At 32.9% G+C, this 57671-nt stretch carries 52 protein-coding genes (2 of these 52 cut by a window edge); 37 read left to right on the top strand and 15 right to left on the bottom strand.

What is annotated here, in order from left to right:
* The 26 genes from E1J38_RS03165 to tsaB form a co-directional block, all read left to right on the top strand.
* Positions 1-258, top strand: partial view of a glutaredoxin family protein gene (locus E1J38_RS03165; RefSeq protein WP_133355886.1) — the 3' portion only. It extends 111 nt beyond the left edge of the window; only the last 258 of its 369 coding nucleotides appear in the window; its start codon lies beyond the left edge, outside the window; it ends in the stop codon at positions 256-258.
* A 1-nt stretch (position 259) separates the two neighbouring features.
* Positions 260-1612, top strand: a complete 1353-nt coding sequence (locus tag E1J38_RS03160; protein WP_133355887.1) for an MFS transporter — start codon at positions 260-262, stop codon at positions 1610-1612.
* A gap of 20 nt (positions 1613-1632) precedes the next feature.
* Entirely contained in the window at positions 1633-2571 is a 939-nt protein-coding gene (locus tag E1J38_RS03155; RefSeq protein WP_255449775.1) for a carbohydrate kinase family protein, read from the top strand.
* Between the two features lie 8 nt (positions 2572-2579).
* A complete protein-coding gene (gene gtfA / locus E1J38_RS03150) occupies positions 2580-4142 on the top strand; it encodes a sucrose phosphorylase (RefSeq protein WP_133355888.1) in 1563 nt (520 codons plus the stop codon).
* Positions 4143-4244: 102 nt separating this feature from the next.
* Entirely contained in the window at positions 4245-6542 is a 2298-nt protein-coding gene (locus E1J38_RS03145; protein WP_133355889.1) for an NADP-dependent malic enzyme, read from the top strand.
* A gap of 50 nt (positions 6543-6592) precedes the next feature.
* Entirely contained in the window at positions 6593-7174 is a 582-nt protein-coding gene (gene ruvA, locus E1J38_RS03140) for a Holliday junction branch migration protein RuvA (protein ID WP_133355890.1), read from the top strand.
* Positions 7175-7180: 6 nt separating this feature from the next.
* Positions 7181-14419: a T9SS outer membrane translocon Sov/SprA gene (gene sov / locus E1J38_RS03135; RefSeq protein ID WP_133355891.1), complete on the top strand. Its 7239-nt coding sequence runs from the start codon at positions 7181-7183 to the stop codon at positions 14417-14419.
* A gap of 64 nt (positions 14420-14483) precedes the next feature.
* Positions 14484-14864, top strand: a complete 381-nt coding sequence (gcvH, locus tag E1J38_RS03130) for a glycine cleavage system protein GcvH (RefSeq protein ID WP_133355892.1) — start codon at positions 14484-14486, stop codon at positions 14862-14864.
* Entirely contained in the window at positions 14857-15231 is a 375-nt protein-coding gene (locus E1J38_RS03125; RefSeq protein ID WP_133355893.1) for a VanZ family protein, read from the top strand. The genes gcvH and E1J38_RS03125 overlap by 8 nt, the downstream gene beginning before the upstream one ends.
* A 61-nt stretch (positions 15232-15292) precedes the next feature.
* Entirely contained in the window at positions 15293-16012 is a 720-nt protein-coding gene (locus tag E1J38_RS03120; RefSeq protein WP_133355894.1) for an energy transducer TonB, read from the top strand.
* 138 nt (positions 16013-16150) lie between these two features.
* Complete coding sequence (locus E1J38_RS03115) at positions 16151-16921, top strand: energy transducer TonB (RefSeq protein ID WP_133355895.1); 771 nt, start codon at positions 16151-16153, stop codon at positions 16919-16921.
* 137 nt (positions 16922-17058) lie between these two features.
* On the top strand, positions 17059-19158 hold the full coding sequence (locus E1J38_RS03110; protein ID WP_133355896.1) for a gliding motility outer membrane protein RemB: 2100 nt from the start codon (positions 17059-17061) through the stop codon (positions 19156-19158).
* Between the two features lie 127 nt (positions 19159-19285).
* On the top strand, positions 19286-20179 hold the full coding sequence (gene cyoE, locus E1J38_RS03105; protein WP_133355897.1) for a heme o synthase: 894 nt from the start codon (positions 19286-19288) through the stop codon (positions 20177-20179).
* Positions 20180-20182: 3 nt separating this feature from the next.
* Positions 20183-20764, top strand: coding sequence for a cytochrome c oxidase subunit 3 (locus E1J38_RS03100; protein ID WP_133355898.1), 582 nt, complete (start codon positions 20183-20185; stop codon positions 20762-20764).
* A gap of 146 nt (positions 20765-20910) precedes the next feature.
* Positions 20911-21894 carry a cytochrome c oxidase subunit 3 gene (locus E1J38_RS03095; protein WP_133355899.1) on the top strand — a complete coding sequence of 328 codons (984 nt, stop codon included), beginning with the start codon at positions 20911-20913 and terminating at the stop codon, positions 21892-21894.
* Positions 21895-21915: 21 nt separating this feature from the next.
* Positions 21916-22296 carry a cytochrome C oxidase subunit IV family protein gene (locus E1J38_RS03090; protein WP_133355900.1) on the top strand — a complete coding sequence of 127 codons (381 nt, stop codon included), beginning with the start codon at positions 21916-21918 and terminating at the stop codon, positions 22294-22296.
* Between the two features lie 102 nt (positions 22297-22398).
* Positions 22399-23118: a hypothetical protein gene (locus E1J38_RS03085; RefSeq protein ID WP_133355901.1), complete on the top strand. Its 720-nt coding sequence runs from the start codon at positions 22399-22401 to the stop codon at positions 23116-23118.
* Between the two features lie 59 nt (positions 23119-23177).
* The gene (locus tag E1J38_RS03080) at positions 23178-23930 is read left to right on the top strand and encodes an SCO family protein (protein ID WP_133355902.1); all 753 of its coding nucleotides are present in this window, start codon (positions 23178-23180) and stop codon (positions 23928-23930) included.
* Positions 23931-24003: 73 nt separating this feature from the next.
* Entirely contained in the window at positions 24004-24534 is a 531-nt protein-coding gene (locus E1J38_RS03075; RefSeq protein ID WP_133355903.1) for a DUF420 domain-containing protein, read from the top strand.
* Positions 24535-24602: 68 nt separating this feature from the next.
* The gene (locus tag E1J38_RS03070) at positions 24603-24752 is read left to right on the top strand and encodes a hypothetical protein (protein ID WP_369407149.1); all 150 of its coding nucleotides are present in this window, start codon (positions 24603-24605) and stop codon (positions 24750-24752) included.
* 88 nt (positions 24753-24840) lie between these two features.
* Positions 24841-25542, top strand: a complete 702-nt coding sequence (locus tag E1J38_RS03065) for an ABC transporter ATP-binding protein (protein ID WP_133355905.1) — start codon at positions 24841-24843, stop codon at positions 25540-25542.
* A complete protein-coding gene (locus E1J38_RS03060; RefSeq protein ID WP_133355906.1) occupies positions 25535-26764 on the top strand; it encodes an ABC transporter permease in 1230 nt (409 codons plus the stop codon). The genes E1J38_RS03065 and E1J38_RS03060 overlap by 8 nt, the downstream gene beginning before the upstream one ends.
* A complete protein-coding gene (locus E1J38_RS03055; RefSeq protein ID WP_133355907.1) occupies positions 26757-28007 on the top strand; it encodes an ABC transporter permease in 1251 nt (416 codons plus the stop codon). Before E1J38_RS03060 ends, E1J38_RS03055 begins: the two co-directional genes overlap by 8 nt.
* Before the next feature lie 13 nt (positions 28008-28020).
* Positions 28021-29151: an efflux RND transporter periplasmic adaptor subunit gene (locus E1J38_RS03050; protein WP_133355908.1), complete on the top strand. Its 1131-nt coding sequence runs from the start codon at positions 28021-28023 to the stop codon at positions 29149-29151.
* A gap of 7 nt (positions 29152-29158) precedes the next feature.
* A complete protein-coding gene (locus tag E1J38_RS03045; protein WP_186525806.1) occupies positions 29159-30478 on the top strand; it encodes a TolC family protein in 1320 nt (439 codons plus the stop codon).
* 1 nt (position 30479) lies between these two features.
* Complete coding sequence (tsaB, locus tag E1J38_RS03040; RefSeq protein ID WP_133355910.1) at positions 30480-31151, top strand: tRNA (adenosine(37)-N6)-threonylcarbamoyltransferase complex dimerization subunit type 1 TsaB; 672 nt, start codon at positions 30480-30482, stop codon at positions 31149-31151.
* Here the strand turns inward: tsaB and E1J38_RS03035 are convergent, their stop codons facing one another.
* The 3 genes from E1J38_RS03035 to E1J38_RS03025 form a co-directional block, all read right to left on the bottom strand.
* Positions 31152-31964, bottom strand: coding sequence for a mechanosensitive ion channel family protein (locus E1J38_RS03035; RefSeq protein WP_133355911.1), 813 nt, complete (start codon positions 31962-31964; stop codon positions 31152-31154).
* A gap of 148 nt (positions 31965-32112) precedes the next feature.
* Positions 32113-34149 carry a thioredoxin domain-containing protein gene (locus E1J38_RS03030; RefSeq protein ID WP_133355912.1) on the bottom strand — a complete coding sequence of 679 codons (2037 nt, stop codon included), beginning with the start codon at positions 34147-34149 and terminating at the stop codon, positions 32113-32115.
* Positions 34150-34299: 150 nt separating this feature from the next.
* Positions 34300-35202 (bottom strand): NifU family protein, encoded by a 903-nt coding sequence (locus tag E1J38_RS03025; protein WP_133355913.1) that lies wholly within the window; start codon positions 35200-35202, stop codon positions 34300-34302.
* 161 nt (positions 35203-35363) lie between these two features.
* On the opposite strand from E1J38_RS03025, the gene E1J38_RS03020 reads away from it, so the two are divergent.
* Positions 35364-36371, top strand: coding sequence for a PorP/SprF family type IX secretion system membrane protein (locus tag E1J38_RS03020; RefSeq protein WP_133355914.1), 1008 nt, complete (start codon positions 35364-35366; stop codon positions 36369-36371).
* Between the two features lie 42 nt (positions 36372-36413).
* On the opposite strand, the gene E1J38_RS03015 is transcribed toward E1J38_RS03020, so the two are convergent.
* Complete coding sequence (locus E1J38_RS03015; RefSeq protein WP_133355915.1) at positions 36414-37580, bottom strand: vWA domain-containing protein; 1167 nt, start codon at positions 37578-37580, stop codon at positions 36414-36416.
* 245 nt (positions 37581-37825) lie between these two features.
* Between E1J38_RS03015 and E1J38_RS03010 the strand changes: the two genes are divergently transcribed.
* From E1J38_RS03010 to E1J38_RS03000, 3 genes are all read left to right on the top strand, one after another.
* A complete protein-coding gene (locus E1J38_RS03010; RefSeq protein ID WP_133355916.1) occupies positions 37826-39991 on the top strand; it encodes a histidine kinase in 2166 nt (721 codons plus the stop codon).
* A 68-nt stretch (positions 39992-40059) separates the two neighbouring features.
* Positions 40060-40794, top strand: a complete 735-nt coding sequence (locus E1J38_RS03005) for a LytR/AlgR family response regulator transcription factor (protein WP_133355917.1) — start codon at positions 40060-40062, stop codon at positions 40792-40794.
* Between the two features lie 79 nt (positions 40795-40873).
* Complete coding sequence (locus E1J38_RS03000) at positions 40874-41389, top strand: gamma carbonic anhydrase family protein (protein WP_133355918.1); 516 nt, start codon at positions 40874-40876, stop codon at positions 41387-41389.
* Between the two features lie 33 nt (positions 41390-41422).
* Here the strand turns inward: E1J38_RS03000 and murI are convergent, their stop codons facing one another.
* From murI to E1J38_RS02960, 8 genes are all read right to left on the bottom strand, one after another.
* On the bottom strand, positions 41423-42217 hold the full coding sequence (gene murI, locus E1J38_RS02995; RefSeq protein ID WP_133355919.1) for a glutamate racemase: 795 nt from the start codon (positions 42215-42217) through the stop codon (positions 41423-41425).
* A 147-nt stretch (positions 42218-42364) separates the two neighbouring features.
* On the bottom strand, positions 42365-42871 hold the full coding sequence (locus E1J38_RS02990) for an OmpH/Skp family outer membrane protein (protein ID WP_133355920.1): 507 nt from the start codon (positions 42869-42871) through the stop codon (positions 42365-42367).
* 29 nt (positions 42872-42900) lie between these two features.
* Complete coding sequence (locus tag E1J38_RS02985) at positions 42901-43896, bottom strand: OmpH/Skp family outer membrane protein (protein WP_133355921.1); 996 nt, start codon at positions 43894-43896, stop codon at positions 42901-42903.
* A gap of 124 nt (positions 43897-44020) precedes the next feature.
* Complete coding sequence (locus E1J38_RS02980) at positions 44021-46696, bottom strand: BamA/OMP85 family outer membrane protein (RefSeq protein ID WP_133355922.1); 2676 nt, start codon at positions 46694-46696, stop codon at positions 44021-44023.
* Positions 46629-47369, bottom strand: a complete 741-nt coding sequence (gene uppS / locus E1J38_RS02975; RefSeq protein ID WP_133355923.1) for an undecaprenyl pyrophosphate synthase — start codon at positions 47367-47369, stop codon at positions 46629-46631. Before uppS ends, E1J38_RS02980 begins: the two co-directional genes overlap by 68 nt.
* Positions 47370-48059: a type IX secretion system protein PorG gene (porG, locus tag E1J38_RS02970; RefSeq protein ID WP_133355924.1), complete on the bottom strand. Its 690-nt coding sequence runs from the start codon at positions 48057-48059 to the stop codon at positions 47370-47372.
* A gap of 98 nt (positions 48060-48157) precedes the next feature.
* Entirely contained in the window at positions 48158-49042 is an 885-nt protein-coding gene (locus E1J38_RS02965; RefSeq protein WP_133355925.1) for an NAD kinase, read from the bottom strand.
* A 4-nt stretch (positions 49043-49046) separates the two neighbouring features.
* Positions 49047-49706 (bottom strand): CBS domain-containing protein, encoded by a 660-nt coding sequence (locus E1J38_RS02960; protein ID WP_133355926.1) that lies wholly within the window; start codon positions 49704-49706, stop codon positions 49047-49049.
* Between the two features lie 68 nt (positions 49707-49774).
* Here E1J38_RS02960 and E1J38_RS02955 point away from each other — a divergent pair, with 68 nt between their 5' ends.
* The 4 genes from E1J38_RS02955 to tig all read left to right on the top strand — a co-directional run bounded on the left by E1J38_RS02955 (position 49775) and on the right by tig (position 53055).
* Positions 49775-50488: a pyridoxine 5'-phosphate synthase gene (locus tag E1J38_RS02955; RefSeq protein ID WP_133355927.1), complete on the top strand. Its 714-nt coding sequence runs from the start codon at positions 49775-49777 to the stop codon at positions 50486-50488.
* Positions 50489-51253 carry an alpha/beta fold hydrolase gene (locus E1J38_RS02950; RefSeq protein WP_133355928.1) on the top strand — a complete coding sequence of 255 codons (765 nt, stop codon included), beginning with the start codon at positions 50489-50491 and terminating at the stop codon, positions 51251-51253.
* 33 nt (positions 51254-51286) lie between these two features.
* Positions 51287-51634, top strand: a complete 348-nt coding sequence (locus tag E1J38_RS02945) for a phage holin family protein (protein ID WP_133355929.1) — start codon at positions 51287-51289, stop codon at positions 51632-51634.
* Positions 51635-51726: 92 nt separating this feature from the next.
* A complete protein-coding gene (gene tig / locus E1J38_RS02940; protein WP_133355930.1) occupies positions 51727-53055 on the top strand; it encodes a trigger factor in 1329 nt (442 codons plus the stop codon).
* A 152-nt stretch (positions 53056-53207) separates the two neighbouring features.
* On the opposite strand, the gene E1J38_RS02935 is transcribed toward tig, so the two are convergent.
* Together E1J38_RS02935 and E1J38_RS02930 are read right to left on the bottom strand one after the other, a co-directional pair.
* A complete protein-coding gene (locus E1J38_RS02935; protein ID WP_133355931.1) occupies positions 53208-53957 on the bottom strand; it encodes a uroporphyrinogen-III synthase in 750 nt (249 codons plus the stop codon).
* 25 nt (positions 53958-53982) lie between these two features.
* Positions 53983-54627 carry a DUF4271 domain-containing protein gene (locus E1J38_RS02930; protein ID WP_133355932.1) on the bottom strand — a complete coding sequence of 215 codons (645 nt, stop codon included), beginning with the start codon at positions 54625-54627 and terminating at the stop codon, positions 53983-53985.
* 117 nt (positions 54628-54744) lie between these two features.
* Here E1J38_RS02930 and E1J38_RS02925 point away from each other — a divergent pair, with 117 nt between their 5' ends.
* Genes E1J38_RS02925 through E1J38_RS02915 form a run of 3 tightly spaced genes read left to right on the top strand, consistent with a single transcriptional unit; the run spans position 54745 to position 57398 of the window.
* Positions 54745-55467 carry a polyprenol monophosphomannose synthase gene (locus E1J38_RS02925; RefSeq protein ID WP_133355933.1) on the top strand — a complete coding sequence of 241 codons (723 nt, stop codon included), beginning with the start codon at positions 54745-54747 and terminating at the stop codon, positions 55465-55467.
* A 57-nt stretch (positions 55468-55524) separates the two neighbouring features.
* Positions 55525-56865 (top strand): dihydroorotase, encoded by a 1341-nt coding sequence (locus E1J38_RS02920; protein ID WP_133355934.1) that lies wholly within the window; start codon positions 55525-55527, stop codon positions 56863-56865.
* Complete coding sequence (locus tag E1J38_RS02915; RefSeq protein WP_133355935.1) at positions 56862-57398, top strand: DUF4296 domain-containing protein; 537 nt, start codon at positions 56862-56864, stop codon at positions 57396-57398. Before E1J38_RS02920 ends, E1J38_RS02915 begins: the two co-directional genes overlap by 4 nt.
* Here the strand turns inward: E1J38_RS02915 and E1J38_RS02910 are convergent.
* On the bottom strand, positions 57376-57671 hold the final stretch of the coding sequence (locus tag E1J38_RS02910) for an NAD-dependent epimerase/dehydratase family protein (protein ID WP_133355936.1). Its footprint extends 712 nt past the window's final position; the window shows 296 of its 1008 coding nt (coding positions 713-1008); the start codon falls outside the window, past its right edge — the gene reads right to left on this strand; it ends in the stop codon at positions 57376-57378. The two genes, E1J38_RS02915 and E1J38_RS02910, sit on opposite strands and share 23 nt — an antisense overlap.

The following is a 57671-nucleotide window of genomic DNA, read 5'->3' as shown; positions in this document are numbered from 1 at the left end:
ATTGTTTACGGTAGTGATACATGCCATTATTGTATTGATGCCAAATCATTTTTAAAAGAAAAAAATATAGCGTTTACATATTACGATGTTGATGTAAACCTTGAGAAGCAAAACGAAATGATTGTAAAGTTGCAAAAGGCAGGAATATTGCTTGATGCCATATCACTTCCAATTGTAGATTTAAACGGAAAGTTGATAATGAATAATGTTTCGGATTTTGATGGCTTTCTAATAAAACTAATAGAAAAAACTGAATAAGATGAAAATAGCAAAACCAAAATTATCCTTTTGGCAAATATTCAATATGAATGTTGGTTTCCTTGGCATTCAGTATAGTTTTGGGCTGCAACAAACTGCCGTAAATCCTATCTTTTCTTTTTTAGGTGCAGAGCACGACCAACTGCCTTTATTAAATCTAGCAGGTCCAGTAACGGGTTTAATTATACAACCTATTATTGGAGCCATTTCAGATAAAACTTGGTCGCCACGTTGGGGAAGACGTAAACCTTTCTTTTTGATTGGGGCATTATTAGGTAGTTTGTGTTTGTTTGCATTTCCCTTCAGTCCAGCTTTGTGGTTTGCCGTCGGTTTACTTTGGATTTTGGACGTAGGAAACAATATGGCAATGGAGCCATATAGAGCTTTTGTAGGGGATAAACTGCCCAACAGTCAGTTAAGTTTTGGGTATCAAATGCAAAGTTTGTTTGTTGGTGCTGGTATAGTTTTGGCAAATGCTTCCATTTTTATTTTTCAAGATTGGTTTGGTGGTTCAGAGGAGGTTGCCGAAAGTATAACCTCCATTCCAAAATGGTTGTACTATTCCTTTTTTATTGGGGCTGTTTTGTCCATTTCAACCATTCTTTGGTCTGTTTTAAAAACACCAGAAATACCACCAACAGAAGAAGAGTTAGAGGATATAAAAAAGCATAATGCTTTATCACTTTCAGCAAGAATTAAAGCACCCATTTTAGAAATATTAGATGCCATAAAGGATATGCCAAAATTTATGTGGAAACTATCTGCGGTGTATTTGTTTCAGTGGTATGCCTTGTTTGTGTATTGGCAATTTATTGCACCAATGTTTAAGGAAAGTATGGGGTTTGATAGCTCACAGGCCTTGAGTCAAGCTGCTAAAATGAACACAACCTACAATATTTCAACCATAGTTTTCGCTCTGGCACTTGTACCATTAGCGTTAAATTATGGCGGTAAGAAAGTATATGTGCTGAGCCTGTTTTTAACAGGAATTGCAATGCTTAGTATACCATACATACAAGATTCACTTTTGGTTATTTTACCTATGATTTTATTTGGTATAGGATGGGCGGCTATGATGGGTATACCCTATTCTATGGTGTCTAAAATTGTGCCTCAAGAGCGACGCGGCGTGTATATGGGGATTTTGAACATGATGATTGTGATTCCAATGGGAATTCAAACATTAACATTTGGACCTATTGTAAAAAATCTATTAAGCAATAGTGCAGTTAATGCTATATTATTTGGAGGTGTATTTTTTGTCATAGCTGGTGTTCTAGCATTGAGGCTCAAACAACCAAAATCTGTTGAAGGAGATGATGACGATATTATTTCGGCAGGTGGCGGACATTAATTTTAATAAGAAAAATTGTTTTGAAAAATAATATAAAGAATATAGATATTTTATGTATTGGAGAGGTCTTAGTTGATTTCATTGGACATCAATCAGGAGTTCAAATCAATAATACAAGAGATTATCACCGATATTTAGGAGGTTCACCCGCAAATGTTGCCATGAATTCAGCACGATTAGGTTTAAAATCTGTTATGGTAGCCACTGTTGGAGATGATGGTTTTGGCGAGTATATTTTTGAAAGACTCGCTGCAGTTGGTGTAAATACAAATCACATTAAAACAATAAGTAACAAACCCACAAGTGTTATTTTTGTTTCAAAAACAGATAGCACTCCAGATTTTATTCCTTTTAGAAAAGCGGATTCTTATATTCTAGAAAATCAAATTTCAACAGACTTACTTTCAAAAACAAACATATTTCATACAACGTGTTTTGCTTTGAGTAAAGCCCCTGCACAAACTACCATTTTAAAAAAGGCCGAAGAAGCATTTAATTTGGGATGCAAACTAAGCATCGATGTAAATTATGCTAAAAAGTTATGGGGAAGTCAAGAAGAAGCGCTTGAAATTATAAAGTCATATTGTAAATTCAATCCTTTGGTAAAGATTAGTGAAGACGATATGCTTAGACTTTTTGAGCAAAAACTGCCACACGAAGATATTTTTAATTTTTTCCATTCAGAAGGGGTTGACACAGTGTGCTTAACATTGGGAAGCAAAGGCGTAAAGTTGTCTCAAAAAGGGAAAAGTATTATTCAATTACCTGCAATACAAATTGATGTTGTGCAAGACGCAACAGGTGCTGGTGATGCCTTTTGGTCTGGTTTTTTGTTTGCTTATATTAAAGAAAAACCAATTGAAAGATGTTTAGAAATGGCACTTCAATTAGCGGCGCTAAAACTTCAAAATGTAGGCAGATTACCTGATAACATAAACATATTATCTGAACTTTTATAAACCAAAAAATGTCAAACGATTCTAATATTACAAATGGTGTTATGCTTAATGCATATCCAGATAGTATTGGCAACAATTTAAGCGATTTAGTTGCTGTATTGAAAAAACCAGAATTTAAAGACGTTTTTTCACTTTTCTATGTACTTCCAACATTTTTTAATAGCGATTTAGATAGAGGGTTTTCTATTATTGATTATAACATCAACGAGGATTTGGTTTCAAAGTCTGATTTAGAGGATTTAGAAGCACTAAACATTCAATTAAAATTTGATATAGTGCTAAATCATTTATCCGTAGCTTCTCCACAATTCAAAGATTTATTAGAAAAAGGAGAAACCTCTAAATACAAAGATTTTTTTATCAATTGGAACACCTTTTGGGAAGGTCATGGCGATTTAAACGATGATGGGGTTATTATTCCTGAAAAAGAATATCTTGAGAAGTTATTCATGCGAAAATCGGGTTTACCTATCCTAAAAGTACCTTTCCCTGATGGTACGGAACAACCTTATTGGAATACGTTTTACCAAAAAGTAAATGAAGATTTGAGCATTTTAGGGCAAATGGATGTTAATGCAAAGTCTGAATTGGTTTGGGAATTTTATGAAGAAACATTGGCTCAATTAAAAGAATTTGGTTGTAAAATATTACGATTAGATGCCTTTGCCTATTTGCACAAAGAGATTGGTCAGTCAAACTTTTTTAATAAACCAGGAACTTGGGAATATTTAGAGCGTATTAAACACATTGCCGATAGATATAATTTAAAACTGTTACCTGAAATCCACGCAGAATATGGTTCGTATTTACATGATGAAGTGGCTAACGAAGGATATCAAATCTATGATTTTTTTCTACCAGGTTTGATGATTCATGCCATTGAAAAAAAGGATAGCAAAGCATTAATAACTTGGGCTAAGGAAATCATTCAAAAAGGATACAAAACAGTTAACATGTTAGGATGCCATGATGGAATTCCTGTTCTAGATTTAAAAGGGAAACAAGTGAATGATGTGTTTAACAAAGGTTTGCTTGAAGATGAAGATATAGAAGATATCATGAATACCGTTTTAGAGCGTGGAGGTCGCGTGAAAAACCTCTACGATGCTTCAGGAAAAAAGATATCCTATTATCAAGTAAACGCTACCTTTTTTAGTGCTTTAGGTGAGGATGAGCAAAAATTGCTCTTAGCAAGAGCTATTCAATTGTTTATGCCAGGGATACCACAAATTTGGTATCTCGATATTTTTGCTGGAAAAAATGATTATGAAGCTGTTGATAAAGCAGGAAGTGGTGGACATAAGGAGATTAACCGAACTACGCTTTCAATGCAAGATATTGAAGAGGGCTTATCAAAGAATATTGTTCTTAATCAACTAAAACTTCTAAAATTACGAAATACATCAAAAGCGTTTTCTGGGTCTGTAAGATTTAATGAAACTTCAAACAAAATAGTTGATATAAAATGGGTTAATAAAAATGAATTCGCGCATCTTAAAGCTAACCTTGATACATACAGTTTCATTATAAATTACTCAGAAGCAGGAGAAACTAAATTTTACTCTTTTTAAATTATATCTTTTCTAGGTTTAGAACGAAACATCAAATTCCTAAAAGAATAAGCATTGCTTCAATAGGATTGTTATATTTGGAGATTCAAATTAATTATCCTTATGAGCGAAGAAAGTAAACGTAGAGAGGCACTAATATACCATGCAAAACCCACTCCAGGAAAAATAAAAGTTGTTCCAACAAAAAAATATGCAAGTCAAAGAGATTTGTCATTAGCATATTCTCCGGGTGTAGCAGAGCCTTGTTTAGAAATTGAAAAGGATAAAAATCAAGTTTATCGTTATACTTCAAAAGGTAATCTGGTTGCTGTAATTTCTAACGGCACAGCAGTTTTAGGCTTAGGGAACATAGGCCCTGAAGCTTCAAAACCAGTTATGGAAGGAAAGGGGCTTCTTTTTAAAATTTTTGCTGATATTGATGTATTTGATATTGAAGTAAACACCGAAAATGTTGATGAGTTTATAAATACAGTAAAAAATATAGCACCAACTTTTGGAGGGATTAATCTTGAGGATATCAAAGCACCGGAAGCTTTTGAGATTGAGAGACGCCTTAAAGAGGAATTGGATATTCCTGTAATGCATGATGACCAACATGGAACTGCTATCATTTCAGCAGCAGCATTATTAAATGCCATTGAACTTACTAATAGAAAAATGGAGGATGCTAAAATTGTAATTAGTGGTGCTGGTGCTGCAGCCATATCGTGTTCCCGTTTGTATCAAGCATGTGGTGCTAAAAAGGAGAATATGGTGATGCTTGATAGCAAAGGTGTCATAAGAAAAGATAGAGAGAATCTTACTTCAGAAAAAGCTGAATTTGCCACTCATAGAAAAATAGATACTCTAGAAGAAGCCATGAACGATGCTGATGTTTTTATTGGACTATCCATGGCAAACATCGTAAGTCCAGATATGTTACTGACTATGGCAAAAGATCCTATAGTGTTTGCTATGGCAAATCCAGACCCTGAGATAAAGTATGATTTAGCTGTGGCAACCAGAAAGGATATTATTATGGCTACCGGACGCAGCGATCATCCTAACCAAGTAAATAACGTTTTGGGATTTCCGTTTATCTTCAGAGGAGCTTTAGATGTGCGAGCTACGGCAATTAATGAAGAAATGAAAATGGCCGCAGTGAAAGCACTAGCTAAACTTGCCAAAGAGCCAGTTCCAGAACAAGTTAATGTAGCTTACGGGGAAACAAGATTAACATTTGGAAAAGATTACATAATACCTAAGCCATTTGATCCGCGTTTAATTGCAGAAGTCCCACCGGCAGTAGCAAAAGCTGCTATTGAAACAGGCGTTGCCAAAAAGTCAATAAAAGATTGGGAAAAGTATCAAGACAATTTACTACAGCGTTTAGGGTCAGATAATAAGCTGGTTAGGCTATTACTTAATAGAGCTAGATTAAACCCTAAGCGTGTTGTTTTTGCTGAGGCAGATCAGTTGGATGTATTAAAAGCAGCCCAAATAGCTTATGAAGAAGGTATTGCTAAACCTATTTTGTTAGGAAGAACCGAAACCATAAAAGAACTTATGGATGAGATTGATTTTGATGCAGATATACCAATTATAGATCCCAAAACAGAAGAAGAAAATCCTAGAAAGAATAGATATGCTAAAGTGTATTGGGATCAACGTAGACGAAGAGGAGTGACCTATTACTCGGCACAGCGATTGATGCGCGAGCGTAACTATTTTGCTGCTATGATGGTGAATGAAGGGGATGCAGATGCTCTGATTTCAGGGTATTCAAGAAGTTACCCAACGGTTGTAAAACCTATGTTAGAGCTTATTGGAATGGCTCATGGTGTCACCAGAATAGCAACAACCAATTTAATGATGACCAAACGTGGTCCTTTATTTTTAAGTGATACCTCCATAAATATTGATCCTAGTGCAAAAGATTTAGCAAAAATAGCGCAAATGACGGCATCAGTTATAAAACTTTTTGGCATGGAACCTGTTATGGCCATGGTAAGTTATTCAAATTTTGGATCTTCAATTAATGAGAGAGCTTCTAAAGTTCGCGAAGCGGTAACTTATTTACATCGTCATTTCCCAGATATGGATGTTGATGGAGAACTTCAAACAGATTTTGCTTTAAACGATGAGATGCTTAGAGAGAAATTTCCGTTTTCCAAATTAGTCGGCAAAAAGGTTAACTCTCTGGTATTTCCAAATTTAGATTCAGCTAATATCACCTATAAATTATTAAAGGAGTTGCATGAGGCAGACTCTATAGGACCTATTATGATGGGGATGCGAAAACCAGTACATATTTTGCAACTAGGTGCTAGTGTAGACGAAATTGTAAATATGACTGCTATTGCTGTAATTGATGCACAACAGAAAGAAAAGCAAGCCCTGGAAAATAGTAAAAAGAAGTAATTTAGTGTAAATAATTTTATTACATTTGGTTCGTTAAGGGATTACAATAAATGATAACGCATATTCAAGGGAAACTTACTGAAAAAAATCCAACACATGTAGTTATTGATTGCAACGGGGTAGGGTACATAATTAATATCTCTTTACATACCTACTCTCAAATTCCAGATAGCGAAAGCTTAAAATTGTTCACGCACCTGCAAGTTAGGGAAGATGCACACACTTTGTATGGGTTTTCATCTGTGGCCGAAAGAGAGATTTTCAGGTTGTTAATCTCAGTAAGTGGTGTGGGAGCAAATACAGCACGTACCATGCTTTCGTCATTAACACCTAAACAAGTTAGAGAAGGAATTGCCAATAACGATGTGGAATTAATTCAGTCTATAAAGGGTATTGGAGCCAAAACAGCGCAACGAGTTATTTTAGATTTAAAGGATAAAATTTTAAAAATCTACGATATTGATGAAGTTTCGGTTTCTCAAGGCAATACCAGTAAAGATGAAGCGTTATCTGCTTTAGAAGTGCTTGGTTTTGTAAAGAAGCAAGCTGAACGTGTTGTGGATAAAATTATGGCCGCACAACCAGAAGCTGATGTTGAAACCATAATTAAGCAGGCTTTAAAAAATTTATAAAAGATTTTGAACAGAACCACCCTCAAATTTTATAAATCGCTTGAACAATTAATACTTACAGTTTTTTTGCTGCTTTGTTCATTGGTTTCCTGGTCTCAAGAAATCCCCCAAGACTCGGTTAAAACAGGTTATAGTAGAGGAACTATTAAGGCTCCAAACCCCAATAGTATTGAATCTAAATACACATACGATCCTGTAACCGATCGCTACATCTACACAGAAAAGATTGGAAGTTTTAATATAAAATATCCCGTTATTTTAACTCCAAAAGAGTATTATGAGCTTGTTGCTAAAGAAAATATTAAGTCTTATTACAAAGAAAAGGTTGATGCTTTAAGTGGGAAAGCTGATGAAGACGGACAAAGGAACTTGTTACCTGAATTTTACGTTAAATCAGATCTTTTTGAAACTATTTTTGGTGGAAATACTATTGAAGTAGCGCCTCAAGGATCTGTTGAAATGGATCTAGGAATATTGTTTTCAAAACAAGATAATCCTTCTTTTTCGCCAAGAAATAGAAGTAATTTTACATTTGACTTTGATCAGAGAATTAATTTAAGCTTAATTGGTAAGGTAGGAACAAGGCTTCAGGTGAATGCCAATTATGATACCCAATCTACTTTTGATTTTCAAAACCTAATCAAGTTAGAATATACTCCAACAGAAGATGATATTATTCAAAAAATAGAAGTTGGTAATGTGAACATGCCCTTAAATAGTTCTTTAATTACAGGGGCACAGAGTTTGTTCGGGGTTAAAACCCAACTACAGTTTGGAAGAACAACGGTAACAGGCGTTTTTTCAGAACAAAAATCGCAAGCTAATACAGTAGTTGCTCAAGGGGGAGGAACTGTTGAAGAGTTTGAATTATTTATTAGAGATTATGATGAGAATCGTCATTTCTTTTTAGCACAGTATTTTAAGGATACATACGATACCTCTTTAGCAAACTATCCATTTATAAACAATAAAGGTTTGCAAATTACTAGGATAGAAGTTTGGGTGACCAATAGAAGTAATAGAACAGATAATGTTAGAAACATTGTGGCGCTTCAGGATTTGGGAGAATCTAGTAGTGACCCAGATAAAATAGGTTCGGTAGTTAACATCTTTTCGCCAGATGCCTTACCAGATAATACAAATAATGCATTTGATCCCACAAATATTGGAGGAGCCAATTCTCAAATCACCGATGCTATTAGAGATGTAGCTACTGTACAATCTGGGTTTTTAGTACCCAATATGAGAGAAGGATTTGATTATGGTAAGTTGGAAAATGCTAGAAAACTTATTGATGGTCAAGAATATAATTTAAATAGGGAACTAGGTTATATTTCTTTAAACCAACGTTTAAATAATGATGAAGTTTTGGCTGTGGCATTCCAATATACACTTGGAGGAGAAGTATATCAGGTTGGTGAGTTTGCTAATGATGGTGTGGATGCAACTAATGTTACAACTAATAACACAGGTCAAGTAACAGCTGTGGTAAATACCAATTTGGTGTTGAAAATGTTAAAAAGTGCCGTTACCAACGTAGATCAGCCTGTCTGGAATCTAATGATGAAAAACATTTATGATACGGGTGCTTATAATTTAAGTCCAGATGATTTTAAATTGAATATTTTTTATAACGAAGCCTCGCCTTTAAACTTTATAACACCAGTGGGAGCTAGTTTTGATTTGGATATTAATGGAAATCCAGTTAGTGCAAGTACACCTGAAGAGAATTTACTAGAAAATGTGCCGTTATTAAGGGTTTTTAATTTAGATAAACTTAATTTTAATAATGACCCACAAGCGAAAGGAGATGGGTTCTTTGATTTTTTTCCTGGGATAACTGTAATACCCCAAAACGGGAAAATTGTTTTTACTAGTGCAGAGCCATTTGGTGAGTATCTTTTTAATGTGTTAGGTGGCGGCGATTATAAAGATGACCTGAGTTATAATGACAATCAGAAAAAATATGTATATGACATATTATATAAAAGTACCAAAACGGCTGCTTTAGAAGAGGTTGAAAAAAATAAGTTTAAACTAAGAGGACGCTACAAGTCCTCTGGTGGTGATGGAATTCCATTGGGTGCGTTTAATGTGCCAAGAGGTTCGGTAAGAGTAACTGCTGGGGGTAGAGTGCTTGTTGAAGGTATAGATTATACAGTTAACTATCAGTTGGGACGTGTTCAAATTTTAGATGAAGCTTTAAAAGCTTCTAATACACCTATTGAAGTATCTACTGAAAACAATGCTGTCTTTGGTCAGCAAACTAGACGTTTTACCGGACTCAATGTAGAACATAAGTTTAATAAAGATTTTGTTTTAGGCGCAACACTCTTAAACCTTAATGAGCGCCCAATAACTCAAAAGGCAAATTACGGTACAGAACCAATTAATAACACTATTTTTGGTATGAATGGTAACTATGCTACCAAAGTACCTTTTCTAACCAGATTGGTTAATAAGCTACCTAATATTGATACTGATGCAGAATCTAATCTTTCTCTAAGAGGAGAATTTGCATATTTAGCACCAGGGGCGCCAAAAAGAACCAATCTTAATGGAGAAGCTACCTCATATATTGATGATTTTGAGGGTACTCAAAATGCCATAGACTTAAGAGCGCAACAATCCTGGTTTTTATCTAGTAGGCCATTAGATTTAACAAACTCACCTGGTGATGATAACAATGGTATTCAAAATGGTTATGGTAGAGCCATGTTAAATTGGTATACTGTAGACCCTATTTTTTACAGTAGTCAACGTCCTGGAGATGTATCGGATAATGATGTGTCAGATATATTTACTAGTAGGGTATTTATTGATGAGCTTTTTCCTCAAAGAGATTTGGTTCAAGGTCAAAACGCTACTATTTTTACATTAGATTTAACGTATTATCCTAATGAAAGAGGACCTTATAACTTTGATCCTACAACAGCCAACGGAATTATTAATAATCCAAGTGAAAGTTGGGCTGGAATTACAAGACAACTCACTTCTACAGATTTAGAGCAGGCTAACGTAGAGTATATAGAGTTTTGGTTACAGGATCCATTTCAGGAAAACCCCTCAAATCCAGGAGGTAAGTTGGTTTTTAATCTTGGTAATGTTTCAGAAGATATTATTAAAGATGGCCGTAAACTTTATGAAAATGGATTGCCAGATGATGGCGATGTGAGTTTGTTGCCCGCTACTGCTTGGGGTACGGTGGTGCCCCAGAACCAATCATTAATTTATGCTTTTGATACTACAGGAGATAAAAGAGATAACCAAGATGTGGGGTATGATGGCTATGATGATGTAGAAGAAGCTGCTGTTTTTGGTTCTAATTTTGGATCGGATCCAGCAAATGACAACTATACATATTTTTTAAACGCTTCGGGTAATATTTTTGAGCGTTATAAACAATACAATGGAGTTCAAGGTAATACCCCCGACACCTTTACCAATACCGACAGAGGCGCTAATACGCAACCTGATGTAGAAGATATCAATCGAGATAATACTATGAATACTATTGATAGTTATTATGAGTATGAACTTGATATTACCAGACAAAATTTACCTCAAGATCAGGCTGAATTTGAAAACTTGCCAAATTCAAATCCATTAAAAAGTTTTTTAAGAGATTTTAAAAATAGACCAAGAACACTTCCTAATGGTGAAACTAAAAATATCAGGTGGTATCAGTTAAGAATTCCTGTTCAAGGAAGTCATGTGAAATCTGTTGGAGGTATCAGTGATTTAAGATCGGTTAGGTTTGTGAGAATGTATCTTAAAGAGTTTTCAGAAAAAACCGTTTTTAGATTTGGTACGCTTGATTTAGTTAGGAGTGATTGGAGGCGTTTTAATCAGGCATTAGATAAAAATGACCCTACACCAGAAGATTCACAAACAGATTTTTCTGTAGGTGTTATTGGAACCATTGAAAATGAAGGAATATATAAGCGGCCACCAGGAATAGAACCAGAGGAACTGTTTAATAATAATACTGTTATTGAACAAAATGAGCAGTCATTGGTTGTTAATGTATGTAATCTGGAAGTAGAGGATTCAAGGGCCGTATTTAAAAATATAAACATTGATATGCGCCAGTTTAAGCGTTTGAGAATGTTTATGCATGCTGAAGATGATGAAAATGGAGGTTTAGCTAGTGATGAATTGGTTGGGTTTATTCGTATTGGAAATGACCTTAATGATAACTTCTACCAAATTGAATTACCATTACAAGTGTCTACATCTACTACCAGAGAGGGACTTTGGCCAGAGGAAAATGAAATTAATTTACCAATTGAGTTATTAGGACAGATTAAATCTAATGGTATTTCAGATGGTACTCTAACAAATGAAGATCCAACATTTTATGATGTAGTTGGAAACGATTTAGTTCCTGTTAGTGACCCTTTTTCTGGGTATATTGCTGGTCAGCATAGAATTGGAGTTAAGGGTAACCCTAACTTTGGAGATGTAAGAACCTTAATGGTTGGGGTAAAAAATGCAACTAATCGAAATGATGTGTGCGCCCAAGTGTGGTTTAATGAGCTTCGTTTATCAGATATGGATAACGAAGGCGGTTGGGCTGCTGTTGTGAGTATGGATGCCAATGTAGCTGACTTTGCTACTATTAGTGCTACGGGTAGACAAAGCACCTCTGGGTTTGGATCCATTGAGCAAGGACCCAGTCAGCGTAGTCTAGAAGATGTTAAACAATATGATGTTGTTACTAATGTACAAGTAGGACAACTGTTACCCAAAAAATGGGGTATTCAAGTGCCATTTAATTATGCGCAAAGCGAAGAGTTAATAACGCCAAAGTACGATCAGTTTTATGAGGATTTAACTTTAGAATCTAGAATAAACGCCGCTAATAGTAATGAAGAACGCGAGACTATAAAACAGCAATCTGAAGATTACACAAAAAGACAGAGCATCAATTTTATAGGTGTTAGAAAAGTACGGACTTCAGAAGAAAAAACACCACGTTTTTATGATGTTGAGAATTTAACACTTAACTACTCCTATAATAAAGTTGAACACAGGGATTTTGAAATTGAAAATTCGGTTAATAAAATGGTTAGGGTAGGAGCTAATTATGCTTTCAATTTCAATCCTATTAAAATTGAACCGTTTAAAAAGAATGACTCTTTATTTACTGGAAAATATTGGAAATTATTAAAAGATTTTAACGTTAACTTATTGCCTACAAGTTTTACAATTAATACGGATATTAATAGACAGTTTAATAGACAGAAATATAGGGAAATAGATTTAGGAGGTTCTAACATAGGCATTGAAGAATTATTTAGAAGAAACTATAGTTTTGACTTTCAATATACCATAAACTATAATGTAACAGATGCATTACAATTTAACTTTACAGCCTCAAATAATAATATAGTTAGAAATTATTTTCTTAATGATGATTTAATAGCCGGAGAGCAAGATAAAAATTTAGATGTTTGGGATGGGTTCTTTGATGTGGGTGACCCCAATAGACAAGTGCAAAACTTAGGGTTAACCTATCAATTACCAATCAAAAAGATTCCTGCTTTTAGTTTTATAGATGCAACATATCAGTATAACGGAACATTTCAATGGCAAAAAGGCTCTGATTTGTATGGAAATATTGAATTGAATGGGCAAACCTATGATTTAGGAAATACCATTCAGAACTCTAATATGCATACAATCAATTCATCTTTAGATATGAATAGTTTGTACAAATACATTGGTTTGGTTAAAAAACCAGTTAGAAATGTTAGGCGAGCTAATCCAGGACCTCCAGGTGCAAATACTAACAACGCTAATCAAAAAAGACCAAAAAATAAATCAGCTACTAAAATTTTAAATGCAGGTGTTGATATTTTAACTAGTATTAAGCGTATTCAATTTAATTATTCCGAAAATAACGGAACCTTTTTGCCAGGTTATACGCAAACACCTGGTTTTATTGGAACTTTAAAACCTTCGGCAGGATTTACTTTTGGAAGTCAAAGCGATGTAAGATTTGAAGCTGCTAGACGAGGCTGGTTAACATTATTCCCAGAGTTTAATCAACAATTTTCAACAACTAACACCAAAAATTTTGATTATGCCGCTACTTTAGAACCTGTAAGAGATTTAAAGATTGATGTGGTAGGTAGTAGAGCGTATTACGAGAATTACACTGAAAACTATAGGGTTGATGAAATTGGAGGCGTTTTTCAGTATCAATCGTTAACCCCAAATACTTTCGGTAACTTTAATATATCTACAATGCTCATAAAAACGGCATTTAGCAAAAGTGATGAAACAAACTCAGATGTCTTTAATGATTTCAGAGCTAACAGGCTTAAAATAGCTGAGAGGTTAGCTGAAAAGTTTTATGGTAATACCACCTATGCTAGAAACCCAGATGACGGTTTTCCCCTAGGTTTTGGTAAAAATAGTCAAAAGGTATTGTTACCAGCATTTTTGGCAGCCTACCAAGGGCAAGATGCTAACAGTGCCAAGTTAACTGCTTTTAGAGACGTGCCTATTCCTAACTGGGATTTGAAATATACTGGTTTTATGAAATTTAATTGGTTTAAGAAACGGTTTAAACGTTTTTCATTAACCCATGGATACCGTTCGGGATATACCATTGGTCAGTTTAGAACTAATTTGAATTTGAATACAAACCCAAATGACAATGAGGCTCCTATACCAGAAGTTGATTATGCTAATCAGCCACAAGAAGCATTGGACCAATCGGGTAATTTTAAAAGTGAACGTCTTTTTAGTAGTGTTAATTTAGTAGAATCCTTTAGTCCCTTGGTTAGATTGGATTTCGAGATGAAAAACTCTATAAAAATCCTGACCGAAATAAGAAGAGATCGTATGTTATCATTGAGTTTTGATAATAATTTGCTCACAGAGGTTTTAGGCAACGAATATACACTTGGATTGGGATATAGAATTAAAGATTTAAGTATCCGCTCAAAACTAGCAGGTCCACAAAAGCGAATTGTAAGTGACTTGGATATGAAAATGGATATTTCTGTTAGAGATAACAAAACCATTATCAGATATTTAGATTTAGAGAACAATCAAGTCACATCTGGGCAAACCATTTGGGGCTTAAAATACACTGCAGACTATGCATTTAGTAGAAATTTAACTGGTATTTTTTATTTTGATTATGCGTTTTCAGAATACGCAATTTCAACAGCATTCCCGCAAACTACAATCAGGTCTGGCTTAACGCTCAGGTATAATTTTGGTAATTAAGTGTTATCAGTTTGAAATTATAATTTGAATAAATACTTTTGCTTAAAATAATAACTTAGATAAAATGAATATTCCATCAGAATTAAAATATACAAAAGACCACGAGTGGGTTAGTGTAGAAGGAGATATAGCAACCATTGGTATTACAGATTTTGCACAGAGCGAATTAGGTGATATTGTTTATGTTGAAGTAGAAACAGTTGATGAAACTTTAGAAGCCGATGAGGTTTTTGGGACTGTTGAAGCTGTAAAAACTGTGTCGGATTTATTCTTGCCGCTTTCTGGTGAAATAATTGAGTTTAATGAAGCTTTAGAAGATGAGCCTGAAAGCGTAAATTCAGACCCATATGGAGATGGTTGGATGATTAAGGTGAAGTGTTCAGATTTGTCAGAAGTAGATAACCTAATGTCTGCAGATGATTATAAAGCCTTAATAGGTGCTTAAAAAAACGGTTTTTGTAGGCACTCTGGTCTACACATTCTTTATAATTACAGTTAGTTTAATTAAACTTAACAACCTTCCAGATGTTAAGATATCTTTTGGAGATAAAATATTTCATTTTTTAGCCTATGCTGTTCTAACAGTATCATGGTTTTTTTCGTTTTCATTTACGTTCAATGTAAAAATAAAAAAGGCACTTTTATCAGCTGGGTTGTTGTCAATTATTTTTGGTATAATTCTTGAAGTACTTCAAGAAAGTTTTACAGAATTTAGATCTTTAGATATTTATGATGCTTTAGTAAATACATTAGGGGTATTGATGGCATCAGTAGTATTATGGAATGCAAAAAGTTTACACGTTAAAAACTAATAAACTCTTGCTTTTTTGACAAATAAATAGTTATTTTAGCAACCTTGATAAACGATTAATTATGGAACCGAAAAAAAGTACAAAAGCAAATGTAGGACGTAATAGCTCTCTTTACTTCGCAATTGGTTTGGCATTAATGTTATTTTTAACAAATTTCGCCATCAATTATAAAACTTATGATAAGGAAGCTATTGATATTGGTCAATTGGATTTAGGAGATGAAGATGATGAAGAAATTCCAATCACAGAGCAAATACAAACGCCACCACCACCGCCACCACCGCCAGCGGCACCAGAGGTGATAGAAATTGTTGAGGATGAAGAAGAAGTAGAAGAAACCGTTATAGAATCAACTGAGGCAGATCAAGAAACTGAAATTGTTGAAGTAGAAGAAGTTGTTGTAGAAGAAGTTGAAGAAGATATAGACGTACCTTTTGCAGTTATTGAAAATGTGCCAATTTTTCCAGGTTGTGACAAGGGAGATAACAATGCTAAAAGAGCATGTATGTCAAAAAAAATATCAGATTTTGTAAATAAAAAATTTAACACTGATTTGGCAAGTGACTTAGGTTTGTCTGGAAGACAACGTATCAACGTTATCTTTAAAATTGATAAAACAGGTAACGTAACTGGTATTCGTGCTAGAGCTCCGCATCCAGGCTTAGAAAAAGAAGCCAAAAGAGTTATTGGTTTATTACCTAAAATGCAACCAGGTAAGCAACGTGGTAAACCTGTGAATGTTCCGTATTCTTTACCAATTATATTCCAAGTACAAGATTAATTGAATCTCAAGTTTTAAGACATTTAACTTAGTCAAAATATTCATATAAAATCCCGTTACAAAATATGTAACGGGATTTCTTTTTGGTATGCTTCTTGTGATTTTATCATAATATTAACATTTAATCTATAATTAATTATGAGAAATCTAAAAGACTCTAGCAGTGTCATTCGGCAAAATGAAGCTGCAAAAAAATCAAAAAAGCATGATGCAAATTTACAAAAAAACTCTACCCTCTACTTCCAAGTTGGGTTAATAGTTTGCCTTTTGGTAACCTATGGGTTATTTGAAATGAAGTTTGAAACTACCATTCCAACAATAGCTGAGAGATGGGAACCTGATGATAATTTTACTATTGAAATTCCAGTAATAAAACCAGAACAAAAATCCTTTGCTGAACCCGTAGTTAAAAAAAGGGTTGTAAATCCTACAAAATTTATTCCTATTAAAGATAATCCTCCTACAGTTATTGAAACGCCCATTCAAACCAACGCCCTACCTCTAAATCCAGATGATATTGTTTTAGTGAACCCCCCAGTTGATACCCCACCAGTAGATTTTATTAAAGTTGAAGAAGTGCCTGTTTTTCCGGGTTGCGAAAAGAAGAAAGGAAGAGAGGCTAAAAGTAAATGTATGTCTGAAAAAATAACCAAACTTATCCAACGTAAGTTTGATGTTGAGTTAGCTAATGAATTAGGACTTATAGGTGTTCAAAAAATACAAGTGCAATTCAAAATTGATAAAATGGGCAAAGTGACCGAAATAAAAACACGAGCTCCGCATCCGTTGCTTAGTAAAGAAGCCGAAAGGGTTGTAGATTTAATTCCAGACATGATACCTGGTAAACAAAGAGATAAACCTGTAGCAGTAAGGTATAATTTACCCATAAACTTTAAAGTACAGAATTAGGTTATAGGTTATCCAACAACTTATTAGAATTCATAACCGCTATCAAACCTATTGGTGGCGGTTTTTGATTGTTGATAAAATCGTCTCGTCAAAAAAATATATTATCTTTCAACTTTAAATCAATTCTTAGTTTTTACATGAAAAGATTTGTTGTCCTATGTCTGCTTTTTCTTCAGTTCTTTGCACATTCTCAAGAGGAAATTTTAAATGAAAAGCCACCAGTTTTTCCAAATTGCGAAAGGGAAAAGATTGATTCCTTACAACATTGCTTCGATAAAAATGTTTATAATCATATTTATGACAATTTTAAAGTGCCCGAAAAAGTTTTTGATGAGAACTATAAAGGTAAAATAGTAGTGCTATTTGAAGTAGACGTTACGGGAACTTTTAAAGTAATATATGTTGATGCTATTTACAACGAATTAAAAGAGGAAGCCAGACGTGTTTTTGAAACATTCCCAAAAATTACACCTGCTACTTACAATGGGAGAGGTACTTTTAAACAGTATTCCATTACAATACAAATCCCATTGGTAAAACAAGAACCAATAACACAAGATTTAGAAACAGAAAAACAGGTTTCTAAATTAGAAGAAGCTTCAAGGCAAGAGTTTGATAAAGTCAATAAAGGCTTGCAGCCCTATAATAACAAACGTTTTTCTAGTGAATTAAGCATACAATTTACACATAGTGACTATGCGCAGTTTGATAGAGCTATGAATATATTGGGAACAAATAGTCACACAGCGTCCAAACCATTTTTGTATAGCGATGTCTCTAAATATTATGATTTTGAAGCTCAATATGAAAACCTTCAAAAAAAGGCTAATACATGGGCAGGGAAAAAACTCTGGAATGAACATTTAGTGCAAATTCAAGGAAAAGATTATTGGTTTACAATAGATCCTGTTTTCGATTTACAAGTTGGTAAAGACACAGATGCTGATTTTAACTCAACCTATAATAATACAAGAGGTTTTGTAATACAAGGTGGCTTGGGCAAAAAGTTTAATTTTTACTCGGCTGTTTTTGAAAGTCAGGGGCGTTTTGCAGATTATGTGAATAGATATGCTGAAAGTTTAAAGGCATTTGGACCAGATCCGGCCATTATTCCCGGACGTGGTATCGCTAAACGGTTTAAATCAAATTCTTATGATTACCCTGTAGCAGAGGCATACTTATCATATTCACCTGGAGATTTTTTGAATATACAATTTGGGCACGGAAAGAATTTTATTGGTGATGGTTATCGTTCGTTATTGTTAAGCGATGTAACCAGTCCACACCCATTTTTAAAACTCAATACCAAATTCTGGAAATTAAAGTACACCAATACGTTTATGTGGATGAAGGACGTTAGAGATGAGGTAGTTCAAGATAAAGCCTTTTTAACCAAATATGTGGCTAACCATTACTTAAGTTGGAATGTATCTAAACGTTTTAATTTAGGTTTGTTTGAATCGGTGCTTTGGACGAACAGCAACAACAGAGGCTTTGATGTAAACTATCTAAATCCCATTATTTTTTACAGAGCTATTGAGTTCGAAACGGGTCAAGGTGCAGGTAATGCTTTGTTAGGAGCCACTGCTAAATATAAGTTTAGTGATAATGTAAATGTTTATGGGCAATTTATTTTAGATGAGTTTTCTTTAAGTGATATTAAAGGCGGAGAAAAAAGTTGGAAAAACAAATATGGTTACCAGATAGGAGTTAAATATTACAATGCTTTTAAAGTTGATAATCTGTTTTTACAGTTGGAGTATAACAGAATTAGACCTTATACCTATTCACACAATACCATTGTATTAAATTATGCACATAACAACCAACCTTTGGCACATTTATGGGGGGCGAATTTTAGTGAATTGATTTTAATAGGCCGATATCGTTTAAATCGCTGGTTTGCCGATGCTAGATTTATTTTTGGGAATCGAGGCTTCGATTTTAATAACAGCACAGATAATTTTAATTACGGAGGCGATATTTATAGAGTAGAAGGAGATAGGCCATTTGATACAGGTGTTGAAATTGGTCAGGGTATAAAAACCAAGTTCTTTTACGGTAATTTGCAGGCTGGTTATGTGGTTAATCCCGCTTCAAACCTAAAATTGTTTACAGATATTACGTTTAGAAATTTTGATCCTAACGCCACCACAACAAGTACTTTCAACAACAGTGCGGTTTGGTTCAATTTTGGATTAAGAACTGATCTTTTTAATTGGTATTTCGATTTTTGACAATATCATACTGAACTTACCTGTGTTAAACTTGCTTTAGCTTTTAAGTTGTGTCATTTTTGTAATTAATCCTATTGCCAAAATACATTAATAAAGTATCTTTGCACTCGCAAAACAAAACAGAGTATTGGGTAGGTCAAAAACTTCAGTAACAACACCTTCGGTAATTTCAGATTTTAAGGAAATTACAAAAATGGGACTCTCATTAAGCGTGGTATTCTCATCACTTGCTGGATATTTATTAGGTGTTGATATTATCAATTTTAAAACATTGGTGCTTTTAGCTTTGGGAGGCTATTTTATGGTAGGAGCTTCTAATGCTTATAATCAAATTATTGAGAAAGATTTAGATGCTTTAATGCATCGTACTAAAAACAGGCCTATACCATCAGGTAGAATGACAGTCACAACGGCATTTATAATAGCCTCAATTTTTACGCTTTTAGGAATTGTTATTCTATATACTATCAACAAGCAAACTGCTATGTTTGGTGCTATTTCTATTTTTTTATATACCTGTGTATATACCCCACTAAAAACCAAAACCCCTTTAGCAGTTTTTGTGGGAGCTATCCCAGGAGCCATTCCTTTTATGTTAGGTTGGGTTGCAGCTACCGATGATTTTGGTATTGAACCAGGTACTTTGTTCGCAATTCAGTTTTTTTGGCAGTTCCCTCACTTTTGGGCTATTGGCTGGTTTTTATATAATGATTATGAAAAAGCAGGTTTTTTTATGTTACCCACAGGAAAGCAAGATAAAGGAACAGCGGTACAAACCATAATGTATTGTATATGGACTTTTGTAGTGTCTATCATTCCCGTTTTTGGTTTTACAGGAACTTTAAAGCTTTCTGTGGTAGCAGCCATTTTAGTGGGTGTTTTGGGGCTGGGAATGGTGTATTACGCTTTTAGGTTGTTTAAAGAAATGACCGAAAAAGCTGCAAAACAATTAATGTTAGCAAGTGTATCTTATATCACATTGATACAAATAGTATATGTAATTGATAAATTTATCAGATAATCCATGGATTTAACTCAAGGAACTCCGCAAGAAAAGAAAGCAAGGGCTAAAAAAATGATGCTCTGGTTTGGTATCATTTCATTAATTATGTCTTTTATGGGATGGACCAGTGCTTTTTTGGTAAGTAAATCAAGACCAGACTGGTTAAAAGATTTTCAATTACCAGATGCCTTTATTATAAGCACAATCATTATAGTGGTTAGTAGTTTTTCATTTATAGCAGCAAAAAAGACTTTAAAACAAGGTAACAGACAAGGCACTACACTATGGTTATTAATTACCTTGATTCTGGGAATGGCTTTTATAATCTTTCAGTTAAAAGGATTTAATGAAATTATAAATATGGGCTATCATTGGACAGGGCCAACAAGCAATGTTAAGGTATCCTATATTTACTTAATTGCAGTTGTACATATATTGCATGTGGTAGCTGGTTTAATTTGCTTAATTGTAGTAATTTATAATCATTTTAAACAAAAGTATAATGCTGAAAATTTACTTGGTTTTGAACTAGCTGCTACCTTTTGGCATTTTGTAGATATACTGTGGGTTTACTTGTTTTTATTTCTGTACTTCGTCAAATAAGAAAAGAACATTTTTATTGAAAAAGAAAATCTTTTTTTTTGTTTTATGAAACTGATATTTGTCATAGTTTAAAATTTACAGGTTATATTTCGTTAGATGAATAAAATGATTATTTTTGTGCAACTTTTAAATAACAACCTTTATATATGAGTACTACAGTTGTAAATGCTGAAGCAGAAGGGAAAACTTGGGGAGGTGGTAATCAACCTTTAAAAGCAAGTTACGGTAAAATGATGATGTGGTTTTTCATCGTTTCAGATGCATTAACATTTTCAGGATTTTTAGCGGCCTATGGTTTTTCTAGATTTAAATTTATTGATTCATGGCCAATTGCCGATGAGGTATTTACACACGTACCGTTTTTGCATGGTCAGGAATTGCCAATGATTTATGTGGCATTCATGACGTTCATCCTTATTATGTCGTCTGTTACCATGGTATTAGCCGTTGATGCTGGACATAATTTAAATAAAGCTAAAGTTACTCTATACATGTTTTTAACCATTATAGGTGGTTTAATATTTGTTGGATCTCAAGCTTGGGAATGGGCAACCTTTATTAAAGGTGATTATGGAGCTATTCAAACTAAAGGAGGTAATATTTTACAGTTTGTAGATACTGACGGACATAGAGTAGCCTTAAGAGATTTTGCTGTTGCTGATGCACATGCCGAAAGAACTGCCCATAATCGTGATAACGGATTATGGTTTGTTTCTGAAGGGTCATTACCATCGTACACGGTAGATGAAGTATATGCTGGTTTAGAAGCTAATGAGAATATATTAGTAAGAACTCAAATTATTAACGAAGAAGGCGAAAAGACTGTTTTATCTAGAGAAGAGTCGTTAAAGCAAATTAAAGAAAACGGAACATTAGTGGTTGAAGGTGCTAATCTTCATGTAAATGAGTATGGTTCACCATTATTTGCAGATTTCTTTTTCTTCATAACAGGTTTTCACGGTTTCCATGTATTTTCTGGTGTTGTTATTAATATCATTATTTTCTTTAACGTGATATTAGGAACTTACGAAAGACGTAAGAGTTATGAAATGGTTGAAAAAGTTGGTCTTTACTGGCACTTTGTAGATTTAGTTTGGGTATTTGTATTTACATTCTTCTACCTAGTTTAATTAAAAAGTATATTAAAAATTATGGCACACGCACATAACTTAGCAATATTAAGGGGTTTAATAAAATTTAAAAGCAACACTCAAAAAATTTGGGGGGTTTTAATCTTATTATCTATTGTAACTGCAGTTGAGGTTGTCTTGGGTATATACAAACCAGATAGTTTAATGGCTCATGTTTTAGGGATGAAGCTTTTAAACTGGATTTTCATCATCCTAACCATTGTAAAAGCGTATTATATTACATGGGATTTTATGCATATGCGTGATGAAACTAAAGGCCTAAGACGCGCTGTAGTTTGGACGGCTATTTTCTTAATACTTTATTTAATATTCATCTTACTACAAGAAGGTGGTTACGTTTTTGACGTGTATAAAGATGGATATATCAAAAGAGACTTTTAAATAGCATAATCTGTGTTAAAATATAGTTTAAAAGGTGGTTTATAAGAACCACCTTTTTTATTTTTGCATAATTTATTTAAAGACTTAAAAAGCAATTATTTAATGGATTTAAAAAAAGTTGGACGTTATACGGTTTTAGGAATTTTATTCTTCCTTCCAGTAACCTTTTTGTTGTTGCTTTATCCGGCTACACATAATTATACCCCATTAGATATTGTAAATGAAAAAGTGTTAGAACTTAGGGCTTTCAACGCTCATTCTGAAGACCCCATCCAACTTAAAGAACATATTACGGTTCTTGGTTTTTTTGGTAATAACCCAATGGATAAATCTACAGCTGCTTCTAACTTAAAAGAGTTGGTTTATGATAAGTTCAAAGGCTTTAAGAAATTTCAAATAGTTATTGTATTACCTAATGGAGCAGAAGAAATTGCTAAAGAATTAAAACGAGAAATTAGCCATTATGAAGACCTCAAATTTTGGCATTTCGTTTTTGGTAACCCCGAAGATATCTTAAAAATGTATAGAAGTATAGAGAGTGCAACACCATTAGAAAATACACTGGCAACAGATTATGTATACATTATAGATAAAGAACTAAATCAACGTGGACGAATAGATGATAGAGAAGACCGTGAGATTGAAAAGGGCACCCCTATTTATGGACTAAAAGGTTATAACTGTGTTGAGGTAGCTATTATAAAAAATAAAATGAGTGAAGATATGCGCATCTTGTTTACGGAATATAGACAAAAGCGTAAAGGAGAGTTTAATTCTGATATAAGACGCGCTAACGATTTAAAGGCTGTAGAGAAACAATAATATTGCCGAATACATTTCGTAATGATTATACTGTATAATTGTATTAAGAACTAAAAAACATGAGCAAAAAAACAAATTACTCATACATAGGAATTGCTTTTATTATTCTGGTTTTTGGAATCATTTTTGTACCTAGAATTGTTGATAGAATAAGCAAAGGTGATATTACAAGGCAAGAGAGTAGAAGTGACTATGCTGCTGATGATAAAAAACCTAAAGTATCAGATTTACTTTTTGTACCTGCAGCAGATGGTAAAAACAAAAGAGTTCCAGAATTTAGCTTTACTAATCAATATGGAAAAACTATCACTAATAAAGATTTTGAAGGAAAGGTTTATGTTATTGAGTTTTTCTTTACAACATGCCCAACAATTTGTCCAAGAATGAATCAAAATTTGATAAAAATTCAAAATGAATTTAAAGACATTAAGAATTTTGGTGTGGCATCTTTTACTATAAACCCAGATTATGACAGCCCAGAGGTATTAAAGGCATATGCTGATAATTATGGTATTACCAATCTCAATTGGCATTTAATGACAGGAGAGAAAGAAGCTATTTATGAATTGGCAAACAAAGGATTTTACATTTATGCTGCAGAAAATAAAGATGTAGAGGGTGGTTTTGAACATTCAGGTAATTTTGCTTTAGTAGATAAAAACGGATTTATAAGATGTAGGAAAGATGTATCTGGAAATCCTATTATATACTACGAGGGAATTACTTCTGAAGAAGAGCAGGTAAATGATGAAGGGCAACAAGAGCAAATTAGCATCTTAAAAGAGGATATTAAAAAATTACTTAATGAATAAGAGTTTTTCATTCAAAACCGTTAGACTGAGTTTGTTGAAGTCTTGTTACAGAACCGCTTAATAAAATTGAATAATGAGTGATCAAAAAAAAATTTCAGAAGATAAGAGGTATAACAAACTAATAGTAGTCCTGTCTGTTACAATTCCATTGGCTGTTGCGGCTCTTTTTGGTATTAAAATAGATTATGAGCTACCTATTTTTTTGCCACCCATTTATGCGTGTATTAATGCTATAACTGCACTGGTATTGGTGTTAGCCTTTATAGCTATTAGAAATAAAAAAGTAAAGTTGCATGAACGGTTGATGACCTTCGCCATTGTGTTGTCGGTTTTGTTTTTGCTTATGTATATTGCCTATCATATGACCAGTGATTCTACAAAATTTGGAGGAGAAGGTATTACTAAATATTTTTATTATTTTGTATTAATAACGCATATTTTAATGTCTATTGCGGTTATACCATTTGTTTTAATTACTTATGTGAGAGCTATCACAAACAATATTGAAAAGCACAAGAAAATTGCAAAAATCACATTTCCGCTTTGGTTTTATGTGGCTATTACAGGCGTAGTTGTTTATATTATGATATCACCATATTATTAATGAAGCGGAAAATTATTTTATATCTTTTTTTTCTTTTCTTTTTTTTGAAGACGAATGCTCAATGCGCTATGTGCAGAGCAGTTTTAGAAAGTGAAGAAACCCAAAGTGCAGCCGAAGGCATAAATAACGGTATTAAGTATTTAATGGCAGTACCCTATTTACTTATTGGGGGTATCATATTTTTTATTTACAGGAAGTATGGTACGTTAAAAAAATAATAAAAACTTTACAGTGTATTATTTGTAACATTTCTTTGCATAATGAGTCTTATTTTTAGACCATAGCAGCTACAGTAATCCACTCGAAATGTTAGAAATAAAACAATTACACAAATCCTATCCTATAGGAGACTCCCGCTTACACGTTTTAAAAGGAATAAATCTATCTGTTAAAGAAGGTGAAATGGTAGCCATTATGGGGTCATCAGGATCAGGAAAATCCACATTACTTAATATTATTGGTATGTTAGATCATGCAGATTCTGGAGATTATATTCTAGATGGGCTACCAATTAAGAATCTAAACGAGAAAAAGGCGGCTGAATATAGAAATAAGTTTTTAGGGTTTATTTTCCAATCATTCAATCTTATCAACTATAAGAATGCCCTAGAAAATGTAGCATTACCATTATACTATCAAGGAATGAAACGCAAAGAACGTCAAGAATTGGCAATGTTCCATTTAGAAAAGGTTGGTTTGGCAGATTGGGCTCATCATTTACCAAAAGAATTATCTGGAGGGCAAAACCAACGTGTCGCAATAGCTAGGGCGTTGGCTGCAAACCCTAAATTGTTATTGGCTGATGAACCTACCGGTGCTTTAGATATGACTACTTCCTATGAGATTATGGAATTCATTCAGCAATTAAACGATGAAGGTAAAACTATTTTAATGGTAACTCATGAAGAGGATATTGCTAATATGTGTAAACGTATTATAAGACTTCGAGATGGGGTTATTATGGAAGATACCGCAATAAAACAAGTAAGAGCTAAACAACATGTTTGATTTAGACCTATGGCGAGAAATATTTCAAAGTATTAATAAAAACAGAACCAGAGGTTTATTGTCTGGTTTTACAGTAGCATTTGCCATTATGCTGTTTACCATACTTTTTGGAATTGCCAATGGTTTAGAAAACACCTTTGATGAACTTTTTATAAAAACAGCAGATAATGCTATTTATGTTTACAGTGGCAGAACATCAAAGCCCTATAAAGGGCTTCAAGTAGGCAGAGCGGTATCACTTTATAATGAAGATTTTGAATATATTAAAAATGAATACAGTAACAAGATTGAATATATAACACCAAAGCTAAGTCGTAATTTTCAAGTGTCATTTATTAATAAAAAAGGAAGTTATAATGTCTTAGGTGTTCACCCCGATGCTCAACATATTGAAAAATTAAAAATTAAAAAAGGTAGGTTTATCAATCTTAATGATATAAAAAGCCATTTAAAAGTCATTGTCATTGGTAGATTGATTGAAGAAGATTTATTTGGGAAAACTTCAGCTATTGGCCAATATGTAAATTTAGAAGGTATAAATTATAAAGTAGTAGGAGTTTTTAAAGACAATGGCGGCGATTCTCAAGAACGTTTGGCTTACTTACCTATAACCACAGTACAACATATATACATTGGCAAGGATGCAGTAGGTGAAATTAATATTACCTATAACAGAAAAATGTCCTCAGATGAGGCATTAACCTTTGGAACAGATTTAACCCAAACCCTAAGGCAACGAAAGAATGTAGCGCCAACAGACCAGCGCGCTATTAGAGTTAATAATATGGCATTACAAACTAAAGGCATTGAAACTATGACAGGGGGCTTGGGTATTTTAATTTTTATTATTGGTTTAGGAACTTTAATTGCAGGTATAGTTGGTATCAGCAACATTATGATTTTTATTGTTAAAGAGCGTACCAAAGAAATTGGTATTCGTAAGGCATTGGGGGCAACACCAAAATCAATCGTTTCAATTATTTTAATTGAATCTGTTTTAATTACAGCATTAGCAGGATATATAGGTTTGCTTATTGGAGTTGGTGTTTTAAAATGGGTAGGCCCTAGTTTAAAAGAATATTATATCACCAACCCAGAGGTGCATTTCAATATCATTATAACAGCAACAATTGTATTAATTGCAGCTGGAACCTTGGCAGGATTTGTCCCCGCTCAAAAAGCATCTAGAATTAAACCAATTATAGCGCTTCGAAATGATTAAAATATTTGGTTTTTTATTTGATAAAGATACCTGGCAAGAAGTACAAGGAAGCCTAAAAAAGAATACACTTAGGTCTATTTTAACCATGGTAGGTGTTTGGTGGGGTATTTTGTTACTTATTGGTCTTTTGGGTTCGGCAAGAGGCATAGAAAATAACTTTAATGTTCTTTTTGAAGATTTTGCTACTAATAGCGTATTTATTGGTGGGGGTAAAACAAGTATGCCTTTCAAAGGATACGAAGAGGGTAGACCGGTTATTTTGAGGTTAGACGATGTAAAAAAAGTTGAAGAAAATATAGAGGGCGTAGAATTGGTAGTTCCAAGAATAATGGGTAACGCTGTTTTAAGTAGAAAGACATTTTCGGGTTCATTTAACACTACTGGAGATTTCCCTATACTAAATGAGGTAGCTAAACCCGACTTAACTTCAGGACGTTTTATAAATCAAAGTGATATAGATGAACGTAAGAAAGTTGGAGTCATCTCCGAAGATGTCTATAAACAGTTGTTTGAAAAAGATGAAGACCCAATCGGTAAAATAATTTCAATTAGTAACACAAATTTCAAAGTAATTGGGGTTTTTAAGGTGGTTAATTTTGGTGGTCCGCAGTTAGATGTGCACATACCATTTACAACATTTCAACAACTATACAATCGTGGTGATAGAATTGATTGGATGATGATTACAGGGAAGCCAGAAAATGATATCAATCAGGTAGAAGCAGACGTGAAATTATTGCTTAAAAATCTGAAAAAAGTAAATCCAAATGATAATAGAGCTTTCTTCGGCTTTAATTTAGGAGATAGATTTAGTCAATTTACGGGGTTTTTAAAAGGTATGCAGTTTTTAACTTGGTTTGTAGGTATTGCCACTTTAATAGCTGGGGTTTTTGCTATAGGTAGTATTTTATTAATCACAGTTAAAGAACGTACTAAAGAAATAGGTATTCGTAGAGCTTTAGGAGCTACTCCAATAATGATTAAAAGACAAATAATTGTTGAGTCTGTAACATTAGCACTTATGGCTGGATTTATAGGAATTATTTCTGGAGGAGTCATTTTGATGTTAATTAATAATGCCATGTTGAACAGCAATGAACCTTGGATGCGGAACCCATCCGTTTCTATCTCAATGGTGTTTTTGTCATTATTAATTGTAGTTATTCTGGGTACTTTAATAGGATTAATTCCAGCAAATAAAGCAACTAGTGTTAAACCTATTGATGCCCTAAGAGAAGAATAAATAATAATATAATATGAATAAATCAGTAAAAGTTATTATCGGTATTGTTTTGCTACTTGCGTTTGTAGCCGTTTTAAAATATTTTAAAGATGCTAATTCAAACCAACGCGATGATTTTGATGTTGAACAGCCTTTTTTCACCACAATAAATTCTAAGATAGTAGCTACAGGAAGCCTTAATCCAGAAGAAGAAATTGAATTGAAACCCCAAATAACAGGTATCATAGATGCTATTTTGGTAGAGGAAGGAGACCTTGTTCAAAAGGGTGATTTAATAGCCAAAATTAGAATTGTTCCAAACGAACAATCGTTGGCAAACGCTAATAGTAGGGTGAATACTGCCCGTTTAACATATGATAATGCTAATACACTTTTTAAAAGGAACAAAGTTCTTTTTGAGAAAGGGGTTATTTCAACTCAAGATTTTGAAAACAGTGAGTTATCATTAAATCAAGCTAAAGAAGCTTTAAGGCAAGCAAAAAACGATTATCAAATTGTTAAGCAAGGCTCTATATCTGGTCAGCTTTCTGCCAATACAAGTATTGTGGCGCAAATTTCTGGAACCGTATTAGAAATTCCAGTAAGGGAGGGAGATCAAGTTATTCAAAGTAATAATTTTAATTCAGGAACTACTATAGCCACGGTTGCAAATATGAATAAAATGATTTTTGAAGGTCAGGTTGACGAATCTGAAGTGGCATTATTAGAAGAGGGAAAAGCAATTGATATTGTTATTGGAGCTTTAAATGAGCAAAGGTTTCCAGCTAAATTAGTTTTTGTAGCACCAAAAGGAGTAACCGATAATGCAGGAGCAGTTCAATTTACTATTAAAGCAGATGTTGAAATTGAAGCCAATAATAAAATAAGAGCAGGTTATAGTGCCAATGCCGAAATTGATATTGAAAATAAAGATAGTGTGCTTAGTATTAAAGAAGCACTCGTTCAATATAACAGAATCACTGAAAAACCATTTGTTGAAGTTAAAGGAATAGATGGTAAATTCAAAAAACAAAATATTGAATTAGGGTTGTCAGATGGTATTAATTTAGAAGTTGTAGAAGGTATTAAGGAAGGAGATAAAATAAAAGTATGGAATAAAGCGTCAGACGAAGAAGTCGATGCCGAAGATGAGGAAGAAAAATAATATAGTCATGAAAAGAGTATTTATAATAGGATTACTTTCAATAACTGTTTTAAGTTTTGCACAACAAAAAAAATGGACACTTGAGCAGTGTGTTGCTCATGCATTAGAAAATAACATATCTGTTAAACAAAATGAGAATACATTATTAAACAATGATCAGGACGTTATAGCTGCTAAAGGACAATTTTTACCTTCTATTAATGCAGGGGTCTCACATAATATAACGGTTGGTGGTTTAGAAATAGACCCTGGTATTTTTGTTAGTCAAACGTTTAATCAAAGTAGGTTAGGGTTCAGTGTATCACAAAACATCTTTAATGGCTTTAGAACTTTAAATCTTTATAAACAATCTAAACTTACCAGAGAATTTAATGAGTTTGAATTAAATAGAATAAAGGATGATATTTCGTTAAATGTAGCCAATGCCTATTTAAATGTATTATTCAACAAAGAAAATTTAGAGACTGCCCAAATTCAATACGAGTTTAGTAAAAAGCAATTAAAACAAGTTAAAGATTTAGTTGATGCAGGAGTACAGCCACAAGCAAATATTTTTGACGCCGAAGCTACCTTAAGCAGAGATGCACAACAGGTTACTATTGCCGAAAACAATTTCAGCTTAGCATTATTATCTTTGTCGCAGTTGTTACAAGTACCATTTAAGGGGTTTGACGTTGAAATTATTGATATTGATAAACCATCTGAGGCGCTGTTATACAATAGTGTTGAGCCCATATTAGAATATGCCTTTGAAAACAGAAATGAGATAAAAGCTGCAGAAAAAAACATTGAAAATGCTGTATTAGGAACAGAAATTTCTAAAAGTGGCTATTTGCCCAGTTTAAGTTTTACTTATGGTTATAGCTCTAGGGCATCATTTACAAACTTAACAGATTTAGAAGATTCTTTTTTTGGTCAAATAGATGATAATAAGGGGCATAGCTTTGGATTAAATTTGAATATTCCTGTGTTTTCAAGATTTCAAAACAAGACTTCTGTAGCTAAATCTATAATAGCAGAAGAAAGTGCCAAACTTAGTTTAAATCAAACTAAATTAACATTAGAGTCAAATATTCAAAGAGCTTTTACTGATGCGCAAGCAGCTTTAAAGGCTTACACAGCCGCTAAAACAGCCTTAGCTTCTCAACAATTGGCTTTTAATAATGCCAAAGAGCGTTATAATATTGGTGCTATGACTGCCTTTGATTTAGACCAAATGAGAGTTCAGTTAATAAATGCCCAGTCTTCTTTAATAAATGCTAAGTACGATTTTGTTTTTAAGACAAAAGTTTTAGACTTTTACATGGGAAAAACCATAGCATATTAAATTGGCATTAATTTTAAGTATAGAAACGGCAACCACTAATTGTTCTGTAGCACTTTCAAGAAATGGAAAGACCATTACCTTGAAGGAAGATTTTAGAAATGGCTATTCGCATGCCGAAAAGTTGCATGTATTTATAGATGAGGTTTTAAATGAAAGTAAGGTTACCAGAAAAAACTTAGATGCCATTGCTATTAGTAAAGGTCCTGGGTCTTACACAGGGTTACGCATTGGCGTTTCAGCAGCCAAAGGGTTAGCCTTTGCATTAGATAAACCATTAATTTCAGTTCCAACGTTGAATGTTTTAGCGAAACAAGTAAATTGTGATGATGGTGTGATTGTATCTATGTTGGATGCCAGAAGACTTGAGGTTTATTCTGCTGTATATGATTCCGGGTATAATCAAATTAGAAATACCCAAGCCGAAATATTAGACCCCGATTCGTTTCAAAACTATTTAAAAGAAAATACGGTATATTTCATTGGTAATGGCGTTGCAAAAACGAAGGAAATTGTTAACCATTCCAATGCTGTTTTTATTGAAGAAAAATTACCTTCAGCTAATGAAATGAGTACCTTAGCTTACCATAAATATAAAATAGGCGACATTGAAGATGTCGCCTATTTCGAGCCTTATTATTTAAAAGATTTTGTGGCTTTAAAACCAAAACCTTAATTATCCCTTTTTCTGTATTTCAACTTGATGTGGGTATGGTATTTCAATACCAGCTTTGTCAAGCGCTAATTTGGTATTCTCGGTAATATCAAAATAAACATCCCAGTAATCTTCCGTTTTACACCAAGGTCTTACGGCAAAATTCACAGAACTATCAGCTAATTCTAAAACAGTAACAGCAGGAGTCGGGTCTTTTAATACCTTGGGGTGTGATGTTAGCACATTAATCATAACCTCTTTAGACTGTTTAATGTCAGCATCATAACTAACACCAAAAACTAAATCAACACGTCTTGTTCCTTCGGTAGTGTAATTGATAATGTTGCCATTTGAAAGGGCTCCATTAGGAATGATAATTTCTTTATTAGATAACCCTGTAAGTTTGGTAGTAAAAATTTCAATCTCTTTCACAACACCAATTTCACCTTGAGCTTCTATTAAATCACCAATTTTAAATGGTTTAAAAATCATGATTAGAACACCACCAGCAAAATTCCCTAAAGATCCTTGAAGTGCCATTCCAACAGCTAAACCAGCAGCCGCTAAAATAGCAGCAAATGATGTGGTTTCTACTCCAAGCTGCGAGAGAATTGCTAAGAATAGTAAGATTTTTAAGCCCCAGCCAATAAGGTTTAATAGGAATTTTTGTAAACTCTCATCATAATTCTGTTTCGTCATTACTTTAGCAATGCCTCTGTTAACCCTTTTGATAATCCATGAACCAATAATCCATATAGCAATAGCACCAATGACTTTAATGCCGTATTCTACAATAAAACTTTCTGCAATTTCAAGATACTTACTTACTTCCATAATTTGTTTTATATATTTTTGATTTGTAAAATTAAGAACTACTGTAAACTATTTCAACTTTTTAAAGATTAAAAAACAGTAAACTATTTATTTAATTTCTTTTTTGATTAGACCAATAAAACCTTTTAAGGTCACAAAAAAACAAGTATTATTTTTTCATTAACGCAATTGCTTGATTAACTTCTAATACTGGAAGTTTACAGGCTTTGTTTATACAAACATAGATTAATGTTTTATCAGGATTATATCTGTTTACAAGTAAAGGCATTTTGCTTTCTGCAGTGCTAACGGCAATAAGTTTGTTTGGTATATAGGTTTTGTTAAGCTCCTTTATTTTTTTATCAGCATCAGGACCTACAATAGCAATTTCATAATACGGATTAGTGAAGTTTAACATTAAATCTAACCAGTTAGAATATCCAGATGCGTATTCTTGAATTTCATACTTTACATTGTTTAGCATTATCATGGCGGTTTTGTTGTAATGGTTATTATCAAAATAATACCCTAGTTTAAATAAGTTTTTAGCCATAATAGAATTACTGCCTGGAATAACATTGTCTCTATACTCTATACTCCTTAAGATTAAAGAAGTATCTTCGTTTGAAGTGAAGAAAAACATGCTACTACTGTGATCATAAAAATGATCAAACGCATAACTAGTTAAATCTCTGGCTTTATAAAGCCATTTAGTATCTTTAGTGTTTTCATATAAAGCAATAAAGGCATTAATTATAGAAGCATAATCTTCCATGTAACCATTAATTTTACTTATTCCATCTTTGTAGGTGTGATTGAGTCCACCATCTTCACGCATTAATTTATTGGAAATAAAACTGGCATTTTTTAGAGCTATTTCCAGATATTCATCATTTTGAAATACTCGGTAGGCGTCAATGTAACCTTTCAACATTAAACCATTCCAAGAGGTAAGTATTTTATCATCTAGTCTAGGTTTTGGGCGAATATTTCTAACATCAAGGAGTTTGCTTTTCCAAGAGTTTTTTTTATTATTAAAATCTTTTTGGGTTATGCCATGTTTTTTTATAAAGGCATCGTCATCATCTTTTCTAATAAGAACATAATTACCGTGTTCCCAAAAGCCATAATTGTTAATGTTATAATAATCAGAAAATAAGTCAAAATCCTCTGCTAAAATAGCTTTAAGCGCTTCTTTATTCCAAACATAAAAAGCGCCTTCTTCTAGTTGGTCTTGTTCATTCAAACTGTCGGCATCTAACGCAGAATAAAAGGCACCTTCATGAGTAGTCATTTCCCTTTTTATAAATTGAAGCGTTTCTTCAACAACATTTTTGTATAATTCATTTGCATCAATGAGATAGGCATCAGTATATAGACTTACCAATTGAGCATTGTCATAGAGCATTTTCTCAAAATGAGGTACGTGCCATTTTTCATCAACAGAGTATCTAGAAAAACCACCTCCAATTTGGTCATACAAACCACCATAGGCCATTTTAGTAAGTGTAAGGTTTACGTAATCTAATAATTCTTGATTGTTGGTTTGATACCCAAACCGTAGTAAGAAATGATAGTTATTAGGCATCATAAACTTGGGTGCTCTATTAAGGCCCCCAAGTCTATGATCAAACATAAAAGACCACTTTTTTACGGCTATTTCAATAAATTCAGTATCAAATTTTGGTTGGTCTTTATTGATTTTAACTATATCAATAGACTTGAGTCCCTTTTCAACTTTATCTGCTTGGGTGTATAGTTTTTCAGGCTCTTTGTAATAAAGTTTTGATATTTGTTCTAGAAAGCTTAACCATTGGTTTTTTGGGAAGTAAGTACCAGCCCAAACAGGCCTTCCATCTGGTAAAGCCACAGCATTTAAAGGCCAACCACCGCTGCCAGTCATTATTTGAATAGCATTCATGTATACTTGGTCAACATCAGGTCTTTCCTCTCTGTCAACCTTTATATTTATGTAATTTTTGTTCATTACAGAGGCTACCAAATCATCTTCAAAACTTTCATGTTCCATAACGTGGCACCAATGACATGCTGAGTAGCCTATGCTAATAAGTATAAGTTTTTTCTCAGCTTTTGCTTTTGCCAGTACATCGTCGTTCCATGCTTTCCAATCTACAGGATTGTGCGCATGTTGAAGCAAATACGGACTTGTTTCGTTAATAAGATCATTTGTGTACTTGTATTTCATAGCATTTATTTTATAACCGTTTTCTGCTTAGCAGTAGACTAATTAAAAAGAGACAGTTTTTTCAAGAATACCTCAAAAAGAATAAATATAAGACTTAAAAAGGCGTTCATAAAATGAACACCTTTTTATAATTGTTAAAACGGTTTACAATTATCCGTTAATAGCTTCAACGGCATCTACTTTATCTGGAAGCATTTGCTTAAGGATATTTTCGATGCCATTTTTAAGTGTGAATGTTGATGACGGACATCCGCTGCAAGCACCTTGAAGAAGCACGCTTACATTTTTGGTTTCCTCATCATATGATAAAAACTGAATATTCCCCCCGTCACTGGCAACGGCTGGTTTAATATACTCTTCCAGAATGTTTACTATTTGTTTAGAAGTATCATCTAAAGCTTCAAAGTTTGAATCTTTTTGTTCTGTTGTTTGTTCAAGTTTTTCAGCGGCTTCAGGAAGCACAACTTCTTTGCCACTTTCAATAAACTGTTTTATGAATTCCCTCAATTCAATGGTAATATCTTGCCATTCAGTAATCTCATATTTGGTAATTGATACATAGTTTTCTTCAATAAAAATACTTTTAACAAACGGAAAATGAAATAATTCTGTTGCTAAAGGCGATAGTTTAGCTTCATCAATAGATGTAAACTCATATAAGGAGGTTACAATTTTTTTGTTGGAAACAAACTTCATTACCGATGGATTTGGAGTAGCCTCGGCGTAAACGGTAACAGGTATTTTTTTTGGAGCTTCAGCTTCATTAATAACAATACCACCATCGTTTAAGTAAGCTTCAATTTGTTCTGCTACTTCATCTTGTACATCTTTCCATTCAACAATGTTATAGCGTTCTACAGCAATAAAATTCCCTGAGATGTAAACCTTTTTCACAAACGGCAAATAGAACAATTGTTGACCTAAAGGTGATGGTGTAGCATCATCAATATTGTTGAATTCAAAACTTTGATTTTTGGTAATAAACTGATTTACCTCAAATTTTATAATGTTGTTATTTGACGTTTCTTGCACAGAAACCTTGAAAGTATTCATTTTAGCTAATTTTTTACAAAAATACTAAAAGAAAACTTTAGATATGTATATATTTGAAGTTGTGTCAAATTATAAGATAAAGTATATCTTTATTTTTTTTGTGTAATTTTTTAATAATCAAGACGTTTGTATAGCACTGAACCTACTTGGTAATAAAGTTTATGAGATTAAAAAATATAATAAAAGTGTTAGTGGTAGTATTATTTACTAACACTGCTATTTCACAAGAAGGCTTACCAATTTATACCGATTATCTAACCGATAATTATTATCTAATTCATCCCTCAATGGCCGGAGCAGCCAATTGTGCCAAGGTAAGGCTTACGGCCCGCCAGCAATGGTTTGGTCATGAAGATGCCCCCAAACTTTTAACTATGAGTTTAAATAGTAGAATAGGAGACACACCCTCGGCTATTGGAGGTATTTTATATTCTGATAAAAATGGGTATCATTCCCAAACAGGTGCCTATGCTACCTATGCGCATCATTTGATGTTTTCAAGAAGTGAAGCTGATTTAAACATGTTGTCCTTTGGTTTAAGCGCAGGATTTATTCAATATAAATTAGATGAAACGACTTTTTTGTTTGATGGACCAGACCCAATCATAAGTGGGGTAGTACAAGCTGAAACCAATTTTAATATTGATTTTGGGTTTTCTTATCATTTTTTAGATTATTACGCTCACGGAACAGTTAAGAATGTGTTGAAGAATTCTGGAATCAATAATGATATTGAAATTACCAGTAACTTGCGGCGCTATTTACTCTCGGTAGGTGGTGTGTTTGGTAAATATGGTAGTAGTTGGAGTTATGAACCATCTGTGATGTTTCAATATAAAGATGGAACAGGTGAGTCTTCAATGGATTTTAATGCAAAAGTATATAGAGAGATGGACTTTGGTCAATTGTGGGGAGGGTTGTCATATAGGAGGAGTTTAGATGGCGCTGAATTTATAACAGATTCAGGCGCCATTGATAGTCAAAAACTACAACAGATTACCCCCCTAGTTGGTGTTAATTATAAGAACTTTATGTTTGCTTATACATACACGTATCAATCCAATTCTGTGGTGTTTACAAATGGAGGGTTTCATCAGTTTACATTAGGCTATAACTTTAATTGCAGACGTTCTCGATATGACTGCAATTGTCCTGCAGTAAATTATTAGAATAAAAGGCTCGTTTAAAAAACGAGCCTTTCTTTTTTCCTTTTAATCCCATGTATATTTTTTCTTTTTAGCCTGTTCTTTTATAGCTTTGGTCATAGCATTTTCTAAGCTGTTTGTGCTTTTTGTTTTGGTGTTCTCAGAAATATACTTAGTGCGCTTCATATTTAATTCTTTAATTTGCCTTTGAATGTTTTCTCTTTCTATTTTCTTTTTGGTAACGTAGGCTTTTATTTCTGCTTCCGATTTCCCTTTAAGTTCATTGGGTAGTGCTTCTTCTTCCAATTCATTAATTACTACTTCATCATTTTCAACAGCATCCACCAAATCCCATGATGCGTTTTTGTAAAAATGAGAACTTTTGCTCACAGAACGTTTTACAGCATTTGCATTACCATAAGTAATAGCGTTGGTGTCTTGCATAGCTTGTTCAGCTACTTTAGCTTTACCTCTAGTGCCATAGCCAATATAGGTTTTGTTTAATTGTTGGTTTAGAATTAAAATCTTATCATCATAAGGAGACGCCATATGAACTGTTTTGTGATTATGGTTTATAGCCATATAATCACCATTAGTTAATTTAGCACCATCTTTCCAGAAAGTTGAAATACCTTGATTATAGTTTCCACAGAAAATAGTATTAATGGTAACATCTTTTTCATTAGCGTTAACGGCAGCATCTTTGTAGTTTATGCTGCCTTGGGTAAATGGTTCGTTTCCTGCAATAAATATGAGTTTTAAGTCATCTGGATTATTCCCCCAATTTAGTTGATTTAAGGAGGTTTGAATTACTTGTCCACAATATTCGTTACCGCCATTAGTAGTTAAAGAGAAAAGCTCTTTCGAGATGTCATCTAGATCATCACTGAAAGGAAGTACTTGCCTTATGTAGCCTTCATCACCATTAAGCCTGTCGTTACCATATTCATATAAGGCAATTTTTAAATTGGGTTTTTCGTTTCGGCATTTAGCATAGGATAATTCATTAACAATATCCCAAAGTTGTGCTTTGGCCTGATCTATTAATCCATCCATACTATTACTGGTATCTAATAAAAGCGCTACTTTAATATGTTGTTTGTTTGAGTGCGGTTGTAATTTAGTTTCATTGGCATTAACCAAATACGTATATGGTTTTTTATTGTTGGCGTTACAGGTTATAAATCCTGTAATAGCTAAACTTAAAATAAGTGTTTTAAAATGTGTTTTCATAAGATTTATTTTTTGATTGAATGAAATTATAATGGTCCACTTTGGGCTGTTATTGATTCAGTAAATCTATGTCCAAAGTTTTTCTCAAAAAAGAGACAATGAGTAAAGACTCTAAATGAATGAGTAAAGATTTATAATGAATAGGTAAACAATGCTTTTTTTGTTAGTAGCATTGGGTAAAAATGGTTAACCTCATTTTATTAAACCAATAATAGTGCGTAAGTTTATCTATTATAAAAATATTCATGCTCAGAGCAATAAAGCTTATTGGTATTCTATCTTTATTATTCAACACATTTTTGATGTTGGGACAGGTTGGTATAGATTCAAATGTATCAAAATTCACTGTTAGGGGAAAGGTTGTTGAGAGTGAAACTCAAGATCCAATTGCTAATGTAAATATTGAGATTAATGGAGGTTCTTATACAACAACAAATATATTTGGTGAATTTAGGGTTGAAGCTAAAAAAGGAGATGAACTTACCATTAGGCATAAAGATTTTGAAACCATTTTTTATACTATACAAAGTAACGAACGTATTTTGGTTAAGGTGGAACCTGAAGAGCAAGATAAGTTTTTTAGCAAGCGTTCAAAGGAATCAGAGTCACCTAAGTTTAATCATTATATAGATTCTGCCGAAGTCTACTTGAAAAGAGATGCTAAAAGGAGTATTCAATTTGTGATTGATGCTATAGAAGTCAGTGACTCCAAAAAAGAAAATGCCGAGGCATATGAGGTTTTAGGTGATATTAACATGTACTGGAAACAGTATGATTTAGCGGTATCGAATTATAGAACAAGTTTAAGAGATAATAGTGTAAATGAGATAAAGCTAAAACTAGCTTTGGCTTATAAAGAGAACAAAAATTACCAAGAGAGTATACAACAGTATAATGACATTAATAAGAAAAGTTTATCCAACTATCAATTAGTTACTTTGTATGAAGGTCTGGGAGATGTTTATAAAGCTATTCAACAATATGACGCTGCTATTCAATCGTATCAGGATGGATTAAAACTAGCACAAAAACATTTAATTACACCTAAAATAACTGATTTAAATTCTAAAATAGCCGAAGTATACAACGACAAAGGATCGGTTAGAGAAGCACAAAATTTCTTTTCAAGCTCGTTACGCTTAGCTGAGGGGGAGAACAAAAAAAGAGCTGTGGAGGAAAAGGTCAAAGTAGCCGATTTTGAAAGTAAAAACCTTAACTACTCAAACGAGATAACTCTTAGAAAACAAGCTTTAGAGGATATCATAGATATTCAGTTAGATTCTGTTCTGGGTAACGAAAGTCCTTTAACTACACAAAAGCAAAATTATAAAATAGGTAAAGCTTACGCTTTTCAAAAGGATATACCAAATGCCATTAAATATCTGGAGAAAAGTATTGAAGAAGCCGATGATAGAGAGGATTTGATTGTAAAAAAAGATGCTACACGTGGTTTGTCTGAAGTTTATCGTGATGCGGGACAATATGATAAAGCTTTAATGGCATATCAAAGTTATGTTGATATAGTTGATAAAATTTATTTGTTGAAAGAGCAAGAGATATCTCAAGCAACTAAATTTGGTAAAGATCTTGTTGCAAAGCAAAATAGGATAAACAGTTTAGAGAGTCAAAAAGATTTGGCAGATACTAAATATCAACTAAACACCGAGCAAACTAAAAGGCAACAACTACTTATATACTCACTTTTTGGAGGTGTTTTGTTGCTTTTAGTAGGAGCATTTTTAATGTTTAAATACATAAGGCAGCAACGTTTGGCAAATAATTTATTGGCATTAAAATCCTTGCGAAGTCAAATGAATCCGCACTTTATTTTTAATGCATTAAACTCAGTTAATAGTTTTATTGCTTCAAATGATGAGCGTACAGCCAATAAATATCTATCTGATTTCTCATTATTAATGCGTGCTGTTTTAGAAAACAGTGAGGAAGATTTTATTCCGTTAGAAAAAGAAATAGAGTTACTACAACTTTATACAAAATTAGAGCATTTTAGGTTTAAAGACAGATTTGATTATGATATCAAAGTTGATGAAAATGTTAATAAAACAGACTTTGTTATACCGCCCATGTTGCTGCAGCCTTACATTGAAAATGCTGTATGGCATGGTTTACGTTACAAGAAAAGCAAGGGTTATTTAGAGATTGTTATTGCTCAAACAAAACCCAATGAAATAAGCATCACTATTACTGATGATGGTATAGGAAGAAAACGTTCCAAAGAAATAAAAACCCAGCATCAGAAAAATCAAAATTCTAAAGGTATGGGTAATATTAAAAAGCGCGTATCTATTTTAAACGATATGTATAAAGATAAAGTGGATGTTTTTGTAACCGATTTAAAGGATGCAGAAGATACAGGAACCAAAGTTGTTGTAACGCTAAAAAAGAACTAAAAATAGTAAGAAGACCAAAGCTGGAAGCATAAAAATTACTTCCAACTTCTAACTTCATTCAAATAATTATGAAACTAAATGCAATCATAGTAGAAGATGAACAAACCAGTAGAGACATTCTAAAAAACTACTTAAATAAGTATTGCCCCAATGTAACCATTTTGGGAGAGGCAGCTAATATAGATGAAGCTTTGATTTTAATAAGACATAATAACTTAGATCTCGTATTTTTAGATGTAGAGATGCCCTATGGAAATGCTTTTGACTTATTGGATAAAGTTGGTGACGTAGATTTTGAAACCATATTTGTTACTGCTTACAACCATTATGCAATAGATGCTTTAAATGCCCATGCCTCTTATTATTTAATGAAACCCATTTCAATAGATGAGCTTATTAAAGCGGTAGATTACGTAACCGAAATAAAAACGAAAGAGAACGCTTTACAAGATCAAGTTTTAGTACCTAAAACCAATGGTGTAGATGGGAAAATAACCATTCCACAATTAGACGGATTTGAAGTTTTAAACACATCAGATATTCTTTATTGTAAAGCAGACGATAATTACACTGAAATTTATTTAAATAATAACAGAAAGAAGCTAGTTAGTAAAACACTAAAGTATTTTGAAGAAGCTTTAAATGGCTCTAGTTTTGCACGTGTGCATAAATCATATTTGGTTAACGTAAATGAAGTGGTTAAATATGTAAAAGGTAAAGGCGGTAGTGTGGTTTTAAGTAATGGAAAGGAAATCATGGTATCGGCTTCAAAAAAAGCAAATTTGTTGTCGTTTTTTAAATAGTTTTGGACCTTTGATTGGTTTAGATAAAAAATTAAAATTATATACAGAAACACTAATCATTATTAAATAATAAAAATAGATGCCAGTTATATTACCAGTAAAAGAAAAAAGACCACAAATACCAGACGATTGTTTTGTGGCCGAAAATGCTACTATTGTTGGCGATGTTATTATGGGTAACCAATGCAGTATTTGGTTCAGTGCCGTGGTGCGTGGAGATGTGCATTACATTAAAATGGGAAATAAGGTAAACGTGCAAGATGGCGCCGTAATTCATGCTACATATAAAACGGCTCCAACAAATATTGGTAATAATGTTTCTATTGGGCATAATGCTTTAGTACATGGTTGTACTATTCATGATAATGTATTGGTGGGGATGGGCAGCATCATTATGGATGGTTGTGTGGTAGAAAGTAATAGTATAATTGCAGCTGGAGCAGTGCTTACTCAAAATACAAAGGTAGAAGCAGGTAGTATTTACGCAGGAGTTCCAGCAAAAAAGATAAAAGATGTAAGTGAAGAACTCGTTGCTGGTCAAATAGATAGAATAGCTAATAATTACATAAAGTATTCAAGTTGGTTTAAAAAATAAGTTTTGGCGTTATTCGTCGTAAAGACAAATTGATTAAAAATCTAAAAACTCAACTTTAAAATCTGTTCCTAAAAGTTCTTTCATTACTGCTGGATTTCTGTTAGTATAAAATTCAAGTTTAGTCCCCAGAGCTACAGGGATTGAACTTTCAGTATTCAATAAATCGTTTTGTTCTAATATAGCTTTGGTTTGTCTCGCCACGGCTTCACCAGAATCAATTATTTTTACATGTTTTGGTAGTAGTTCTATTAAAATGGGAATTAAATAAGGATAATGAGAGCATCCTAAAACCAAATAATCAATATTAGCTTTAATCATTGGTTTTAAATAACCTCTTAAAAGCGATTTCATTTCCTCAGAGTAAAGTTTGCCACTTTCAATTAAATCTACTATGCCATCGCCATCTTGCTCAATAACGATAACGCTACTCGCAAACTTTTCAGAGGTTTCAGAGAATAGTTTACTACTTAAAGTACCTTTAGTTGCAAGAATACCAACCGCACCATTTTTGGTTTGTAAAGCTGCTGGTTTAATAGCAGGTTCAATACCAATAAAAGGTACATTATAGTTAGCTCTTAAGTAATCTATGGCGTTTGTAGTAGCTGTATTGCAAGCTACTACAATAAGTTTACATCCTTTTTCTAAGAGTAATTCAGTATTCTTAATACATAAATCTATTATAACTTCTTTTCCTTTTGGGCCATAAGGCGCATTGATGCTATCTGCTAAGTAAATGGTGTTTTCGTTGGGTAAAAGGTTGTGAATTTCTTTCCAAATAGAGGTGCCGCCAACACCAGAATCAAAAATACCTATAGGTTGTTTGTTCATATTTAAACTATAATATGCTAAGGCAATTTAAGGAAATTAGAGATAATTTTTGTGGATTTACCCATTATGATTTCATTTTAAAATTTCACAAAAAAAAGCTGCTTTTTTAAAAAGCAGCTTTGTGTAAGTTATGTTTATGAATGTAGATTAAATACCTAGTTCTTTTTTAACGTCATCAAGTAAGTTTTTACCATCTGCTAAAATAGTTACACCTTGTGAAGAATCTAGAACATAATCAAATCCTTGAGCTCTACCTACTTTTAAAATAGCAGTTTTAGCTCTTTCTGTGATAGGTTGTAATAAATCAATTTCCTTTTTTCTAATGTTTTGAGCAGCATCAGCCTGAAATTGTTGGATGTTTTGTTGCATACCTTGAATTTCTTGCATTCTTTTTGCGTTTTCTTCATCTGTTTTATTTGGTCCTTCTGCTTCATACTGTTTAGCTTTGTTTTGAAACTCGGTAACGGATGCTTGATAATCTGTCTCATATGTTTTCTGTAAAGCCTGTATTTCTTTCTGTGCAGCCTTCATTTCTGGCATTGCAGCAATGAGTTCTTGAGTATTTATATGGGCAACTTTACTTTGTGCTTGAGAAAAACTAATACTCCCTATGCATACTACCGCTGCTAATAAAATAGTTTTTAAATGTTTCATTTTAAAATAGTTAAATGTGTTATAAATTATTACTTGTTATTGTTTATACTGTCTCTTAATTTTTGTCTTTCCTCTAAGATTTTTTTCTTTCTTTCTTCTAGAGCTTTTTTTCTGGCTTCACGTTCTGCCAGCTTTTTCTGTCTGTTTTCTTCAATTAGTTGTTCTCTAGTTTTGGTTTCTGTTTTTTCTTCTGTTTCTGTTTTTTCTTTTACAGAACTTTCTTCTGTGTTTTCAGTAGCCTGATTTCTGGCGTCTATTTTAGTTTGTTTAGCTTTTTCACGATCTTCTAAAATTTTCTGACGTCTAGCTTCTGCTTCTTTTACTTTAGCTTCACGAGCCGCTAACTTTTTTTGTCTTGCTTCCTCAATAGCACTTTCTCTTGCTTTTTTCTTCTCTTCTAAAGCCTTTTCCCTAGCTTCTTGTTCTAGGTTTATTTCTGGAACCAATTCTTCTTCTTCGGCTGCTTTACGCTCTGCTTTAGATTGTGCTTGAGTTCTTTTAGCTGTTCTTGTTATGCTTCTAATTATTGTTTCGCTTAAATCATATTGTCTTGCAGAAAAAAGCATGTTATTGGAATCAGAAGATTTATCGAAAATAAAGTCATATTTCCTGCTTGTAGCAATATCTTGAACAGCGGCAAAAATTTGGTCTAGAACAGGTTTTGTTAACTGAGTTTGTTGAATGTACAAGTCGCCGTTAGGTCCAAATCTTTTTTGCTGATAGTCTAATACTTCCTTTTCCTCAAAATAGATATCTTCTTCGCGTTCTTTTACAAGTTCCGTAGTTAAGAGTGCTTTTTCATTGCTTAGGTCTTTTCGCTTTTGCTCAATAGCACTTAGCTTAACTTCTATTTCATTTTTCCATTTATCAGCTTTTTGGTTTAATTGATCTACAGCTTCTTGATATTCAGGAACATTTTCTAAAATATATTCTGTATCAATATAAGCAACCCTTACGCCACGTTGTGCATGTAATGATAAGCTTAGTAAAACTAATGTCAGTAAAAAAAGAACTTTGTTTTGCATGCTGTAATGTTTTAATTTTTCCACTTAATCTTCAAAATTAACGAATTTAAATCTTAAAAATTTTAATTCTTATACAAAACATCAAACTGTTATTAGAAAATATCGTGCCAAAATGATTTTCATCTTAAAATTGTTGCCCAATTATAAAGTGTGTTTCCCACCCATGTTTTTCTGTGGTTCCTGGTAATGGGTCAAAACCGTGACCAAAGTCAATACCTAATAAACCAAATGCCGGCATGAAAATTCTAACGCCCATACCTGCAGATCTATTAACATTAAATGGGTTATAATCCTTAAAGCTATTCCAAGAATTACCAGCCTCTAAAAAAGCCAATCCATAAATTTTAGCTGATGCTTTTAATGTAACAGGGTACCTAAGCTCTAATGAAAATTTATTGTAAATGGTGGCGCCATCATTGAAAACTTGACCAGTGCTTTTATCGAAAGGAGCAAGAGATTGATTAGGGTAGCCACGTAATTGAATGGCTTCTCTACCATCTAAACTAAATTGACCCAAACCGTCTCCACCAACAAAAAATCTTTCAAAAGGAATAGCACCTCTATCATTATTATAAGCACCTAAGAAACCAAACTCCACCAGAGGTCTTAAAACTAAGTCTTTAGCTATTTCATTATACCACTCGCCTTTAAAGTTTATTTTATAGAACTCCAGCCATTTAAAGCGTTCTTGGTCAATCTCAGAGATTCTGTCTCTAGCATTCTCTATTTGAGTTGGCGTACTATTTACATTTTGCGTTATACTTTGGTTAAGTTCTCGTTCTTCTTTTAAAGCAGTATAATCTACACCGTTTACTGTTGAATAAGGGAATGAAAATTTAGCGGTAGCCGAAAAATTGGAACCACCCGTTGGGAAAATAGGATCAAACCTTGTGTTATTTCGGGTTAAACCTATTGTTAATGATAGGTTATTAGAGTAGCCATCTCCAAAAGTAAATAAACCAGTATTATAATTATTTAAATCATAACGTTGATAACTGATGGCATTTGATAATGTAAAATAGTTGTCTGGGACAGATAAGCGTTTTGCTAATCCAAAGGTAATCCCTGTTATGTTGAAACTTCTACTTTTATCTGCTCTTCTATTTATAAAGTCGAATAAAAATTGCTTGGTATGCGATAAAGAGGTTGAAAATTGAACGGGTTTTTTACCCCCTAACCATGGTTCTGAAAACTGAAAGCTATAAGTTTGAAAGAACCTACTGGCCTGCAAACGTAATGCTAAACGTTGTCCGTCTCCCATTGGAACTGGTTTATAGGCTTCTTTATTGAAAATGTTTTTCATGGAGAAGTTGTTGAAAGATAAACCAAGTGTACCAATAAAACCACCACCACCATAACCACCTTGTAACTCTATTTGGCTAGAACCAGTTTCCTTAACTGAGTATTCCATATCTATGGTGCCCTCAACAGGATTAGGGTTGTTAAAGTTTGGCGATATTTCTTGGGCATCAAAGAACCCTAATTGACCAAGCTCTCTTACAGTTCTTACAACATCTGCTTTGCTGTATAATTGACCTGGACGCGTTTTTAATTCTCTGTAAATAACATGATCGTTGGTTCTTTCATTACCTATTACAGAAACACTATTAAAATAAGCTGGTTTTCCTTCTGTTATTCTAATCTCCAAATCAATAACATTGTTGTCTGCGCTAACTTCTACCTGTCTTATAGTTGAAAATAAATAACCATTATTTTGATAAGCGTTTGTGATGTCATTAGCATCTGGTTTGGAGTTATCTGCAATGCGTTCTTGAAGCAAAACGCCATTGTAAGTTTCTCCCTTTTTAATTCTAAGAATGTTGTTTAACTGCTTGTCTGTGTAAACGGTATTACCAATAAATTTAATATCTCCAAATGTGTAAAGATCACCTTCTGTTACATCAATATTGATAGATATGGTTTTATCGTCATTGTAAATAATAGAATCAGAAACAATACGGGCATCTCTGTAACCATGTTCTTTAAATTTATCTACAACACTGGATAAATCTGCCTGATAAGCAGAATCTATAAACTTTGAACGTTTTAAAATACGTAAGCGATTAATTTTTTTGGTGCTTTTCATGGCTTTTCTAAGCTTTTTATCGCTTATCATTTCATTACCATTAAACACAATGTCTTTTATTTTTACTTTTTCACCTTTATCTATATTCAATACCATATTTACTCTGGCAGTCTTTAAAGAGTCTTTAACCTCTATAGTATTGATGTGTACTTTGGTGTTTAGAAATCCCTCTTTTTTATATTTTCTGGTTAAGAAATTTTTAGTATTTGTTAAAAGATTTTCAGTGACTTTTGTCCCTTTTTTTAACTTATTGTCCTCAACAATGCCTTCAATTTTGCCTTTTTTTACACCATTTATCTTTAATTCGTTTAATTGTGGTAAATCTTCTAATCGTATTTGCAGATAAGCATTACTATCTTCAATATTAATAACATAAACTTCTATATTATTAAACAGTTTTGTACCCCAAAGTTTTTTTATAGCGTTACCTATTTCCTCTCCAGGAATATTAATCTCTTGCCCTTTCCTTAAACCTGAAAAATTAATAATAGTTTGTTCTCCAAAACTGGTGTTTCCTAAAACAGAAATACCACCTATAGTGTATTTTTTATTGGTGTTTAAACTTTGAGCTTGAAGATTAAGGCAACTTACTGTAAGAAGTAATGTTGCAAAACAAAGCTTAATGAAGGTTTTATATGGCGAAATTTTAGTTAAGTTGCTCACTTGTTTTCCCAAATCGTCTCTCTCTTTTTTGATATTCAATAATAGCTTCATACAAATGCTCCTTTGTAAAATCTGGCCAAAGCACATTTGTAAAATATAATTCTGCATAGGCTATTTGCCAAAGCAAAAAATTACTTATACGTTGTTCTCCGCTAGTTCTAATTAGCAAGTCTACATCTGGTAAATTTTGCGTGTAAAGATGCTCATTTATAATTGATTCATCAATATTTTCGGGCGAAATTATGTTATTTTTAACTTTAATACTAATCTCTTTAACAGTATTTATTAATTCTTCTCTAGAGCCATAGCTTAATGCTAATGTTAAAGTTATCCTATTGTTAGTTTTTGTTTTGTTTATAACCTCTGTGAGTTCATTGAAAACCTTTGCTGGGAGCAATTTTAAGTTACCTATGGCAGTAAGTTTAATGTTGTTGTCTTGAAGTGTTTTTATTTCTTTTCTAAGAGAAGAAATTAACAACTTCATTAAGGTTTGAACTTCTAATCTAGGGCGGTTCCAGTTTTCGGTAGAAAAAGCATAAAGTGTTAAGTTTTTAACACCTAATTCTGCACAGGCCTCAACAGTTCTCTTAACAGATTTAGCACCGTTTTCATGACCAATAGCTCGCAACATGCCTCGTTGTTTAGCCCAACGCCCATTACCATCCATGATTATGGCTATGTGTTTAGGGAGCTTCTTGTTTAATATGCCTTCTTTTAAGTCCATTTATTCATTTACACAATAACACGGGTTCTCTCCAAAGGTATAAGTTAAGGTTATGCCAGAAAACATGTACCAATCGTTATTATTTATATTGCCAAATCTATATTCTGGTCTCCATTTAGCATCAGGAATACTACCGTCTAATTCATCAGAGAATGTGTAACGAGCTCCTATTTCTATACCTAAAACTATGTTGTCAATAAATGTTGTTTTAAAACCGAGTGTCATCGGAATGCCGTAAGCCCAACTCGAGGTGTTTTCTTGGGTTTGTACACCGTTTAAAAAGTAATGATTATCATGTTTGGCTACTGTAATTCCAGTATGTAAATAAGGGGTGCTTATTTTTCTTTCAGAATGTAAGTTAAATTCAGTAAAAGTAAATTCCATACCAATAGAGGCTTCCATAATATTGCTAGAAAACTCATACCCTCTTTGAATTCGCCTAGGATCATCAGAATTAATATCTATACCTTCTAAAGTAGTGAAAATCAATGAGGCTCTGTAAGAGTGTCTTCGGCTTCTGTTCCATTTATAAATACCACCAATGGCCAATTGATTTGGTGAAATATAATCAGTAGCACCAACATCTCCAATAAAATTACTACCACCAAGATATAAGCCTAATTCATTAATTTGAGAAAAGCTTAATTGAACAAAAAAAATACTTAATACTAATACGCTTAAATGCCTCATAGAGATTTAAAAGTTTGCAAATATAATAAATATGATTAGCCTAATGTAATTGTATTAGTGTAAAACAAGTTTTCTTGTAAAATATTGTGAATTAGGACTTAATTACGCTTGTCTTCGCCCCAAAGCATTTTTTTTCGAAGTGTTTTTAAGAAGCTTTCATCAAGAAGGTCAATCATTTTAATTTTAAAGTCAGCTTTTTTTATTGTAATAATGGTTTCGTTTTCCAATGTGGCAATTCTGGAATCTAAAGATACCAGATGTTGTTTTTCCCTGCCGCTTACACTCAACTTGATTTCTGTAGAATCAGGTATTATTAAAGGTCTGGCACTGAGGTTATGGGGTGCAATTGGTGTAAGCACAAAGCTATTAGTACCTGGGGTAATTACGGGGCCACCACAACTTAACGAGTATCCTGTAGAGCCTGTAGGTGTTGAAACGATAAGGCCATCGCTCCAGTATGAGGTTAAAAACTCACCGTCTAAATGAGTTTTAACAGTAATCATAGAGGTGGTATTCTTTCTGCTTACCGCAATTTCGTTTAGTGCAAAATTAATGGATTTTATCTCACTATTCTCTGGATTGGTTTCAATGGACAATAAGCTACGTTCTGAAATGTTGTATTTGCCTTCCAAAATATTTTGAACCGCATTTTCAATATCTTCTACTTGAATGGTTGCTAAAAAACCTAGTCTGCCTGTATTTATTCCAATAATGGGAATTTCAAGGTTTTTTACAGAAGGAATAGCTCTTAAAATAGTACCGTCTCCGCCAATGCTTATCAATAAATCAAACGAAGCATTTAAAACACTGTACGTTTTGAAGCTATTATATAAATTATCATTTGAGGTTGCAGTATTTACTAGGTCTAAAAACTCAGACTCAATCAAAACTTCAATATCTTTTTCTTTTAAAAAATTTAAAAGCCTATCAAGAGAAGCTATGGTATGTTCATTATTATAACGACCAAAAATGGCAATTTTCATAGCATTACATATTTAAGTATTTCCTCAGATAATCCGATCGGTCTTTTAGGTTTTCAAAATAAGTGTCTTCTTCATGACCCGAAGCAATATTGTAGCTATACCTGCGGAAGGTTTGAATGATTTCATTAATATTAGAATTGCCTATTTTAAGTGTAACCTGTACTACATCATTTTTAATTTTTGATACAAAAGCACCTAAAACACGCCCTCCATTAGACTCTACTATCTGGCTTATTTCACTAAAAGAATAATCATTAATACCCTTTTCAACTACTATAACAGCTCCTGCAGAATGAAAGAAAGGAGACTCATTAAAAAGGCTGATAATATCTTTTAACTCATAATAGCCAAGATAATTATTTTTTTCATCTAGAACAGGCATAATGTTAGCTGAGTTTTGAGCAAAAGCCTCTAAAACATCTAGCCATAATGTAGTGTCTCTAACAAAAAAATTCTCTAAGGCGTAAAGGTAGTCACTAACAAGTTTGTTGCTATCAAAACAATGTACATCTGTTTCAAAAAGTAATCCCACAAAAACGTCATGAGTATCTTTAACAGGAATGTGAGAATACGTTAATTGGTTAAAAAGTGATTGTAAATCAGAAACTTTACTGTTGCTGTCAACAGGTTTTATATCATTTATTATGTATTCTGATAGTTTCATGCTCGTTTTAATACTTATGCAAATTAATTAAAAAAATCATATACTTTTGTCACTTAAAAAAATAATTCATGACAAAATTAAGTGTAAACATCAATAAAATAGCCACTTTAAGAAATTCGCGTGGTGGAGATGTACCCAATGTAGTAGAATTTGCCAAAGATATACAAAGGTTTGGAGCAGAGGGGGTAACTATTCATCCAAGACCAGATGAACGTCATATTAGGTATCAAGATGCCCGCGATTTAAAGCCTGAAGTTTACACAGAATATAATATTGAAGGCAACCCTATAAAATCTTTTATTGATTTGGCTTTAGAGGTTAAGCCAACACAAGTAACTTTAGTTCCAGATGCTGAGGATGCCATAACTAGTAATGCCGGTTGGGATACTATAAAGCATAAAGATTTTTTAGTTGATGTTATCAAGGAATTTCAGAATAATGGTATTAGAACTTCAATTTTTGTAGATCCAGTTTTGAAGCAAATTGAAGGTGCTAAGGAAACTGGAACCAATAGAATAGAGCTGTATACTGAGTCTTTTGCTCATCAATATGGTTTGGGTAACAAAGAAGTTGTAAAGCCTTATAGTGATTGTGCTGTGTTAGCAAATAACTTAGGTCTGGGAGTTAATGCAGGACATGATTTATCTTTAGATAATATTGAATTTTTCAAACAAAGTATACCGGGTCTGTTAGAGGTATCTATAGGACATGCGTTAATTGCAGAAAGCTTGTACTTAGGGGTAGAGAATGTAATTCAAATGTATTTAAGAAAATTAAAATAGATGATACTACACTCAAATATAATTGGAGAAGGTAAACCATTTGTGATTTTACATGGGTTTCTAGGTATGAGTGATAACTGGAAAACATTAGGAAAACAATTTAGTGATGAAGGATTTCAGATACATTTAGTAGATCAGCGCAATCATGGACATAGTTTTTGGGATGATAATTTTAATTATGAAATACTAGCCCAAGACTTAAAAAATTATTGTGAAGCACACAATTTAACAGATATTGTTTTGCTAGGGCATTCTATGGGCGGTAAAACAGCTATGTTGTTTGCTTGCTTGTATCCAGAATTAGTTTCTAAACTTTTGGTAGCTGATATTTCACCTCGTTTTTATCCTGTACATCACCAAACTATTTTAGAAGGATTAAGTGCATTAGATTTCAGTGAGATTAAAAGTAGAGGGGAAGCAGATAAAGTTTTAAGTGAGTATATTTCAGAATTTGGAATTCGTCAATTCTTGCTCAAAAACCTGTATTGGGTTAAAAAAGGGAAATTAGGGTTGCGTATAAACTTAGAGGTTTTAAAAAGTGAAGTTGCTGAAGTTGGAGAGTCATTACCAGCTCATTTGAGATTTGAAAAAGACACTTTGTTTTTAAAAGGTGATAGGTCAGAGTATATTGGAGCCGAAGACCAAAGGCTTATTTTAAATCAATTTCCTATTGCTAAAATAGTAACCATAGCTAATTCTGGACATTGGTTGCATGCAGAAAATCCAAAAGACTTTTTTGATACGGTTATTAAGTTTGTTGGTTGATAATTTGTAAATTGTAACTATAAATACAATTAAATGAAACTTATAATAAAACTTTTACTAAATGCCCTAGCTGTTTTTGTAATTGCATATGTTCTAAATGGAGTGCATGTAGATAGTTACATGACGGCACTCATAGTGGCCGTCGTGTTATCGGTTTTAAACCTTTTTGTAAAACCAGTTTTGGTAATTTTTACTTTGCCAATAACCATTGTAACCTTGGGTTTATTCTTGTTAGTAATTAATGCCCTAATAATACTGTTAGCAGACAAATTAATTGACGGCTTTTCGGTGAGCAGTATCTGGATTGCAATTCTTTTTAGTATTCTACTATCTCTATTACAATCTATATTACATTCTCTACTTAAAGAGGAGAAAAAATAGCTTCAAAATCAAGCAATTAAAACTTTGTTGGGGTGTAAAAAATGTTATACTTTTGCATCCCAATTTTAGTTATACTAATTACATTTTAAAAAATGAACATTACAAGAGAAAACGTTGATGCATTAAATGCGGTAGTAAAAGTTGATATTGCTAAAGAAGATTATAGCGATAAAGTTGAAAAAATCTTATCAGATTACCGTAAAACAGCTAACATCCCGGGGTTTAGAAAAGGGATGGTACCAATGGGAATGGTGAAAAGACAATATGGTAAAGCTGTGTTGGTTGATGAGGTTAATAAGTTGTTACAGGATGCTTTAAACAAATACTTAACAGAAGAGAAGCTAGATGTTTTAGGGCAACCATTACCAAAACCACAAGATGATATTGATTGGGATGCAGATGGATTTACTTTTGAATTTGAACTTGGTTTAGTGCCAGAGTTTGATGTTGAACTTAAAAGTAAAAAAGCTATAACGCAATACAATATTGTAGCCGATGATAAAATGATTGATGAACAAATTGAACGTATTCAAAGCCAGTACGGGAAATTAGTATCACAAGATGTTGTAGAAATAGATAGTGAAATTACGGGTACATTCAAAAACGAAGAAAAAGAAATAGAAAACACTATTACATTTACCCTAGATAAGTTTAAAGGAAAAGCTACTGAAAAGAAATTTATTGGAGCCAAGGCCGGCGATATAATTACTCTGAAAACTAAAGGATTGTATGATGATGAGCATGAGCTAATGCATGCCTTAAAGTTAGGACATGATGAAGTTCACGGATTAGATATTGAAGTTACCTTTACAGTCAACGAAATTAATAAGAGAGAATTAGCAGATTTAGACCAAGAGTTATTTGATAAACTTTTTGGAGAAGGCACTGTAAAAACCGTAACTGAATTAAAAGCTAAAATTAAAGAGGATGCCGAAAAGCAATTTATACAGCAAGCAGACCAAAAACTTTTAAACGATGTTACAGAGTATTTAATTGAGAATACTAAGTTTGATTTACCTGCAGAATTCTTAACAAAATGGATGGCTACTGCTGGAGAAAAAGAGTTAGATGAAGTACAAGCTAAAGAAGAATATGAAAAGTCTGAAAAGAGTTTGCGTTATCAGTTAATTGAAGGTAAATTAATTCAAGACAACGATATCAAGGTAACGATGGATGATATTAAAAATCATGCAAGAGAAATGATTAAAGGACAAATGGCTCAATTTGGTCAAATGAACCCTTCTGACGAGGAATTAGATGGTATTGCAGCAAGAGTGTTATCTAATCAGGATGAAGCTCGCAGAATTTCAGAGCAATTGGTAAGTCAAAAACTATTAAAGCTTTACAAAGAAAAGGCAAACCTTAAAGTAAAAGAATTAACATACGAAAAGTTTGTTAAGGAAGTTTATGGAGATATATAATTAAGATGCGTTTGTTTTATTTGAATCCATCTTATAATATTTTAGTGTGACACTATATTGGGACGAGGCAAATTTTAAATTAAAAAAACCAGTGAAGTAAAGTTCACTGGTTTTTTTATTTATATTAAGTAATTTTTTTAGTGAAATATTAATTATTTCTTTTTATTTACCTTTTCAATATATTTTTCTAAAGCCATGGTCATTGATGGTGTTTCTGGAGTTGGTGCTGCTATATCAACACGTAAGCCCTTTTCCTCTACAGCCTTGATAGTAGTATTGCCAAAAACAGCTATTCTGGTATTATTCTGTTTAAAATCTGGAAAGTTTTGAAATAACGACTCTATTCCAGAAGGGCTAAAGAATACTAAAACATCATAATAAACATTGGCTAAATCTGATAGATCACTCACAACTGTTTTAAAGAAAGTAGCTTGTTTCCAATCTACGCCTAAAGCATCTAAAGTTTCAGGAACTAATGGTTTTACCTTGTCTGTATTAGGTAATAAAAATTTCTCGTCTTTATATTTTTTAATTAAAGGAGATAACTCAGGAAAAGTACGCTTCCCAACATAAATTTTACGCTTTCTGTAAACTACATATTTTTGAAGATAGTAGGCTACCGCTTCAGACTGACAGAAATATTTCATGGTGTCTGGTACTTTAAAGCGCATCTCCTCGGCTACTCTAAAAAAGTGATCAACTGCATTTCTACTGGTTAAGATAATGGCAGTGTATTTACTAAGGTCAACTTTTTGTTGTCTTACTTCCTTAGCAGAAACCCCTTCCACATGTATAAAAGGTCTAAAGTCTATTTTAACTTTTTGCTTTTCTTGTAAATCAAAGTAGGGGGAGTTTTCTATTTTAGGTTCTGGTTGCGATACCAAAATTGTTTTCACTTTCATAAGCGCAAGTAGTTTGTTCTTTGTTCTAGGTCATAAACACCTTATACAATATAATATAGGGTGCTATTTCAAGAGCGCAAAGATACAAAATAAAATAGAAAAAATGTTGTTTTATTAAACTTTGATATGTTTTAAAAGAGGTTATTAGCCCAATAATATTCACTATTAACAAAATAATAATGATGGTGTAAATTAGGGGTAACGATAACTTAAAACTGTAGAGTAAAATAGCATTCATTGGTAATAGTAAAATGCCTAAATAATTCTTATAACTAATTTTTTGAAAAAGGTACCCGTCTACTAACTTATCTATTTCAAAAAGACTCCCAATAAGGCGTTCTATTAAAACTTTTATTAAGAAAAAAGAGGCTACACCAATGGCTAGTTTAAAAAGTGCGTTTATGGAAACTTGATTACTCTCAGATATAAATTGAAAAATAACATATATAAATACAGAAGAAGAAATAACTAAATTACCAAAAAGAAGTGCATCAAATACATCAAAAAATTTTTGCTCACGGGCATATATTTTTAAGTATTTAGAATTGCCTATAACCAATATAAACTCATTAAATCGTCTGGGATCTGTTAACTTAGCAATGGCAATAACAATAAGTCCTGCAATCAATAAAACTGTAAATAACTCATTTGATGCAATTTCTCTAAGCATGTTGTAAAATTATCATAAATTCTTAAATAAGATGTCTAAATAATTAAGGAATATTTAAAATAAATAATAGCTTATTAATGTACATTTGTTAAAAGTAAAAAGCGTAACTGATTACGAATGACAGGAGCCATTGTTATCATTCCAACTTACAATGAAATTGAGAATATTGAGGCTATCATTAAAGCTGTTTTCTCACAGTCTAATGCTATTCATATTCTTGTTGTTGATGATAATTCTCCAGATTTAACGGCTTTAAAAGTTAAGGAATTACAACAGACTTTTTCTAACAGATTGTTTTTAGAAGTAAGACAAGAAAAGTCTGGTTTAGGAACTGCTTATATTCATGGGTTCAAATGGTGTTTAGATAAAAATTATCAATACATATTTGAAATGGATGCCGATTTTTCTCATAATCCAAAAGATTTACAGAAGTTATACGATGCATGTGCAGTTCATGGGGCCGACTTATCTATTGGTTCACGATATATAACAGGTGTGAATGTGGTTAATTGGCCTATGGGCAGGGTGTTAATGTCTTATTGTGCGTCAAAATACGTTCGGTTTATAACTGGTATGAAAATTAATGATACTACGGCGGGTTTTGTATGCTACAAAAGAAAGGTTTTAGAAACAATAGATTTGAATGCTATCAAGTTTATAGGGTATGCATTTCAAATTGAAATGAAGTTCAAGACTTATTTAAATAAGTTTAAAATAATTGAGGTTCCTGTAATTTTTACAGACAGAACCAAAGGAGAATCTAAATTAAGTGGTGGTATTATTTCAGAAGCTATTTTTGGAGTGATATCAATGAAACTGAAGAGTCTTTTAAAAAAGTAAACATACGTTACAATCAATTTTATAATTAACATAAAATAACGATTAAAATTTAAAGGGGTGAAAAAAATACTTATCAAGAATGCTAACATTGTAAATGAAGGCGATGTTTTTAATGGCGATGTATTAATTGAAGGTGAATATATTAAAAAGGTTGGAACCTCATTAACTCCCAGGTCTGCAGATGTTTTGGTTATGGATGCTGAAGGTAAATATTTATTGCCCGGAGCTATTGATGATCAAGTACATTTTAGGGAGCCTGGATTAACCCATAAGGCCAATATTGAAACAGAATCTAAAGCGGCTATTGCTGGTGGAATTACATCTTTTATTGAAATGCCTAATACCAACCCGCAAACTACTACTATTGAAAAATTAGAAGAAAAGTTTGCTATGGCGGCTAAAAGCTCTTCAGCTAATTATTCATTTATGTTTGGTGGAACGAATGATAACTTAGACGAAATTTTAAAACTTGATGTAAATCAGTGTGCTGGATTAAAATTGTTTTTGGGATCTTCAACAGGGAATATGTTGGTGGATGATCCAGAGGTATTAAGAAAGATTTTCTCAAATACAAACTTGCGTATTTCGGTGCACTGTGAAGATGAAAATACTATTAAGAAAAACCTACAGAAACATATTGATGAGTATGGTAATGATATTCCAATCAAACAACATCCCATTATTAGAAGTGAAGAAGCCTGTTATTTGTCATCTTCTAAGGCAATAGAATTGGCTAAGGAAACGGGTGCAAGATTACATGTTTTTCATTTATCTACAGGAAAGGAAACCAATTTATTTGACAACAGTGTTCCTTTGAAAGACAAAAAAATAACCTCAGAGGTTTGTATTCATCATTTGTGGTTTTCAGATGAAGATTATGAGAAAAAAGGAACATTAATAAAGTGGAATCCTGCCGTGAAAAAGGCGAGTGATAGAGAACTACTTTGGGAAGCTTTATTAGATGATAGAATTGACGTTATTGCTACAGATCATGCTCCACATACTATAGAGGAGAAAAAAAACGTTTACACTAAAGCACCATCCGGAGGGCCATTAGTACAACATGCATTACCGGCTATGTTAGAAATGTATCATAGAGGTAAAATTTCTCTAGAGAAAATAGTAGAAAAAATGTGCCATAATCCTGCTATTTTGTTTGATATAAGTAGAAGAGGCTATATAAAGGAAGGGTATTTTGCAGATTTAGTTTTGGTAGATTTAAATAACCCATGGACGGTTACCAAAGAAAATACACTATACAAATGTGGATGGTCACCTTTTGATGGATCTACCTTTAAATCAAGAATTACGCATACCTTTGTAAATGGGCAGATTGCTTATCAAAACTCAAAGTTTAGTGAAGTGAAATTTGCTAAGCGCTTAACTTTTAATAGATGATTTTAAAACGCTTACTTCTACTGCTTGCTTCCATTTTAACTATAGTTGCATGCTCTGGCCCTAAAAAGCCTAAGCTTTTAATTTCTAAAAAGAAAATGGTTAACATTTTAATTGATGCCAAATTAATAGCAACAGCTAATGGTGTTAATAAAAAAACAATGCAAGATAGTGGCGTTTATCCCAATACTTATATTTATAATAAGTACAGTATAGATAGTGCACAGTTTGCAGAAAGCAATACATACTACACTTATAATATTAAAGATTATGAGGAAATTTATCAGATAGTAAAAGATAGTTTAGATAAGCTTAAAGAACATTACACGGCATTACGAGAAGAAGAGCGGAAAAAAGCAGAACAGAAAAGTAAGGACTCACTTGATGCTATTTTAAAAAAACGAGACTCTATAAAACTTTCAAAAGGTATTGATTCATCAGCGGTTTTTAGAATAAAAGATTCGTTGCGTAAAAACCACCCGCTTCCTGAAATAGAGAAAGAAGGTAAATTAATTACACCTGTTTTTGATAAATAGAACCAACGTCTTTTATAGTTTGGTCTATTGGACTAAAGGAGTAGTTTAAAATGGTTTTAACCTTGTCACTATTGTAGTTTTGTTTGGTATTTAAAGACCTTACAATATGCTTTGTTAATTGGCGCCTTTTGCCTGTTAATTTAGTCTTTAACCAATCTATTCTCCATATAATTTTTAAAAAGAAAAAACTTGCTTTTTGTTTAGGTGGTTTGCGTTTAACAGATTTTGATAAAGCACCTAGAAATTTACGATAACTCCAACTTTCAGCAACTA

The sequence above is a fragment of the Seonamhaeicola sediminis genome (assembly GCF_004358095.2).
GTDB classification, from domain to species: Bacteria; Bacteroidota; Bacteroidia; order Flavobacteriales; family Flavobacteriaceae; genus Seonamhaeicola; species Seonamhaeicola sediminis.
This window is presented reverse-complemented; position numbering and strand designations above follow the sequence as displayed.

Coding starts and splice junctions, on each gene's coding strand:
- E1J38_RS02960 (WP_133355926.1), bottom strand. CDS start 49,706: ATGAAACTATCAGAATACATAATAAATGATATAAAACCTGTTGACAGC.
- E1J38_RS02925 (WP_133355933.1), top strand. CDS start 54,745: ATGACAGGAGCCATTGTTATCATTCCAACTTACAATGAAATTGAGAAT.
- gtfA (WP_133355888.1), top strand. CDS start 2,580: ATGTCAAACGATTCTAATATTACAAATGGTGTTATGCTTAATGCATAT.
- E1J38_RS03035 (WP_133355911.1), bottom strand. CDS start 31,964: ATGGAAGTAAGTAAGTATCTTGAAATTGCAGAAAGTTTTATTGTAGAA.
- E1J38_RS03045 (WP_186525806.1), top strand. CDS start 29,159: ATGAAAAGAGTATTTATAATAGGATTACTTTCAATAACTGTTTTAAGT.
- E1J38_RS02980 (WP_133355922.1), bottom strand. CDS start 46,696: ATGAAGCTATTATTGAATATCAAAAAAGAGAGAGACGATTTGGGAAAA.
- E1J38_RS03060 (WP_133355906.1), top strand. CDS start 25,535: ATGTTTGATTTAGACCTATGGCGAGAAATATTTCAAAGTATTAATAAA.
- E1J38_RS02935 (WP_133355931.1), bottom strand. CDS start 53,957: ATGAAAGTGAAAACAATTTTGGTATCGCAACCAGAACCTAAAATAGAA.
- E1J38_RS03075 (WP_133355903.1), top strand. CDS start 24,004: ATGAGTGATCAAAAAAAAATTTCAGAAGATAAGAGGTATAACAAACTA.
- E1J38_RS03145 (WP_133355889.1), top strand. CDS start 4,245: ATGAGCGAAGAAAGTAAACGTAGAGAGGCACTAATATACCATGCAAAA.
- E1J38_RS03050 (WP_133355908.1), top strand. CDS start 28,021: ATGAATAAATCAGTAAAAGTTATTATCGGTATTGTTTTGCTACTTGCG.
- E1J38_RS03070 (WP_369407149.1), top strand. CDS start 24,603: ATGTGCAGAGCAGTTTTAGAAAGTGAAGAAACCCAAAGTGCAGCCGAA.
- E1J38_RS02965 (WP_133355925.1), bottom strand. CDS start 49,042: ATGAAAATTGCCATTTTTGGTCGTTATAATAATGAACATACCATAGCT.
- E1J38_RS02930 (WP_133355932.1), bottom strand. CDS start 54,627: ATGCTTAGAGAAATTGCATCAAATGAGTTATTTACAGTTTTATTGATT.
- E1J38_RS02915 (WP_133355935.1), top strand. CDS start 56,862: ATGATTTTAAAACGCTTACTTCTACTGCTTGCTTCCATTTTAACTATA.
- E1J38_RS03090 (WP_133355900.1), top strand. CDS start 21,916: ATGGCACACGCACATAACTTAGCAATATTAAGGGGTTTAATAAAATTT.
- gcvH (WP_133355892.1), top strand. CDS start 14,484: ATGAATATTCCATCAGAATTAAAATATACAAAAGACCACGAGTGGGTT.
- uppS (WP_133355923.1), bottom strand. CDS start 47,369: ATGGACTTAAAAGAAGGCATATTAAACAAGAAGCTCCCTAAACACATA.
- E1J38_RS03160 (WP_133355887.1), top strand. CDS start 260: ATGAAAATAGCAAAACCAAAATTATCCTTTTGGCAAATATTCAATATG.
- E1J38_RS03020 (WP_133355914.1), top strand. CDS start 35,364: ATGAGATTAAAAAATATAATAAAAGTGTTAGTGGTAGTATTATTTACT.
- E1J38_RS02945 (WP_133355929.1), top strand. CDS start 51,287: ATGAAACTTATAATAAAACTTTTACTAAATGCCCTAGCTGTTTTTGTA.
- E1J38_RS03005 (WP_133355917.1), top strand. CDS start 40,060: ATGAAACTAAATGCAATCATAGTAGAAGATGAACAAACCAGTAGAGAC.
- E1J38_RS03065 (WP_133355905.1), top strand. CDS start 24,841: ATGTTAGAAATAAAACAATTACACAAATCCTATCCTATAGGAGACTCC.
- E1J38_RS03015 (WP_133355915.1), bottom strand. CDS start 37,580: ATGAAAACACATTTTAAAACACTTATTTTAAGTTTAGCTATTACAGGA.
- E1J38_RS03025 (WP_133355913.1), bottom strand. CDS start 35,202: ATGAATACTTTCAAGGTTTCTGTGCAAGAAACGTCAAATAACAACATT.
- murI (WP_133355919.1), bottom strand. CDS start 42,217: ATGAACAAACAACCTATAGGTATTTTTGATTCTGGTGTTGGCGGCACC.
- E1J38_RS03110 (WP_133355896.1), top strand. CDS start 17,059: ATGAAAAGATTTGTTGTCCTATGTCTGCTTTTTCTTCAGTTCTTTGCA.
- E1J38_RS03010 (WP_133355916.1), top strand. CDS start 37,826: ATGCTCAGAGCAATAAAGCTTATTGGTATTCTATCTTTATTATTCAAC.
- E1J38_RS03085 (WP_133355901.1), top strand. CDS start 22,399: ATGGATTTAAAAAAAGTTGGACGTTATACGGTTTTAGGAATTTTATTC.
- E1J38_RS03100 (WP_133355898.1), top strand. CDS start 20,183: ATGGATTTAACTCAAGGAACTCCGCAAGAAAAGAAAGCAAGGGCTAAA.
- porG (WP_133355924.1), bottom strand. CDS start 48,059: ATGAGGCATTTAAGCGTATTAGTATTAAGTATTTTTTTTGTTCAATTA.
- E1J38_RS02950 (WP_133355928.1), top strand. CDS start 50,489: ATGATACTACACTCAAATATAATTGGAGAAGGTAAACCATTTGTGATT.
- E1J38_RS03055 (WP_133355907.1), top strand. CDS start 26,757: ATGATTAAAATATTTGGTTTTTTATTTGATAAAGATACCTGGCAAGAA.
- E1J38_RS02955 (WP_133355927.1), top strand. CDS start 49,775: ATGACAAAATTAAGTGTAAACATCAATAAAATAGCCACTTTAAGAAAT.
- E1J38_RS03120 (WP_133355894.1), top strand. CDS start 15,293: ATGGAACCGAAAAAAAGTACAAAAGCAAATGTAGGACGTAATAGCTCT.
- E1J38_RS03095 (WP_133355899.1), top strand. CDS start 20,911: ATGAGTACTACAGTTGTAAATGCTGAAGCAGAAGGGAAAACTTGGGGA.
- E1J38_RS03080 (WP_133355902.1), top strand. CDS start 23,178: ATGAGCAAAAAAACAAATTACTCATACATAGGAATTGCTTTTATTATT.
- E1J38_RS02990 (WP_133355920.1), bottom strand. CDS start 42,871: ATGAAACATTTAAAAACTATTTTATTAGCAGCGGTAGTATGCATAGGG.
- E1J38_RS02985 (WP_133355921.1), bottom strand. CDS start 43,896: ATGCAAAACAAAGTTCTTTTTTTACTGACATTAGTTTTACTAAGCTTA.
- ruvA (WP_133355890.1), top strand. CDS start 6,593: ATGATAACGCATATTCAAGGGAAACTTACTGAAAAAAATCCAACACAT.
- E1J38_RS03030 (WP_133355912.1), bottom strand. CDS start 34,149: ATGAAATACAAGTACACAAATGATCTTATTAACGAAACAAGTCCGTAT.
- tig (WP_133355930.1), top strand. CDS start 51,727: ATGAACATTACAAGAGAAAACGTTGATGCATTAAATGCGGTAGTAAAA.
- E1J38_RS03115 (WP_133355895.1), top strand. CDS start 16,151: ATGAGAAATCTAAAAGACTCTAGCAGTGTCATTCGGCAAAATGAAGCT.
- E1J38_RS03000 (WP_133355918.1), top strand. CDS start 40,874: ATGCCAGTTATATTACCAGTAAAAGAAAAAAGACCACAAATACCAGAC.